Annotated in this window: 44 protein-coding genes and 1 pseudogene; 20 read left to right on the top strand and 25 right to left on the bottom strand. The window is 73.5% G+C overall.

Translation table 11 applies throughout. The features are described from left to right. Both AKI01S_RS27015 and AKI01S_RS27020 read right to left on the bottom strand, forming a co-directional pair. Window positions 1–526 (bottom strand): annotated as a pseudogene (locus AKI01S_RS27015) (hypothetical protein); the annotation flags it as partial. 51 nt (window positions 527–577) lie between these two features. Next, window positions 578–2137, bottom strand: coding sequence for an AMP-binding protein (locus AKI01S_RS27020; protein ID WP_245681797.1), 1560 nt, complete (start codon window positions 2135–2137; stop codon window positions 578–580). A 192-nt stretch (window positions 2138–2329) separates the two neighbouring features. Here AKI01S_RS27020 and AKI01S_RS27025 point away from each other — a divergent pair, with 192 nt between their 5' ends. Then, window positions 2330–4375: a VWA domain-containing protein gene (locus AKI01S_RS27025; protein ID WP_067823986.1), complete on the top strand. Its 2046-nt coding sequence runs from the start codon at window positions 2330–2332 to the stop codon at window positions 4373–4375. Beyond that, a complete protein-coding gene (locus tag AKI01S_RS27030; RefSeq protein ID WP_067823989.1) occupies window positions 4372–5727 on the top strand; it encodes an extracellular solute-binding protein in 1356 nt (451 codons plus the stop codon). Before AKI01S_RS27025 ends, AKI01S_RS27030 begins: the two co-directional genes overlap by 4 nt. A 24-nt stretch (window positions 5728–5751) precedes the next feature. Here AKI01S_RS27030 and AKI01S_RS27035 read toward each other — a convergent pair whose 3' ends face one another. After that, on the bottom strand, window positions 5752–6318 hold the full coding sequence (locus tag AKI01S_RS27035) for an SACE_7040 family transcriptional regulator (protein WP_067823992.1): 567 nt from the start codon (window positions 6316–6318) through the stop codon (window positions 5752–5754). An 82-nt stretch (window positions 6319–6400) separates the two neighbouring features. On the opposite strand from AKI01S_RS27035, the gene AKI01S_RS27040 reads away from it, so the two are divergent. The 7 genes from AKI01S_RS27040 to AKI01S_RS27070 all read left to right on the top strand — a co-directional run bounded on the left by AKI01S_RS27040 (window position 6401) and on the right by AKI01S_RS27070 (window position 16798). Continuing rightward, the gene (locus tag AKI01S_RS27040) at window positions 6401–8005 is read left to right on the top strand and encodes a carboxyl transferase domain-containing protein (RefSeq protein WP_067823995.1); all 1605 of its coding nucleotides are present in this window, start codon (window positions 6401–6403) and stop codon (window positions 8003–8005) included. Window positions 8006–8013: 8 nt separating this feature from the next. Then, a complete protein-coding gene (locus AKI01S_RS27045; RefSeq protein ID WP_067823997.1) occupies window positions 8014–9984 on the top strand; it encodes an acetyl/propionyl/methylcrotonyl-CoA carboxylase subunit alpha in 1971 nt (656 codons plus the stop codon). Beyond that, a complete protein-coding gene (locus AKI01S_RS27050) occupies window positions 9984–10901 on the top strand; it encodes a hydroxymethylglutaryl-CoA lyase (RefSeq protein WP_067824000.1) in 918 nt (305 codons plus the stop codon). Before AKI01S_RS27045 ends, AKI01S_RS27050 begins: the two co-directional genes overlap by 1 nt. Window positions 10902–10905: 4 nt before the next feature. Beyond that, entirely contained in the window at window positions 10906–12054 is a 1149-nt protein-coding gene (locus AKI01S_RS27055) for an acyl-CoA dehydrogenase family protein (protein WP_067824003.1), read from the top strand. A 199-nt stretch (window positions 12055–12253) separates the two neighbouring features. Then, window positions 12254–12496: an ATP synthase F0 subunit C gene (gene atpE / locus AKI01S_RS27060; RefSeq protein ID WP_067824006.1), complete on the top strand. Its 243-nt coding sequence runs from the start codon at window positions 12254–12256 to the stop codon at window positions 12494–12496. A 148-nt stretch (window positions 12497–12644) separates the two neighbouring features. Next, window positions 12645–13448: an SAM-dependent methyltransferase gene (locus tag AKI01S_RS27065; RefSeq protein ID WP_067824009.1), complete on the top strand. Its 804-nt coding sequence runs from the start codon at window positions 12645–12647 to the stop codon at window positions 13446–13448. 77 nt (window positions 13449–13525) lie between these two features. After that, window positions 13526–16798, top strand: coding sequence for an NACHT domain-containing protein (locus tag AKI01S_RS27070; RefSeq protein ID WP_157420171.1), 3273 nt, complete (start codon window positions 13526–13528; stop codon window positions 16796–16798). Window positions 16799–16807: 9 nt separating this feature from the next. Here AKI01S_RS27070 and AKI01S_RS27075 read toward each other — a convergent pair whose 3' ends face one another. Together AKI01S_RS27075 and AKI01S_RS27080 are read right to left on the bottom strand one after the other, a co-directional pair. Beyond that, a complete protein-coding gene (locus tag AKI01S_RS27075; RefSeq protein WP_157420172.1) occupies window positions 16808–17620 on the bottom strand; it encodes a hypothetical protein in 813 nt (270 codons plus the stop codon). Between the two features lie 195 nt (window positions 17621–17815). Beyond that, window positions 17816–18610 carry an alpha/beta fold hydrolase gene (locus tag AKI01S_RS27080; protein ID WP_067824018.1) on the bottom strand — a complete coding sequence of 265 codons (795 nt, stop codon included), beginning with the start codon at window positions 18608–18610 and terminating at the stop codon, window positions 17816–17818. 106 nt (window positions 18611–18716) lie between these two features. Between AKI01S_RS27080 and AKI01S_RS27085 the strand changes: the two genes are divergently transcribed. The 3 genes from AKI01S_RS27085 to AKI01S_RS27095 all read left to right on the top strand — a co-directional run bounded on the left by AKI01S_RS27085 (window position 18717) and on the right by AKI01S_RS27095 (window position 22362). After that, window positions 18717–19565: a DeoR/GlpR family DNA-binding transcription regulator gene (locus AKI01S_RS27085; RefSeq protein ID WP_067824022.1), complete on the top strand. Its 849-nt coding sequence runs from the start codon at window positions 18717–18719 to the stop codon at window positions 19563–19565. After that, the gene (gene galT / locus AKI01S_RS27090) at window positions 19562–20563 is read left to right on the top strand and encodes a galactose-1-phosphate uridylyltransferase (RefSeq protein WP_067824025.1); all 1002 of its coding nucleotides are present in this window, start codon (window positions 19562–19564) and stop codon (window positions 20561–20563) included. Before AKI01S_RS27085 ends, galT begins: the two co-directional genes overlap by 4 nt. A 248-nt stretch (window positions 20564–20811) precedes the next feature. Then, on the top strand, window positions 20812–22362 hold the full coding sequence (locus tag AKI01S_RS27095; protein ID WP_067824028.1) for a DHA2 family efflux MFS transporter permease subunit: 1551 nt from the start codon (window positions 20812–20814) through the stop codon (window positions 22360–22362). 67 nt (window positions 22363–22429) lie between these two features. Here AKI01S_RS27095 and AKI01S_RS27100 read toward each other — a convergent pair whose 3' ends face one another. Together AKI01S_RS27100 and AKI01S_RS27105 are read right to left on the bottom strand one after the other, a co-directional pair. Beyond that, window positions 22430–23971 carry an acyl-CoA synthetase gene (locus tag AKI01S_RS27100; protein WP_067824031.1) on the bottom strand — a complete coding sequence of 514 codons (1542 nt, stop codon included), beginning with the start codon at window positions 23969–23971 and terminating at the stop codon, window positions 22430–22432. 58 nt (window positions 23972–24029) lie between these two features. Further along, entirely contained in the window at window positions 24030–24260 is a 231-nt protein-coding gene (locus AKI01S_RS27105) for a DUF397 domain-containing protein (protein ID WP_067824034.1), read from the bottom strand. 140 nt (window positions 24261–24400) lie between these two features. Between AKI01S_RS27105 and AKI01S_RS27110 the strand changes: the two genes are divergently transcribed. Next, window positions 24401–25030, top strand: coding sequence for an ATP-binding protein (locus tag AKI01S_RS27110; protein ID WP_084000296.1), 630 nt, complete (start codon window positions 24401–24403; stop codon window positions 25028–25030). Between the two features lie 30 nt (window positions 25031–25060). Here the strand turns inward: AKI01S_RS27110 and AKI01S_RS27115 are convergent, their stop codons facing one another. Together AKI01S_RS27115 and AKI01S_RS27120 are read right to left on the bottom strand one after the other, a co-directional pair. After that, complete coding sequence (locus AKI01S_RS27115; protein ID WP_067824037.1) at window positions 25061–26479, bottom strand: alpha,alpha-trehalose-phosphate synthase (UDP-forming); 1419 nt, start codon at window positions 26477–26479, stop codon at window positions 25061–25063. 302 nt (window positions 26480–26781) lie between these two features. Next, on the bottom strand, window positions 26782–27243 hold the full coding sequence (locus AKI01S_RS27120) for a DoxX family protein (RefSeq protein WP_067824040.1): 462 nt from the start codon (window positions 27241–27243) through the stop codon (window positions 26782–26784). Window positions 27244–27330: 87 nt separating this feature from the next. Here AKI01S_RS27120 and AKI01S_RS27125 point away from each other — a divergent pair, with 87 nt between their 5' ends. The 4 genes from AKI01S_RS27125 to AKI01S_RS27140 all read left to right on the top strand — a co-directional run bounded on the left by AKI01S_RS27125 (window position 27331) and on the right by AKI01S_RS27140 (window position 30367). After that, window positions 27331–27786: a MarR family winged helix-turn-helix transcriptional regulator gene (locus tag AKI01S_RS27125; RefSeq protein ID WP_067824043.1), complete on the top strand. Its 456-nt coding sequence runs from the start codon at window positions 27331–27333 to the stop codon at window positions 27784–27786. A gap of 1 nt (window position 27787) precedes the next feature. Continuing rightward, window positions 27788–28855 (top strand): FAD-binding protein, encoded by a 1068-nt coding sequence (locus AKI01S_RS27130; RefSeq protein ID WP_067824046.1) that lies wholly within the window; start codon window positions 27788–27790, stop codon window positions 28853–28855. A gap of 77 nt (window positions 28856–28932) precedes the next feature. Next, window positions 28933–29493: an ArsR/SmtB family transcription factor gene (locus AKI01S_RS27135; protein WP_067824049.1), complete on the top strand. Its 561-nt coding sequence runs from the start codon at window positions 28933–28935 to the stop codon at window positions 29491–29493. Next, a complete protein-coding gene (locus AKI01S_RS27140; protein ID WP_067824052.1) occupies window positions 29486–30367 on the top strand; it encodes an SRPBCC family protein in 882 nt (293 codons plus the stop codon). Before AKI01S_RS27135 ends, AKI01S_RS27140 begins: the two co-directional genes overlap by 8 nt. Here the strand turns inward: AKI01S_RS27140 and AKI01S_RS27145 are convergent. The 9 genes from AKI01S_RS27145 to AKI01S_RS27180 all read right to left on the bottom strand — a co-directional run bounded on the left by AKI01S_RS27145 (window position 30358) and on the right by AKI01S_RS27180 (window position 39016). Next, a complete protein-coding gene (locus tag AKI01S_RS27145) occupies window positions 30358–30921 on the bottom strand; it encodes an HD domain-containing protein (RefSeq protein ID WP_067824056.1) in 564 nt (187 codons plus the stop codon). The two genes, AKI01S_RS27140 and AKI01S_RS27145, sit on opposite strands and share 10 nt — an antisense overlap. Continuing rightward, window positions 30918–31439, bottom strand: a complete 522-nt coding sequence (locus tag AKI01S_RS27150; protein WP_067824059.1) for a YbaK/EbsC family protein — start codon at window positions 31437–31439, stop codon at window positions 30918–30920. Before AKI01S_RS27150 ends, AKI01S_RS27145 begins: the two co-directional genes overlap by 4 nt. A 55-nt stretch (window positions 31440–31494) precedes the next feature. Then, window positions 31495–34728, bottom strand: coding sequence for a S41 family peptidase (locus AKI01S_RS27155; protein ID WP_067824061.1), 3234 nt, complete (start codon window positions 34726–34728; stop codon window positions 31495–31497). A gap of 31 nt (window positions 34729–34759) precedes the next feature. Next, a complete protein-coding gene (locus tag AKI01S_RS50880; RefSeq protein WP_157420173.1) occupies window positions 34760–34912 on the bottom strand; it encodes a hypothetical protein in 153 nt (50 codons plus the stop codon). A gap of 119 nt (window positions 34913–35031) precedes the next feature. Further along, window positions 35032–35676, bottom strand: coding sequence for a response regulator (locus AKI01S_RS27160; protein WP_067824065.1), 645 nt, complete (start codon window positions 35674–35676; stop codon window positions 35032–35034). Next, window positions 35667–36857: a sensor histidine kinase gene (locus tag AKI01S_RS27165; protein ID WP_245681799.1), complete on the bottom strand. Its 1191-nt coding sequence runs from the start codon at window positions 36855–36857 to the stop codon at window positions 35667–35669. Before AKI01S_RS27165 ends, AKI01S_RS27160 begins: the two co-directional genes overlap by 10 nt. Next, window positions 36838–37554, bottom strand: a complete 717-nt coding sequence (locus tag AKI01S_RS27170) for a DedA family protein (RefSeq protein WP_067824071.1) — start codon at window positions 37552–37554, stop codon at window positions 36838–36840. Before AKI01S_RS27170 ends, AKI01S_RS27165 begins: the two co-directional genes overlap by 20 nt. A 108-nt stretch (window positions 37555–37662) precedes the next feature. Next, entirely contained in the window at window positions 37663–38340 is a 678-nt protein-coding gene (locus tag AKI01S_RS27175) for a DedA family protein (protein WP_067824109.1), read from the bottom strand. A 109-nt stretch (window positions 38341–38449) separates the two neighbouring features. Beyond that, a complete protein-coding gene (locus AKI01S_RS27180; protein ID WP_067824074.1) occupies window positions 38450–39016 on the bottom strand; it encodes a hypothetical protein in 567 nt (188 codons plus the stop codon). A 210-nt stretch (window positions 39017–39226) separates the two neighbouring features. On the opposite strand from AKI01S_RS27180, the gene AKI01S_RS27185 reads away from it, so the two are divergent. Next, entirely contained in the window at window positions 39227–39937 is a 711-nt protein-coding gene (locus AKI01S_RS27185) for a hypothetical protein (protein WP_067824077.1), read from the top strand. Window positions 39938–40112: 175 nt separating this feature from the next. Here the strand turns inward: AKI01S_RS27185 and AKI01S_RS27190 are convergent, their stop codons facing one another. The 7 genes from AKI01S_RS27190 to AKI01S_RS27220 all read right to left on the bottom strand — a co-directional run bounded on the left by AKI01S_RS27190 (window position 40113) and on the right by AKI01S_RS27220 (window position 45290). After that, window positions 40113–40307: a hypothetical protein gene (locus AKI01S_RS27190; protein ID WP_067824080.1), complete on the bottom strand. Its 195-nt coding sequence runs from the start codon at window positions 40305–40307 to the stop codon at window positions 40113–40115. A 34-nt stretch (window positions 40308–40341) separates the two neighbouring features. Next, window positions 40342–40599 carry a hypothetical protein gene (locus AKI01S_RS27195; protein ID WP_067824083.1) on the bottom strand — a complete coding sequence of 86 codons (258 nt, stop codon included), beginning with the start codon at window positions 40597–40599 and terminating at the stop codon, window positions 40342–40344. 61 nt (window positions 40600–40660) lie between these two features. Then, window positions 40661–41581, bottom strand: coding sequence for an isocitrate lyase/PEP mutase family protein (locus AKI01S_RS27200; protein ID WP_067824086.1), 921 nt, complete (start codon window positions 41579–41581; stop codon window positions 40661–40663). 152 nt (window positions 41582–41733) lie between these two features. Continuing rightward, window positions 41734–42534: a phosphonate ABC transporter, permease protein PhnE gene (gene phnE / locus AKI01S_RS27205; protein ID WP_067824089.1), complete on the bottom strand. Its 801-nt coding sequence runs from the start codon at window positions 42532–42534 to the stop codon at window positions 41734–41736. Beyond that, window positions 42531–43247: a phosphonate ABC transporter ATP-binding protein gene (locus tag AKI01S_RS27210; protein ID WP_067824092.1), complete on the bottom strand. Its 717-nt coding sequence runs from the start codon at window positions 43245–43247 to the stop codon at window positions 42531–42533. Before AKI01S_RS27210 ends, phnE begins: the two co-directional genes overlap by 4 nt. A gap of 5 nt (window positions 43248–43252) precedes the next feature. Then, entirely contained in the window at window positions 43253–44158 is a 906-nt protein-coding gene (locus tag AKI01S_RS27215) for a phosphate/phosphite/phosphonate ABC transporter substrate-binding protein (protein ID WP_067824095.1), read from the bottom strand. Between the two features lie 31 nt (window positions 44159–44189). After that, the gene (locus tag AKI01S_RS27220; protein WP_067824098.1) at window positions 44190–45290 is read right to left on the bottom strand and encodes a TIGR03364 family FAD-dependent oxidoreductase; all 1101 of its coding nucleotides are present in this window, start codon (window positions 45288–45290) and stop codon (window positions 44190–44192) included. Between the two features lie 153 nt (window positions 45291–45443). Between AKI01S_RS27220 and AKI01S_RS27225 the strand changes: the two genes are divergently transcribed. Both AKI01S_RS27225 and AKI01S_RS27230 read left to right on the top strand, forming a co-directional pair. Further along, window positions 45444–46202, top strand: coding sequence for a GntR family transcriptional regulator (locus tag AKI01S_RS27225; RefSeq protein WP_157420175.1), 759 nt, complete (start codon window positions 45444–45446; stop codon window positions 46200–46202). After that, window positions 46199–46855 carry a phosphonatase-like hydrolase gene (locus AKI01S_RS27230; RefSeq protein WP_067824104.1) on the top strand — a complete coding sequence of 219 codons (657 nt, stop codon included), beginning with the start codon at window positions 46199–46201 and terminating at the stop codon, window positions 46853–46855. Before AKI01S_RS27225 ends, AKI01S_RS27230 begins: the two co-directional genes overlap by 4 nt. Window positions 46856–47362: the final 507 nt, after the last annotated feature.

Consider the following 47362-nt stretch of genomic DNA (forward strand, 5'->3'; position numbering starts at 1 on the left):
CCTCGGCGGCCTCCTGGGTCGCGGCGTCGGCGCGGGCGCGGGCGGCGGCGACCTCCCGCCAGGCGGCCTCGGCCTGCCGCTGGGAGGCGTCGCGTTCCTGCTGGGCGACCGCGACCTCGGCGCTGAGCTCGGCGCGCAGGTCGGCCAGGCGGCGCTCCACCCCGGCGACGCTGAGGTCGGTGGCCAGCGAGGTCGCCAGCCGGTCGGCGACCTCCTCCAGCCGCTCCACCATCTCCCAGGTCAGGGCGACCTGGCCGGTCAGGCCGGGCGCCTGGCGCCCCTGCTCGCGGCGGGCGCGCGCCGCCTGCTCGCAGATCCCCCCGTTGTCCTGGCAGTACCGCACGGTCCGCGCGCCGCGCACCGGCTGGGGGACCGGGCGCCCGCACCCCGCGCACGGCCACATCGCCACCGGGTCGCCCGCGCGGGCCGGGTCACCGGCCCGGACGTCCCCCGCCCCCGCCGGATCCGCCGTGGTCACGCCGCGGGGGACGACCCGCCCTTCCTCGTCGACTGGAGCGACCTTCACATCCGCCTGGTCCGTCATGTGCGGTGGTACGCACCGCGCCACCGGGCCCGTTCAACGCCCCGGCGGCCGATTCCGCTCGCGCAGGTACTCCTCGCGGACCCGGCCGCGGCTGAGCTTGCCCGACGGGGTGCGCGGCAGGGCGTCGCGGAACTCCACCCGCTCGGGGTGCTTCAGCTTCGCCAGCCGGGGCGCGCAGTGCTCCAGCAGGTCGGCGGCGAGCCGGGGGCCGGGGGTCGCCCCGGCGGCGGGCTCGACCAGCGCCACCGGGCGCTGCCCCCACTCGGCGTCGGGAACGCCGATCACCACGGCGTCCCCCACGGCCGGGTGCTGGAGCAGCACCGACTCGATCTCGGCCGGGTAGACGTTCACCCCGCCCGAGATGATCAGGTCGGTGCGGCGGTCGCTGAGGTAGAGCCATCCGTCCTCGTCGAGGTATCCCAGGTCGCCGGGGGTGTAGAGGGCGCCGTGCCGGGAGGCGGCGGTCTTGTCGGGGTCGCCGTGGTACTCGAACCCGGCGTGCCCGCCGACGTAGATCAGGCCGGTCTCGCCCGGCGGCAGCTCCCGCCCCTCGGGGTCCAGGATCCTGATCTCGGCGCCGTCCACGGCCCGGCCGACGGTGCCGGGCCGCTCCAGCCACTCGCGCGGCCGGGCGACCACGACCGCGCCGGACTCGGTCGAGCCGTAGTACTCGTAGAGGACCGGGCCCCACCAGTCCATCATCCGCTTCTTGGTCTCGACCGGGATCGGCGCGGCGCTGTGGAACACCTGCCGCAGCGACGACACGTCGTAGCGTCCGCGGACGGCCTCCGGCAGCGCCAGCATCCGGTGGAACATCGTCGGCACCATGAACGTGTTGGTCACCCGGTGCCGCTGGATCAGCGCGAGGGTCTCCTCCGGTTCGAAGCGGGGGCTCACCACCACCGCGTGCCCCAGGTTGAGCGCCGTCATCGCGTGGACGCAGGGCGCGGAGTGGTACAGCGGCCCGACCGCCAGGTGCACCTCGTCGCCGGGCTCCAGTTCCAGGTGCCGGACGAGGGTGGCGCGCAGGACGGCGAACACGACCTCCGGCGGGACCTCCAGGAGGGGGCGTTCGACGCCCTTGGGCCGCCCGGTGGTGCCGGAGGTGTAGAGCATGATCGAGCCCATGCGGCGGTCCGGCGGCGGCGCGTCGTCGGCGCCGTCGCACAGGTCCGCCAGCGCGGTGAACCCCTCGGCCCGGTCGACCGCGACCCGGGCGGCGGCCCCGATCCCCGCCTCGTCGGCGGCGGCCGTCACCGCCCCGGCGAACGCGGCCTCGCCCACCACCGCGCGGGCCCCGGAGTCGGCCAGGACGTAGGCGATCTCGGGGGCGGTCAGGTGGCGGTTGACCGGCACCAGGTACAGGCCGGTCTGCATCGCGGCGAACAGCACGGTCAGGAACTCGCGGCGGTTGCCGAGCACGGTCGCGACCGCGTCGCCCTCGCGCAGCCCGAGCGAGCGCAGCGCGGACGACAGCCGGTTCGCCTCGGCGTGCAGTTCCCCGAACGTCACCGTCCCGCCGGGGTCGAGCACCGCCGGACGGGCGGGATCGTTCCGTGCGATCTCGTAGAAACCGTTGCCCTCGACGCCCACACGCTGCTCCTCGCACCCGACGGTCCCCTCCCCATGGGACATTCCCCGCGGCGCACCGGCAACCCGTCGCGCGGGCCGGAAAGCGTCCGGCCCCGGACAGGGGAACGCACTGCCCGAAACACGGCTGATACGTATGATGAATCGTGATCCGGGGGGATGGGCGGGACGACCTGTAGCGGCGATAGGGCGTGCATGACCGGTCCGGACGAGGACGGATCCGAGCGACGGCGGCGGGAGCCGGCCCCCCGGCCCGGTCCCGTCCGGCAGTGGGCCGAGCGGTTCTCCCTGCTGCTGTTCATCGAGATCTCCGTCGGCGTGGTCGTCACGGTGCTGGGCCGGCTGATCGACAAGCCGTTCCTGGGGCACATCGCGCTGCCGCTGCTGGGCGTCGTGCTGGTCTCCGGCGCGCTGGTGGCGGCGTACGTGCTGCTGCGGCGCCGGCACGAGCTGCCCGACCGGGTCGCCGCGGCGCTGCGCTGGACCGGTGACGCGCTGGCGTGGGTGCTCGGCGGCGCGGCGGTGACGGGCCTGGTCCTGCTGCTGGTGCTGGGCGGGCGGATCGTGTACGCGACGTTCCGGCCCTGCGACCCGGCGCTGGGGCTGCGCGTGACGACCACGCCCGAGCTGCTGGCGGCGGTGCGGGACGCGGCCGACGCGTTCTCCGCCGACCGCCGCGACAACGGCTGCCGCCGCCACACCTTCAGCGTCACCGCCGAGCCCGGCGTGGTGCCGCTGGCCGAGGGGTTCCGGCAGGGATGGCGGCGGACCGCGCCGACCGGCACGACCGGTGGCGACGTCAGCGAACGCCTCCTCGGCCCGCAGCCCGACGTCTGGATCCCCTCCTCCACCGCCGAGCTCGCCTACGTGCGGGGGCAGCAGACCGGGAGCGTGCGGCTGGAGGACACCGGCTCGGTCGGCCGCACCCCGATGGTGCTGGGCCTGTTCGCCCGGGAGCGCCAGGCCGCCGCCACCCCCGCCGGCCCGGTGTACGAGCGGACCTCCGACCTGCTGCGGACGCTGGAGCGCAACGGGCTGCCGCTGCGCGGCGTCGTGCGTCCCGTCCCCGAGACCTCCGCCGCCGCCCTGGCCGTCACGCCCGCGCTGCACGCCGCCGACCCGACCGAGTACGACGAGACCGACGGGCTGCTGGCCGCCGTGCCGGACGGGCTGCTGGCCACCGACGCGGTGTCGCTGCTGTGCCGGTTCCGGATGATGGCCGACCCGCGCAGGACCCCGCCCGAGGGCGTCGCCGTCGCGGTGCCCGAGCAGGCCCTCGCCGACTACGGCACCGGCCGTCCGCTCAGCGAGGGCTGCTCCGGCGGGCCCCTGCCGGAGAACTGGCGGCTCTACCCGCACTACGCCGCCGACCTGCCGATGCTGGACCACCCGTTCGTGCACGTGCGGTGGCCCGGCGAGGACACCCTCGCGCGGTCCGAGGCGGTCGCCGACTTCCGCGAGTGGCTGCGCGACCATCCGCTGGCGCTGCGGGGGCTGCGCGACGGCGGCGGCACGGCGCCGCCCGCCGACGCCGCGCACCCGCTGTCGGAGCTGCGGCGCGCGCTGGGCGGCTCGGTGCCGGTCCACGCCCGGGGCACGCCGGTCAGCGAGGTGACGACGGCGCTGCAGCTGGTCGGGGCGACGCGGGTGAAGGTGTCGGTGTCGCTGCTGGTGGACGTGTCGGGGTCGATGGGCGGCGGCACCGGCGGGAGCGGCGGCGGGCCGCGGCTGGCGCGCGCCGGGGCGTTCGCGCAGGCGCTGGTGGCGCAGCTGCACCGGACCGACAGCGTGGGGCTCCAGGTGTTCTCCCGGCCCGCGCCGACCACGCCGCGCGTCCCGTCGCAGCTGGCCGAGGACCCGCACCGGAACCTGGTGACCGGGCGCGTCCAGGCGCTGGCCGTCGAGGGCGGCGACCTGCCGCTGGCCGACGCGCTCGGCCAGGCCGAGGTCGCGCCCGCGCGCACCGACATCGTCCTGGTCACCGACGGTCAGAGCACCGGCGGCAACCCCGGCGCGGGTGAGCGGGCCGAGCGGGTCGCCGCGCGGTTCCGCGACGCCCGCGGCACCGCACGCCTGACCGTGGCGCTGACCGGCCCGGTCCGCTGCGGCGACGCCCCGGTGCGGGAGGTGGTGGCGGCGTTCGGCGACGCCGGCTCGTGCGTGGAGGTGACCGGCGCGCCCGTGCAGGACCAGGCCGCCGCCGTGCTGTCGGCGCTGCGCAAGGCGAGGGGGCCGCGATGACCGGGCATGACCCGCGGCGTCCGCGACGCCGCCCGGACCGCCGGCTGTGCGCGGCGGTCGGCGCGGTGCTGATGCTCGTCGCGGCCGGCGTGGTGATCTACTACCCGCGGTACTCCTACGAGGAGCTGCCCGGCCGGTGCGACCGGAACACCCTGGTCGTGGCGGGCGGCACCGACGTCAGCCTCAACAACCAGCGCCGCGCGCTGATCCGCCGGTGGAACGCCGACCATCCGCGCACCCCGGCCGTCCTCCAGGAGATCGACCCGTCCACCGACCTCCAGCACAGCCAGCTCAAGGCGGTCGGGGACTCCGCGAGCTGCGCCTACGACGTGCTGATCCTGGACAATCCCCGCACCGCCGAGTTCGCCGAGAACGACCGGCTGCTCCCCCTGGAGCCGCCGCCCGACGCCGGGGACTTCTTCCCCGCCGCGCTGCGCACCGGCCGCCACGGCGGCGTCCAGTACGCGCTGCCGTTCAACCTGGACGTCGGGCTGCTCTACCACCGCCGCGACCGGCCCCCGCCCGCCACCTGGGCCGACCTGTACCGGACCGGGTTCACCACGCAGCTGCGCGGGGACTACGAGGGCCTGACGGTCAACGCGCTGGAGGCGGTCTGGAACGACGGCGCGGCCGACCGGCTCACCGGCGGCGACCGGCCCGACCGCCGCCGGCTGCGCGACCAGGTCTTCCCGGCGCTGCTCCGGCTCTCCGGGCGCGTCGCCGCCAGCGAGCCCCTGCGGCGGTCGCGGGGCTTCGACGAGCAGGCGAGCATCGCCGCGTTCGCCTCCGGTGACGTGCCCATGCGCAACTGGCCCTACGCCTACCCGACGCTCGCCACCGAGCCGAGGATGCGCGAGGGCGGCCGCCTCACCTACTCGGTGACGGCCCTGCCCGGCCGCACCGTGCTGGGCGGGCAGAACCTCGCGGTCTCGGCGCGGTCGCCGCACCCGGGCGAGGCGACCCGGCTGGTGCACTTCCTGACCTCCCGCGACAGCCAGCGGCTGCTGTTCTCCTGCGGCGGTTTCGCGCCGGTCCGCCACTCGGCGCTGGGGCTCCAGCCCGGCCGCGACGACCCGGCGGCGGTGGCGGTGCCGCCGTGCTCGCGGCTGCCGGGCACCACCGCCGTCCGCGGCGAGCCGGACATCCCCGACCGCGCCCAGCTCGCCGAGCTGGGCCGCGCGGTGCTGGGGTCGCTGGCGCGGGCCCAGCCGCGCCCGCACACGCCGCACTACACGACGTTCACCGAGACGTTCCGGGGCTGCGTCAACGCGATCATGCGGGGGCGGGGCGACGCGGACCGGTTCGCGACCGCCGTCGCCGAGTCCCTGGACGGCCGCGCCGCCTCCTGCTGAGCCGCCCCGCGCGGGACCGCCCGTTCAGGCCGTGAGGGCGGCGCGGGCCATCGTGTGCAGCAGGTCGGCCATGGCGTCCGGGTCCAGGGCGGCGGCGCTGTGCGGGGTGGAGTTGAGCAGGCCGAAGCAGGCGTGCACGGCGGCGCGCAGCCGGGCCTCGGGGCGGTCGGGGTGCAGGCGGCGCAGCACCCCGACCCACTCCTCGACGTAGGCGCGCTGGAGGCGGCGGATCCGGTGGCGCTGCGGCTCGGGGACGTTGTCGAGCTCGCGTTCGTGCACGGTGATCAGCGCCGGGTCGGCCAGGGCGAACGCGATGTGCCCGCGCAGCAGGGCGTCCAGGGCCCGCTCGGGGTCGGGGTCGGCGGCCCGCCGCTCCCCCGCCGCCCGCAGCCGCTCGCTGATGTCGAGCAGCATCTCCGCCAGGACCGCCTCCTTGCCGCGGAAGTGGCGGTACAGGGCGGGCCCGGTGAGGCCGACGGCCCGGCCGAGGTCGCCGATCGAGGTGCCGTGGAAGCCGCGGCGCGCGAACAGCTCGGCCGCCGCGCCGAGGATCTCGGTCCGGCGGGGGTTGACGACGGTCTCCTCGGTCATGGGGCCGAGTGTAGACGTACGTTGTTAATGATGGTTAACATCGGCTTTGTTAACGAGCATTAACTGTCGACGAGGACGGGTGATGAGCGGACCTGAGCTGGGCACGCGCGCCGACCCGGCGAGCGAGGCGTTCAAGGCCAACGCCACGCACAACGAGGCGCTGGCCGCCGAACTGCGCGACCGCGTGGACCGGGCGGGCCGGGGCGGGCCCGAACGCGCCCGGGAGCGGCACCTGGCGCGCGGCAAGCTGCTGCCCCGCGACCGCGTGGACACCCTGCTGGACCCCGGCTCGCCGTTCCTGGAGCTGTCGCCGCTGGCCGCCGAGGGCATGTACGGCGACGAGGCCCCGGGCGCGGGGATCATCACGGGCGTCGGGCGGGTCTCCGGGCGCGAGTGCGTGGTCGTCGCCAACGACGCCACCGTCAAGGGCGGCACCTACTACCCGATGACGGTCAAGAAGCACCTGCGCGCCCAGGAGGTGGCCCTGCACAACCGGCTGCCGTGCGTGTACCTGGTGGACTCCGGCGGCGCGTTCCTGCCGAGGCAGGACGAGGTGTTCCCCGACCGCGAGCACTTCGGCCGGATCTTCTACAACCAGGCGACCATGTCGGCGCGCGGCATCCCGCAGATCGCCGCCGTGCTCGGCTCCTGCACCGCGGGCGGCGCCTACGTCCCGGCGATGAGCGACGAGGCCGTGATCGTCCGCAACCAGGGAACGATCTTCCTGGGCGGCCCGCCGCTGGTGAAGGCCGCGACCGGCGAGGTCGTCACCGCCGAGGAGCTGGGCGGCGGCGAGCTGCACTCGCGGACCTCCGGTGTCACCGACCACCTGGCCGACAACGACGAGCACGCGCTGTCGATCGTCCGCGAGATCGTCGCGACGTTCGGCCCGCGCGAGGCCCGGCCCTGGGAGACCGCCGCGCCCGAGGAGCCCGCGCTGGACCCGCGCGAGCTGTACGGCGTCGTCCCGCCCGACCCGCGCACCCCCTACGACGTGCGCGAGGTCATCGCGCGGATCGTGGACGGCTCCCGGTTCCAGGAGTTCAAGAAGGAGTACGGGACCACGCTGGTCACCGGCTTCGCCCGCATCCACGGCCACCCGGTCGGGATCATCGCCAACAACGGCATCCTGTTCGCCGAGTCGGCGCAGAAGGGCGCGCACTTCATCGAGCTGTGCGACCGGCGCAGCGTCCCGCTGGTGTTCCTGCAGAACATCACCGGGTTCATGGTCGGCCGCGAGTACGAGGCCGGCGGCATCGCCAAGCACGGCGCGAAGATGGTCACCGCCGTGTCGTGCGCCCGCGTCCCGAAGTTCACGGTCGTGATCGGCGGGTCGTTCGGCGCGGGCAACTACGCCATGTGCGGCCGCGCCTACTCGCCCCGCTTCCTGTGGATGTGGCCGAACGCCCGCATCTCGGTGATGGGCGGCGAGCAGGCCGCCAGCGTGCTGGCGACCGTGCGCCGCGACCAGCTCGGCGACTCCTGGTCGGCCGAGGACGAGGAGGCGTTCAAGGACCCGATCCGCGAGCAGTACGAGGCGCAGGGCAACCCGTACTACTCCACGGCCCGGCTGTGGGACGACGGCGTGATCGACCCGGTCGACACCCGCCGCGTGCTGGGCCTCGGCCTGTCGGTGGCCGCCAACGCGCCGCTGGAGCCGGTCGGCTACGGCGTCTTCCGGATGTGAGGGGCGAGATGTTCGAGAGCGTTCTGGTCGCCAACCGCGGCGAGATCGCGGTCCGGGTGTTCCGCACGCTGCGGCGCCTCGGGATCCGGTCGGTCGCGGTGCACAGCGACGCCGACGCGGGCGCGCGGCACGTCCGCGAGGCCGACGAGGCGGTCCGGGTGCCGTCGTACCTGGACATCGCGGCGGTGGTGGAGGCCGCGCGGAGCACCGGCGCGCAGGCCGTCCACCCCGGCTACGGGTTCCTGGCGGAGAACACCGCGTTCGCGCGGGCCTGCGCCGAGGCCGGGATCGTGTTCGTCGGCCCGCCCGCCGAGGCGATCGAGGCGATGGGCGACAAGATCCGCGCCAAGCGGACCGTGGCCGCCGCCGGGGTGCCGGTGGTGCCCGGCCGCGACGAGCCGGGCCTGTCGGACGAGGAGCTGGCGGCCGCCGCGCTGGAGGTCGGCCTGCCGGTGCTGCTGAAGCCGTCGGCGGGCGGCGGCGGCAAGGGCATGCGGCTGGTCCGCGACGCCGCCGACCTGCCCGAGGCGATCGCCTCGGCACGGCGGGAGGCGCGCGGCTCGTTCGGCGACGACACGCTGCTGGCCGAGCGGTTCGTGGAGAACCCCCGGCACATCGAGATCCAGGTGTTCGCCGACGCCCACGGCAACGCCGTCCACCTCGGCGAGCGCGAGTGCAGCCTGCAACGCCGCCACCAGAAGATCGTCGAGGAGGCGCCGTCCCCGCTGCTGGACGAGGAGACCCGGGCGCGGATGGGCGCGAGCGCGGTCGCCGCGGCCAGGGCGGTCGGGTACGTCGGCGCGGGCACCGTGGAGTACATCGTGTCGGCCGACCGGCCGGGCGAGTACTTCTTCATGGAGATGAACACCCGCCTCCAGGTCGAGCACCCGGTCACCGAGATGGCGGTCACCATCGACGGCCGCCCCGACCCCGACCTGGTGGAGCTGCAGCTGCGCGCCGCCGCCGGGGAGCCGCTGCCGTTCACCCAGGAGCAGGTCGCCTTCCGCGGCCACGCCGTCGAGGCCCGCGTCTACGCCGAGGACCCGGCGCGCGGCTTCCTGCCGACCGGCGGCACGGTCCTGGCGCTGACCGAGCCGGCCGGCGAGCACGTGCGCGTCGACTCCGGCCTGGACGAGGGCACCGAGGTCGGCGGCTCCTACGACCCGATGCTCGCCAAGGTCATCGTGTGGGGGCCGGACCGGGCGCAGGCGCTGCGCCGCCTGGACCGGGCCCTGGCCGGCTACCGGCTGCTGGGCGTGGCGACGAACGTGGCGTTCCTGCGCTCGCTGACCCGCCACCCGGAGGTGGCCGCCGGGCGGCTGGACACCGGGCTGGTCGAACGCGTCCTGGACGAGCTCACCGCCGGGACCGGCACCCCGCCGGAGGTCCTGGCCGCCGCCGCGCTGGAACGCGTGCTGGCGCTGGAGACCCCCGCCCCCGACCCGTGGGAGATCCCCGACGGCTGGCGCCCCGGCGCGCCCGCCTGGACCCCGTGGATCATCACCCCGGCGGGCGGCGACCCCGTCGAGGTGCGGGTCCGGGGGCGCGCCCACGACGCGACCGTCGCGATCGGCGACACCCGGGCGCGGGCGTCGCTGCGGCGCGACGGCGACACGCTGACGCTGGTCCACGAGGGCCGCACGCTGACGTTCGCCGCCGCCCGCGACGGCCACACGCTGTGGCTGGGCCGCGACGGGCACGCCTGGTCGCTGACCGAGCACGTCCGCGCCGAGACCGGCGGCGCGACCGCCGCGACCGGCGACGGCGTGCTGCGCAGCCCGATGCCCGGCACCGTCCTGGCCGTCAAGGTCGCCGAGGGCGAGGCCGTGGCCGAGGGCCAGCCGGTCGTCGTGGTCGAGGCGATGAAGATGGAGCACACCGTCACCGCGCCGGTCGCGGGCGTGGTCAAGCGGCTTCCGGTGCGTGCGGGGGCCCAGGTCGCCCTGGACGCCGTGCTCGCCGTGATCGAGGAGGAGTGATGCGGGTCCCGCTGCCCGGTCTGCCGGACCGGGTCACGATCTACGAGGTCGGGCCGCGCGACGGCCTGCAGAACGAGAAGACGGTCGTCCCGGTCGAGGTGAAGGCCGAGTTCGTGGCCCGGCTCGCCGACGCGGGCCTGACCACGATCGAGACCACCAGCTTCGTGCACCCGAAATGGGTGCCGCAGCTCGCCGACGCCGAGGAGCTGCTCGGGGCGCTGCCCGCCACGGGCGACCCCCGGCCGGTGCTGGTCCCCAACGAACGCGGCCTGGACCGCGCCCTCGCGCTCGGCGTCCGGGAGATCGCGATCTTCGGGAGCGCCACCGAGACGTTCGCGCGCCGCAACCTCAACCGCACCGTCGACGAGTCCCTGGCGATGTTCGCGCCGGTCGTGGAGCGCGCCCGCGCCGAGGGACTGTGGGTGCGCGCCTACGTGTCGATGGTGTGCGGCGACCCGTGGGAGGGCGACGTCCCGATCCCGCAGGTCGTGTCGGTCGCCCGGCGGATGATGGACATGGGCTGCCACCAGCTCAGCCTCGGCGACACCATCGGCGTCGGCACGCCCGGCCAGGTCACCGCGCTCATCGGGGCGCTGGGCGAGGCGGGCGTCGGGGCCGACCGGCTCGCCGTCCACTTCCACGACACCTACGGGCAGGCGCTGTCGAACACCCTGGCCGCGCTGCGGGCGGGCGTCACCACCGTGGACGCCTCCACCGGCGGCATCGGCGGCTGCCCGTACGCCGAGTCCGCCACCGGCAACCTCGCCACCGAGGACCTGGTGTGGATGCTGCACGGCCTCGGCATCGACACCGGCGTGGACCTCGACAAGCTCGTCTCCACCAGCCGCTGGATGGCCGGCCGGCTCGGCCGCCCCTCCCCGTCCCGCGTCGTCCAGGCACTGTCTCCGAAGGAGTGACCCAATGATCGACTTCACGCTCACCGACGAGCAGGAGGAGCTGCGGAGCACGGTCGAGCGGTTCGCCCGCGAGACCGTCGCCCCGGTGATCGGCGACCTGTACGAGCGCGGCGAGTTCCCGTACGACATCGTCGCGGCGATGGGCAAGATGGGGCTGTTCGGCCTGCCGTTCCCCGAGGAGCACGGCGGCATGGGCGGCGACTACTTCACGCTGTGCCTGGCGCTGGAGGAGCTGGCCCGCGTGGACTCCTCGGTCGCCATCACCCTGGAGGCGGGCGTCTCCCTGGGCGCGATGCCGATCTACCGGTTCGGCTCCGACGCCCAGAAGGAGAAGTGGCTGCCGGTCCTCACCTCCGGCGAGAGGCTGGCGGCGTTCGGCCTGACCGAGCCGGGCGGCGGCTCCGACGTGCCCGGCGGGATGCGCACCACCGCCCGGCTCGACGGCGACCAGTGGGTGATCAACGGGTCGAAGGCGTTCATCACCAACTCCGGCACCGACATCACCGCGTTCGTGACGGTCACCGCGTTCACCGGCGACAACGAGATCTCCACGATCATCGTCCCGAACGGCACGCCCGGCTTCACCGTCGGGAGGAAGTACTCCAAGGTCGGCTGGTCGGCGTCCGACACCCGCGAGCTGTCGTTCGACGACGTGCGGGTGCCCGCCGAGAACCTGGTCGGCGAGCGCGGCCGGGGCTACGCCCAGTTCCTGCGGATCCTCGACGAGGGACGCATCGCCATCGCCGCCCTGTCGGTCGGCCTGGCGCAGGGCTGCGTGGACGAGTGCCTGCGGTACGTGCGCGAGCGCGAGGCGTTCGGCCGGGAGATCGGCCGCTACCAGGCCATCCAGTTCAAGGTCGCCGACATGGAGGTCCGCGCGCACACCGCCCGCCTGGCCTACTACGCGGCGGCGGCGAAGATGCTGGCGGGCGAGCCGTTCAAGAAGGAGGCCGCCATCGCCAAGCTGGTCGCCTCCAACGCCGCGATGGACAACGCCCGCGACGCCACGCAGATCTTCGGCGGCTACGGCTTCATGAACGAGTACGCCGTCGGCCGCTTCTACCGCGACGCCAAGATCCTGGAGGTCGGCGAGGGCACCTCCGAGGTGCAGCGGATGCTGATCGCCCGCGCGCTGGGACTGCCCACGCACTGAAGCCGCCCCGTCCCGCTGACGGCCCCTGTCATTCTTTCCGGGAATGGCAGGGGCCAAACCCTTTTCAGCCCGTGGCGGAAGGCGTCACGAAGTACCAGGTCAGGGCGGTGTACGAATTTAGAGGCATTGACTGCCGGCCATTTTCAGGAAAGCATGTGAATGCAGTCACAAGGATTCCTGAAAACAGGAAGGGAGACGAATGTCCGCCATTCTCGCCGCCTCCGACCTCGCCGCCGTGAAGGGCAACATCGGGTCCGTCGCCTACGGCCTGGCCGCCATCGGCCCCGGCATCGGCGTCGGCGTCATCTTCGGCCAGGGCGTGCAGGCGATCGCCCGCCAGCCCGAGCTGACCAACACCATCCGCCAGAACATGCTCCTCGGTTTCGCCCTCACCGAGGCCCTCGCGCTCATCGGCTTCGTGGTGCCGTTCGTGCACCGTTGAACTCTTCGCGACCGTCCGCCAGGCCGTCCGGCAAAGCCGGACGGCCTTTCCCGTCATTCCCGCTGTCAACTTCCGGCCAGCCCTTGTTCTCAAGATCGTTCAGCGCCATTCTGGGAACGCCGTCCGCGACCCCCCAGGGAGCCCCCTCATGAGCACGCCGTCACACGAAGTCGACTCGTCGGTGCCGCACTCGGCCCGGGTCTGGGACTACTGGCTGGGCGGCAAGGAGAACTACCCGGCCGACCGCGAGATGGGCGACCAGATCGCGCAGGTGATGCCCAGCATCATCGACATGGCCCGGCACGACCGCGGGTTCCTGCGCCGCACCGTGGGCCACATGGTGGAGAAGGAGGGCATCCGGCAGTTCCTCGACATCGGCACCGGCCTGCCCACCCAGGACAACACCCACGAGGTCGCCCAGCGCGTCGCCCCCGAGTGCAAGGTCGTCTACGTCGACAACGACCCCCTCGTCCTCGCCCACGCGCACGCGCTGCTGACCGGAAGCCCCGAGGGCGTCACCAACTACCTGCACGCCGACCTGAACGACCCCGAGGGCATCCTCGACGGCGCCCGCCGGACCCTGGACCTCACCCGGCCCGTCGCGGTGATGCTGCTGGGCATCGTCCACTTCATCCCCGACCTCGACGAGGCCCGCGCCATCACCGGCACGCTGATGGACGCGTGCCCGCCCGGCAGCTTCCTGGCCGTCTCCCACGCCACCGACGCCGCCGACGGCGAGCCGATGCGCAGGGCCGTCGAGGACTGGAACGCGGGCGGCGCCAAGCCCCCGCTGACCCTGCGCTCCCCCGAGCAGATCGCCACCCTCTTCGAGGGCCTGGAGGTCCTGGAGCCGGGCGTGGTCTCCACCTCCCGCTGGCGGCCCGACCCGGACCCGTTCGGCGAGGCCCCGCTCGTCGGCCACTGGTGCGCCCTGGCCCGCAAGGCGTCCTGAGGTCCCGCCGTCCGTTTCCGCGACGGAGACCGGGCAGACGCGGAGATAATCATGCTCTCAAGAGAAATGGGGGCATCGTGGCGGTTGAGGCGGCTGCGCTGGGGGTCGGCAGAGCGGTGGTCCAGCTGGCCGTCGGCCGCTGGCTGGCGGGGCACACGGCCAGGAGGGCCGCGGGCAGGGACCTCGTCGAGCTGGTCGAGACCGGCTTCCCCGACACGATCAAACGCCGCAGGGTGACACGCCAGTTCGAGGCGATCGCGGACGCGGTCACCGACCGGCTGCTGACGTTCGCCGGGCACGAGTTCGGCGGCCTGTCCGACGGCGACCGCGCCGCCGTCCTCGACCAGGTGGTCCGCACCCTCCAGCAGGCCGACCTGTCGGACGAGGCGCTGTGGGCGGCCGACCTGGACCCGGTGCGGCTGTCGCGCGGCCTGCGTTCACGGCTGCCCGAACGCCGCGCCGGGTTCGAGTTCGGCGAGGCCGGGGCGCGGCTGTACGCGGTGGCGCTGAACGAGTGCTGCGACTGCCTGGCCCGGATCATCATCCACCTGCCGCAGTTCGAGCCCCGTGCCGCCGTGGAGATGCTGGGGCGCCTCACGGGCCTGGGCGAGCAACTGGAGGGGATCCTGTCGCGACTCCCGGCGCGTTCCCTCGACGCGCCGGAGGGAACGGACGACGACGCCGAGTTCACCCGCCGCTACCTGGCCTCGATCAGCGAGAGCCTGGACACCCTGGAGCTGTTCGGGGTCCGCTTCGAGCGGTTCACGCGCCCGCAGACCAGGTTGAGCGTCGCCTACATCAGCCTGAGCGTCTCCGAGGAGGACGGCGCGAAGGGCCGTCGTTCTCCGACCATCCAGGCCGTCCCCATCGACGAGTTCCGCTCCACCCGCCATGACGGCGGTACACGTCGGGTGGAGGCGGCGTTGAGCGGTCATCGGCTGATGCTGCTGCGCGGCGAGGCGGGCGGTGGCAAGAGCACTCTGCTGCGCTGGCTGGCCGTCACCGCCGCGCGGGGCGCGTTCACCGGCGAGCTGGCCGACTGGAACGGCGTCGTCCCGTTCCTGATCAAGCTGCGTCACGCGGACGAACTCCCCCGCCCCGAGCAGTACCTCGACACCGTGGCGGGCAATCTCGTCGGCATCATGCCGCGCGGCTGGGTCCACCGTCAGCTGCGTTCCGGCCGCGCGCTGCTGATGGTGGACGGCGTGGACGAGGTCCCCGCCCACCGGCGCCAGGCCGTCCGCGACTGGCTCCGGGGCATCGTCAACGAGTTCCGCGACCTGCGGATCATCGTCACCTCCCGGCCGGCGGCGGCCAGGGCCGACTGGCTGCGCGCCGAGGGCTTCGCCACCGCGTTCCTGGAGCCCCTGTCGCCGCCCGGCATCCGCGCCCTCGTCCGGCACTGGCACGACGCCGTCCGGGGCCGCACCGGCCTCCCCTGCGCCCCCGAGCGGCTCCCCTCCTACGAGGCGAGGCTCCACGCCCGGCTGGAGGGCGCGCCCCACCTGCGCGCCCTCGCCTCCAGCCCGCTGCTGGCCGCGATGCTGTGCGCGCTCAACCTCGACCGCGAGACCCTGCCGCACAGCCGGATGGAGCTGTATCGGGCGGCCCTGGAGATGCTGTTGGAGACCAGGGACGCCAAACGCGGCGTGCCGAGCGCGCGGACCGTCTCCCTCGAACCCGACCAGAAGATCCGCATCCTCCAGAACCTGGCCTGGTACTTGTCCGACAGCAATCGCGTCGAGCTGCCCAAGCCGACAGTCCAACGGCTGACCGCCGACCGGCTCGCGGCGATGCCCCGGGTGGACGCGTCCGCCGAGGACGTACTGGACGCGTTGCTCCAGCGCAGCGGTGTGCTCCGCGAGCCGGTGCCCGACCGGATCGACTTCGTGCACCGCACCGTCCAGGAGTACCTGACCGCCAAGCAGGCCGCCGACCTCGGCGACATGGACCTGCTCGTCCACAACGCCCACCGCGACCAGTGGCGCGAAACGATCATCATGGCGGCCGGGCACGCCAACGAACCGCTGTGCCGCGAGCTGATCACCGGGATCCTCAGCCGGGCCGCCGCCGAGCCCCGGCACGCGCGCCGCCTGAAACTGCTCGCGGTGTCCTGCCTGGAAACGCTTCCGGCCCTTCCGGAGGACCTGCGCGCGGCCCTCGACGCCTGCCTGGACGAGCTCGTCCCGCCGCGCAGCGTCTCCGCCGCCCGCTCCCTCGCGTCCGCGGGCGAACCCGTCCTCGCGAAACTCCCCCGCACCCTGACCGGCCTCTCCGATGCCGCCGCCTGCGCGGCGATCCGCACCGCCTGGATGGTCAACGGCCCGAAGGCCCTCGACCTGCTGGCCGGATACGCGGCCGACCGGCGCACGAGCGTGTGGTCCGAACTCAACGACGCCTGGGGCTACTTCGATCCCGACGAGTTCGCCGCCCGGGTCCTGAACCCGGTCCCCGGCCACTGCCTCCTCAGCGTGGTCCGCTCCCCCGCCCGGTTGCGGGCCCTGACCCGGATCCCCCCGCTGCGGAAGCTGTACGCCCTCCTTGACGAGCCCTCCGACCTGGATTTCCTCGTCCCGCACGCGCGGACGCTCAACGAGCTCACGATCCTGTGTGATCAGGAGGGTGTCGACATCGGGCGCTTGCCACCACTGCCCGACCTCGACTATCTCGTCCTCGGCCTGCCCGGGCTCACCGACCTCCGCTTCCTGGACGACCTGCCGAAGCTCGGCATGATCTGGCTGCCGCACTGCGAGGAGATCAAGGATTTCTCTCCGCTGCTCCGCCACTCACGCCTGCGCCAGCTCGGCGTCAGGAACAGCGTCCATCTGACCGACCTGGCATCGTTGCCGCCGCTGAGCGGGCTGCTGAGCCTCAACCTCACCGGCTCCCGCCTGTCCTGCGGCCTTGAGGACGTGGTCGCGGCGGCCCCCATGGTCGAAATGCTCTATCTCTCCGAATGCGCGTGGGTCCGCGACCTCGCCCCGTTGCGGGCGCTGCCGCTGCGGCAGTTGGACATCGGAGGATGCGCCGGGTTGTCCGACCTCGCCCCGCTGGCGGACCTGTCCGGACTCGGCCACCTCGACCTGAGCGGCACGCCGGTCCGGGACCTCACGCCCCTCACCGGCCTGTCCGGGCTCTTCTCGCTGAAGCTCGACGGGTGCCCCGGCATCACCGACCTCAGCCCCCTCGCGCGGCTCCCCCGCCTGGACGCCGTCTGGATCCGGAATCTGCCGCCGGGAACCGACGTGTCCCCGCTCGCCCACAACCCCAAGTTGACCTCGGTCTACATCGCGCCAGGCCAGGAGGTCACCGGCGCGGAGAAACTGGGGCGCCGTCTGAAGGTGTGGTGACATCCGGCGTCAGCCGGGAACGCCGCCCGGGTCCACGTCGCTCGTGCTCGCCGTGCCCCCGACCACCGGCTGGAGCGTGATCTTCCAGGTGCTCCAGCGGATCTGTGTCGCCGTCCGCACCGTCTTGAAGCCCATGTCGTCGTCGAAGCGCCGGAACGCGCAGTCGCCGCCGAACGCGCGGACCCTCCGGTCCCAGTCGCCGCCGGTCGTGAAGTAGATCGAGTACCTGCCGTCCGGTACGCCCCGCACGGTGAAGTCGTCGCCCTCGCGCACGTACACCGAGGTCGCCGCGCGGCCGCTCCTGGCCAGGGTGATGACCGCGTCGTGGGAGCCGCCGTTGTCGATCGTCAGCGTGCCGCGCCCGCCGCGGTCGCCGGAGCGGATGAACGTGCCGTTGGCGGGCCGGTCGTTCGGCCTGCGGTCCGGCGGGAGGCCGAGGGCGGCCCGCCAGCCCGGCACCTTGGGTTCCAGCGCCTCCACGGCCCGGCGCAGCTCCGCCGCGCCGCCCGCCCCGCCCACCTCGGCGCGGGCCACCGATCCGGTGCACACCTTCCGGGCCTCGACCTGGTCCCGGACGCCGCCCAGGTCCCGCCGGAATCCCTGGAGCGCCGCCACGAGCCTGCCGTGCTCGGCCGACACCTCCTGCGGCGCGGCCAGCCCGCGCAGCTTCACCACGCCCTGCTCCGCGGCCCGTTCCGCGGCCCGGACCCGGTCCGCCAGCCCCGTGTAGCCCCCGGCCCCGTTCAGTCCCCTGAGCGCCGCGTCCAGCGGGCCGATCGCGCCCGCCAGGGCGGACCCGTACTCCTGGACCGACATCGTCATGACACTCGGGCGTCCGACCTTCTCAGCGTCCGGCGACGCTGCGCCGCCCGGCGAGCCCCCGTAGCACCCCGCCAGCACACCGGCGCCGAACATCATCACCGCGGCGCCCGGCGCCGCCCTCCGCCACCCCGCCATGCCCCAAGGATCAGAGCGAGTCGAGGGCGGGTCAACGCGTAATTTTCAACAGAACGCGGATCACTCCCCCTCGGCCAGGAACGCGCGGACGTCGTCGGCGAACCTCTTGTGCATGAGCGTCCCCACGTGGCCCGTCCCCGGGTACACGATGAGCCGCCCGTCCGCCACGCCCTCCGCGGTCCGCCGGAAGTACTCGACCGGGTAGGCCACGTCCCGGTCCCCGCCGACCACCAGCGTGGGCGCGGTGATCTCCGGTAGCCGGTCGCCCAGGTCGAACGCGTCTTCCGCGTGCACGAACGCCACGAAGTCGCCCGGCACCTCCGGCCGGGTGAACGGGTCCATCAGCCACATCACCGGTGTCAGCAGCATCCGCACCACGGGCGAGGGGCTGGCCAGCCGCGCGTTGACGTGCAGTCCGCGCCGCCCCCGCTCGACGGCGGACGCCCAGTCCAGCTGCGCCTGTTTGGCCACCGGCCCGAGCCGGTATCCGGAGGCCGCGACGACCAGGCGGCGCACGGACCGCGGGTGGTCGGCCGCCATCTGCAACGCCACCGACCCGCCCGACGAGATGCCGAGCACGTCCACCGGCCCGCCGAACCGGTCGGCCAGGGCCTCGGCGTGCTGGGCGGCGATGTCGGCCATCGTCGTGCCCTTCGCCATGCCGGGGCCGCGCCCCACCGCGTACACCCGGAAGTGCGCGGCGAGCGGCCGCACCACCCTCAGTTCCATCGACCGTTCGAACCCGGCCGGATTCGCGTGGGTCGTCTGCAAGCCCCGCAGCACCACCAGCGTCCGCCCGGCCCCCAGGGCGAAGTACGGCAGGCCGTGCTTCAGCGCGCCCTCCTCGACGTCCATGTACCGATCCTGACCTGCCCCGCCGCCCAGCGGAAGCCCCCACCGGTCAGTCACTATCGATCACTAACGATCGAAACTGATAAAATAGCGATCGAAAGGAGGGAGCATGTCCGACGGATCCCCCCGTTTCGCCGCCGAGCGGCACGAACGCATCCTCCGGCTGCTGCGCGAGCGCGGCGCGATGTCGCTGCGCGACCTGGCCGGGGCGCTCGACGCGTCGGAGGTGACCGTCCGCCGCGACCTGCGCGTCCTGGAGGAGCGCGGCCTGCTGGAACGCAGCCGGGGCGGGGCCGCGCCGCTCGGCGGACCGGCCCGCGAGCCCAGCCACCGGGACAAGAGCGGCGTCGCGGTCGCCGAGAAGGAGGCCATCGCGGACCTGGCGGCCACGCTGGTCGGCCCCGACGACGCGATCGTGCTCGGCCCCGGCACGACCACGCAGCGGCTCGCGCGGCGGCTGGCCGACGTTCCCGGCCTCACCGTCGTCACCAACTCGCTGCTGGTGGCCGCCGCGCTCGCCGACGGGCGGGAGGTGGAGGTCGTGCTGACCGGCGGCGCCCTGCGCGGCGCGACCCACGCGCTGACCGGCGGGATCACCGAACGCTTCCTGGCGGACGTCCGCGTGCGCCGGGCGTTCCTGTCCGGCAACGGCCTCACCGGCGCGCACGGCCTGTCCACCCCGAGCCTGGCGGCGGCCGGGACCGACCGGGCGCTGGCCGCCACCGCCGCCGAGGTGGTGGTGCTGGCCGACCACACCAAGTTCGGCGTGGACGCGCCGTTCCGGACCGTGCCGCCCGAACGCGTCGCCCACCTGGTCACCGACCCCCGCGCGCCGCGCGCCGACCTCGACGCCCTGGCCACGGCGGGCGCGACCGTCCACCTCGCCCCGTCCCCGACCACGCCATCCCCGACCGCCCCTTTCCCGACCACCCCTTTCCCGACCACGGAGCACCCATGAACCGCACCTCCGTCCGGCTGGCCGACGGCCGGGAGCTGATCTACTTCGACGACGCTCCCGGCCTGGACAGGTCCGCGCCCGACAAGCGCGACCTGCCGCCCCACGAGCCCCGTCCCGAGGTGCGGCACGACCCGCTGCTGGACGAGTGGGTCGCCGTCGCCGCGCACCGGCAGACCCGCACGTTCCTGCCCGCCGCCGACGCCTGCCCGCTGTGCCCGGGCGGCCCCGACAGCGAGATCCCCGCCCCCGGCTACCACGTCGCGGTGTTCGAGAACCGCTTCCCCTCCCTGGGCGGTCCCGCCGGGGGCCGGTGCGAGGTGGTGTGCTTCACCGACGACCACGACTCCACGTTCGCCGCGCTGCCCGAGGAGCGTCTCGCCACCGTCGCCGCCGCCTTCGCCGACCGGACCCGCGAACTGGGCGCGCTGCCCGGTGTCGAGGAGGTCTTCGTCTTCGAGAACCGGGGCACCGAGATCGGCGCGACCCTCCAGCACCCGCACGGCCAGATCTACGCGTTCCCCTACGTCACGCCCCGCACGCGGCGGGTCCTCGACGTCGCGCGCGACGGCTGCGTGCTGTGCCCGGCGGTCGCGCGGGAGGAGCGGGGGGAACGCCTCGTCGCCGCGACCGAGAACTTCGTGGCCTACGTCCCCCACGCCGCCCGCTGGCCCGTCCAGGCGATCATCGCGCCCCGCGAGCACGTTCCCGACCTGCCCGCGCTCGGCGAGGACCGCGCGGTGGAGTTGATGCGCCTGTACGCCGACGTGCTGCGCCGGTTCGACGGGCTGTTCCCCGGCCCGGTGCCGTACATGGCGTGCTGGCACCAGGCCCCCGTCGCCGCCGACCGCGGCCGCGCCCACCTGTGGGTGGAGGTCTTCACGCCGCGCCGCGCCGCCGACAAGCTCAAGTTCCTGGCCTCGGCCGAGTCCGGGGCGGGCGCGTTCATCACCGACGTGCTCCCCGAGGACGCCGCCGCCCGCCTGCGCGCCCAGGGCTGATCGGGTCCGGCGCGCGGGTGTCGGGTACGTCACACTCCCGTCGGCGCAGCTCAGGGGGACCCCGGTTCACCAGGCCCGGAGCCGATCTTCACGGAAATGTCGGACCCCGCTGGAATACTCCTGGAGTGATCGCAGTTTAATCGTTCGCGAAAGTGTCAGTCGCTGAAGTATTTTGCGGCGGTACCCCCTAGAACCTCCATCTCCGGCCTCGCGCGCCCGCGTGTGCCCTGAACGATTGGACCACTCACTTGACCGCTCCCGCGTCTCCCAAGGCGACGGACGGCCCACCACCGGCGGCGGACGGCGGCGGACTCGACCGCGGCGTCCTCGCGGTCGCCGCGGTCGTCGTCCTCGGCGCGATCATGTCCATCCTTGACGTGACCGTCGTCAACGTCGCGCTGAAGCACCTCGTCGAGGACTTCAACACGCCGCTCTCGACCATCCAGTGGGTGGCGACGGGCTACACCCTGGCGCTGGCCACGGTCATCCCGGTGACCGGATGGGCCTGCGCCCGGTTCGGCACCAAGCGCCTCTACATGATCTCCATCGGGCTGTTCGTCGCCGGGTCGGCGCTGGCGGGCATGGCCTGGAACGCCGAGTCGCTGATCGCCTTCCGGGTGCTGCAGGGCCTGGGCGGCGGCATGATCATGCCCGCGGGCATGACGATCCTGACCCAGGCGGCCGGCGCCCAGCGGGTCGGCCAGGTGATGAGCATCGTCGGCATCCCGATGCTGCTCGGCCCGATCGCGGGCCCGATCCTGGGCGGCTGGCTGGTCGACGACGTCTCCTGGGAGTGGATCTTCTACATCAACGTGCCGATCGGCGCGGTGGCGCTGGTCCTCGCCGCGCGGATCCTCAAGAAGGACGAGCCGCAGCCCGGCGAGAAGCTGGACTTCCTCGGCCTGGTGCTGCTGTCGCCCGGCCTGGCCGCGCTGATCTACGGTCTGGCCACCGGCGCGGAGAAGAGCGACTTCGGCCGCACCGACGTGCTGCTGGCCACGGTCGGCGGCGCGGTCCTGACCGTGCTGTTCGTCTGGCACGCGCTGCGCCGGGGCAACGAGAACCCGCTGATCGACCTGCGGCTGTTCAAGCGCCGGTCGGTGGCGGCGGCCTCCGGCACGATGGTGCTGTTCGCCTGCGCCTTCTTCGGCGCGATGCTGATCGTGCCGTTCTACTACCAGACGGTGCGCGGCGAGTCGGCGTTCGCCTCGGGCCTGCTGCTGGCCCCGCAGGGCCTCGGCGCGATGCTGACCATGCCGATCGGCGGCAAGCTCACCGACAAGCTCGGCCCGGGCAAGGTCGTGCTGGTCGGCCTGGCCACCGTGGTGCTGGGCGTGGCGGGCTTCGCCACGCTGATCACCCCGGACTCGTCCTACTGGCTGCACGCCGCCGCGCTGTTCGTGATGGGCATGGGCATGGGCATGACCATGATGCCGACCATGTCGGCGGCCATGCAGACGCTCGTGCACGACGAGGTGCCGCGGGCCAGCACCGCGCTGAACATCATCCAGCAGATCGCCGGGTCGATCGGCACCGCGTTCATCACCGTGCTGCTGGCCGCCCAGATGAGGGACCGGGGCCTGCCGAGCACCAACGAGCTCAGCGGTGGCGAGGCCGCGGCCAACGCGCCCAAGCCGCCCCCCGAGGTGCTCGCGGCGATGATGCAGAAGCTGTCGGACTCGTTCCAGACCACCTACTGGTGGTCGCTGGTGCTGCTGGCGTTCGCGTTCCTGCCGGCGCTGCTGCTGCCGCGCCGCAAGCCGGACACCACCGTCGACGCGCCGATGCCGATGCACTGACGCGTTCCGCTCACACCGGACGCCCCGGCCCGGACCCACGACGGTCCCGGGCCGGGGCGTCCGGCGTTCAGGCGCCCTGGAGTCCCTTCCGGTACTCGTCCCTCAGCAGCCGCTTGTAGAGCTTGCCGGTGGGATGGCGGGGCAGTTCGGCGCGGAAGTCCACCGAACGCGGGCACTTGTAGTGCGCCAGCCGGTCCCGGCAGTAGGCGATCAGCTCGGCCTCCAGCTCCGGCCCGGCCTCGTCGGCCGACAGCGGCTCCACGACCGCCTTGACGGCCTCGCCCATCTCCGCGTCCGGCACGCCGAACACGGCGACGTCGGCGACCTTGGGATGCACGGCGAGCAGGTTCTCGACCTCCTGCGGGTAGATGTTCACCCCACCACTGATGATCATGTAGGAGCGGCGGTCGGTGAGGTGGACGAAGCCGTCGGCGTCCACGTAGCCGATGTCGCCGAGGGTGCTCCAGCCGCGCCCCCACGGGTCGCGGGACTCGGCGGTCCTGGCCTCGTCGCCGTGGTACTCGAACGTCGGCCCGTTCCCGAAGTACAGCGTCCCCGGGCGGCCGGGCGGCAGTTCGACGCCCTCCTCGTCGCACACGTGCACCTCGCCGAGCAGCGGCCGCCCCACGGTGCCCTTGTGCGCCAGCCAGTCCTCGGAGTCGGTGTAGACGAAGCAGTTGCCCTCGGTGCCCGCGTAGTACTCCGACAGCACCGGCCCCCACCACTCGATCATCCGCTCCTTGACGGGGACCGGGCAGGGCGCGGCGGCGTGCACGGCGTGCCGGAGGCTGGACACGTCGTAGCGGGTACGGACCTCCTCGGGCAGCTTGAGCATCCGGATGAACATCGTCGGCACCCACTGGCTGTGCGTCACCCGGTACTTCTCGATCAGCGCGAGGGCCTGCTCGGCGTCGAACCTCTCCATCACCACCACGGTCGCGCCGAACCGCTGGAACGTCAGGCAGTACCGCAGCGGCGCGGCGTGGTACAGCGGGGCCGGGGACAGGTACACCGAGTCGCCGTCGGGCTGGAACAGGAACGCGATGAGGCTGTAGAGCGGGCCCGGCGTCCCCATCTCGGTCAGGGGCAGCGGCGGCTTGACGCCCTTGGGGCGGCCGGTGGTGCCGGAGGAGTAGAGCATGTCCGCGCCCTCGCGCTCCCCGGCGATGGGCGTGGGCGGATGGGCGGCGACGCGTTCCTCGTAGGACTCGAAGCCGGGGGCGGTGCCGTCCAGCATCAGGCGCAGCGACACCCGCGGGGTGCGTTCGGCGACGGCGGCGGCCGTGTCCCGCAGCGCGGCGCTGCTGATGAACACCCGGGCCTCGCAGTTGTCGACGATGTAGGCGAGTTCGTCGGCCTGGAGTCGTGAGCTGATGGCGGTGTAGTAGAGACCCGCCCGCTGCGCCGCCCAGGCGATGGCCAGGTACAGCGGGTGGTTCTCCAGCATGAACGCGATGTGGTCCCCGGCGCGCAGCCCCTCGGCGTGGAGGAGTTGCGCGAGCCGGTTCGATTCCTCGTTCAGTTCCCGGTAGGTGATGACGCGGCCCGTGCCCGCCATGATCACGGCGGGCTTGTCGGGCGTCTCCTCGGCGATCTGCCCCAGGTGCATGCGCCGCACGCTACCTCGCGGACCGCCCGAATGGAACGGTATTCGGTTTACTGGCGGATCAGACCAGCATGTGGTCGAAGTCGCCGTCCTTGGCCCCGCCGACGAAGGCCTCCACCTCCGCCCGCGTGTAGACGAGGATCGGCCCGTCCGGATAGCGGGAGTTGCGTACCGCGATCTCTCCGGTGGGCAGTTCGGCCAGCTCCACGCAGTTGCCGCTCGGGTTGCTGCGTCGGCTCTTCTGCCATATCAGGCCCTGCCGGACGGATCCTGGCAGCGCTTGGACGTCCATCGGAGACCCCCTTCTCCACCCCATGATGACACGTGATGCACGTGCATTTGTTCGTGCGAACGGTCTTGCATCTGCACGTTGTGGGGAGCAAGATAGCGAACGCCCGCCCCTGCCCACCCGCTCGCCTTGGGGTTCTGACAATGATCGTTGACCTGGCAGACGCCGCCGCGACCCACGCCCGGGGCCCCCGGCGGCCGGCCCCCGAGCACCCTCGCCGGCAACCCGACCCCGGTCCCGCGCCCGCCCGCCCGGACGCGCACCGGGATCCCGGCACCGACGCTCCGACCGTCCCCTCCGGCCTGCGCGGCTTCTGGCCGGTCCCGCACACCGGAACGCCCCGCACGGCACGCCGCGTGCTGCGCGCCGACCCCACCTGCGCGCGCGAGGCCCGCGGCTTCACCACCGCGACGCTCGCCGACTGGGGGCTCACCACCGGGGAGCGCGCCGACGACGTGGTCCTCGCGGTGTCGGAGCTGGTCTCCAACGCGCTGCGGCACGGCATGCGCGACCTGTCCCCCGGCTCCGCCCACCCCGTTCAGCTGGTCCTGCTCGGCCACCCCCGGCGGCTGGTCGCGGTGGTCACCGACCCGGGCGAGGACACGCCCGAGCCGACCGCCCACGGCGCCGAGTGGTTCGGCGAGGACGGCCGCGGCCTGCTGGTGGTCGCCGGCGTCAGCGACGCCTGGGGCTGGGCCCCGCTCAGCACCGGCGGCAAGGCGGTCTGGGCGTCGTTCGACCTGCCCCGGCCGCACACGGAAACGGCCGCCTGACACGCAGGCGGCCGCGGGGTCGTTCCGGGATCAGGCAGGCTGCTCCTCGGGCAGCGGGTCCTGCGGTCGTTCCAGCTCGTCCAGGAACGACCGCGCCCAGCGGTCCACGTCGTGCTCCAGCACGCGCTTGCGCATCACGCGCATCCGGCGCGCCTGCTCGGCGGGCGTGGAGCGGATCGCCGCCAGCAGCGCCTCCTTCAGCCCGTCGATGTCGTAGGGGTTGACCTGGAACGCGCCGCGCTTCAGCTCGGCGGCGGCCCCGGCGAACTCGCTCAGCACCAGCGCGCCCCGCAGGTCCTCCCGGCACGCCACGTACTCCTTGGCGACCAGGTTCATGCCGTCCCGCAGCGGCGTCACCACCATGACGTCGGCGGCCAGGTACAGCGCGGCCAGCTCCTGGCGGTCGTACGAGGTGTGCAGGTAGTGGATGACGGTGGTGCCGAGCTCGCTGTGCTCGCCGTTGATGTGGCCGACCTGCTGCTCGATCTGGTCGCGCAGCAGCTGGTACTGCTCGACCCGCTCCCGGCTGGGCGTGGCGATCTGCGCGAACACCGCCTCGCCCGGCTTGAGGTCGCCGTCGCTGAGCAGCTCCCCGAACGCCTGGAGCCGCTGGGCGATGCCCTTGGTGTAGTCGAGCCGGTCCACGCCCAGCAGCACGGTGCCGCCGCCGAGGTCGGCGCGGATCTCCTCGGCGCGCTCCCGCACCGCGGGCTGCGAGATCAGGTCGTGCAGCTCCTCCACGTCCACCGAGATCGGGAACGCGCGGGCGCGCACCACCCGGTCGTCCCAGTGGACGTCCTGCTTGGTGTTGCGGGTGCCCAGCAGCCGCGCGCACAGCCGCACGAAGTTGGCCGCCGCGCCGGGCAGCTGGAACCCGACCAGGTCCGCGCCCAGCAGCCCCTCCAGGATCTGGCGGCGCCAGGGCATCTGCCAGAACAGCTCCAGCGGCGGGAAGGGGATGTGCAGGAAGAACCCGATCCGCAGGTCCGGGCGCAGCTTGCGGAGCATCGCCGGGACCAGCTGGAGCTGGTAGTCCTGCACCCAGACGACCGAGCCCTCCGCCGCGACCGCCGCGGCGACCTCGGCGAACCGCTCGTTGACCCGGACGTAGGCGTCCCACATGGCGCGGTCGTACACCGGCGGCGCGACGACGTCGTGGTAGAGCGGCCACAGGGTGGCGTTGGAGAAGCCCTCGTAGTAGAGCTCGACGTCCTCCGACGACTGGAAGACCGGCACCAGACTCATGCCGTCCTCCTCGAACGGCTCCAGCCGCTCGTCGGGCGAGCCCGCCCATCCGATCCACGTGCCGTGCCGGCGCCGCATCAGCGGGGCGATCGCGCTGACCAGTCCACCCGGGCTGCGACGCCACGACAGGGACCCGTCCGCTCCGACGACACGATCCACCGGAAGCCGGTTGGCCACCACCACGAACTCGCTACCGTCCGTCACTGACGACCTGCCTTCCCGTAACCTGTTGTGACCGCCGAAGGACGGGGATCCGACCGTTCGACGTGTGTGGATCATTCTGCCCTGATCACCCGGCGTCCGAAGGACAGGTCGCCGACCGGTGATCGTTCGATCGTCCTACCCAGCGAATCGGACACCACGCACGTCAGGGGCGATCAGTTCGCCACAATTCACTGATTTGTCAGATGGAACGGTCAAATCTCACACCCGGTGCAGAACGCGCGAAGGCCGCCGCACCGGGCATCGGTGCGGCGGCCTTCGCCGGCGGGAGGGCCGCCGGAGGGTCAGACTCCGGCCGGCTCGCGTTCGGCCGCCCTGCGCCCGCCCCCGAACACGAGGGCGTCCAGGGAGAAGCGGCCCGCGCCGGTGCAGGCCAGCAGCAGGGCCGTCGCGCCGAGGATGAGCACGAGCTCGTAGCCGCCCTTGGCGGCGAACAGCCCCTTGTCGAGGTGCACGTACCACAGCGCGCCCAGCATGTTCACGGCCAGCAGCACGCCCGCGACCGGGACGAGCAGGCCCGCGATCAGGGCCACGCCGCCCAGCAGCTCCACCCAGGTGGCGAACAGGGCGGCGACCGAGGGCATCGGGATGCCGAGCCCCTTGAACATCGCGGTGACGCCGGAGTGGCCGATGTCGGTGAGCTTCTGCCAGCCGTGCGCGATGAAGATCACTCCGAGCGCGAGCCGGCCGACCAGCAGCCCGGCGTCGGGGAAGCGAGGGAACAGGGAGCCGCGCGTGGAAGTCATGGGCGGGAGTCCTCCGAGGCTTGTTGTTCAAATCTGAACTAACGCTACCAGGGTTTAGTTCAAAATCGAACCAACTAGAATCGGGGCATGACCCACAGCGACGCCCTCGACCCCCGGGAGCTGCGCGCCTGGATCGCGTTCCTGGCCGCGTCGCACCTGCTGGAGAACCGGATCGAACAGCAGCTCAAGCACGACGGCGGCCTGACCCACCCCGAGTTCGAGGTGCTGGTCAAGCTGGCGATGTCCGACGGGCGGCGGCTGCGCATGTCGGACCTGGCGCGGGAGGTGATGGTCTCCAAGAGCCGCCTCACCTACCAGGTCACCCAGTTGGAACGTGACGGTCTGGTGCGGCGCACCGCGTGCGACTCCGACCGCCGCGCGGTGTGGGCCGAGCTGACCGACAGGGGCCGCGAGGCGCTGGAGAAGGTCCGCCCCGGCCACCGCAGGGTCGTCCGGGAGAACCTGATCGACCTGCTGACCCCCGAGGAGCTGGAGGTGCTGGGCGAGGCGTTCACGCGGGTGGCCCAGCGCCTGAGCGGCTGAGATGCGCGACTTCGGCGGCCTGGTGGAGCGCACGCCGCGCCGGGTCGTGCGGCCCCGGTCGGCCCGCGACGTCGCCGCGGCGATGCCGGGCGCCGTGCCGCGCGGGTGCGGGCACTCCGACGACGGCCGCTCCCTCACCGCCGGGACGCTGCTCGACATGCGCGCGATGGCCGCCGTCGGCGAGGTGCGGCCCGGCCGGGTGGCCGTGGAGGCGGGCGCGACCTGGCGGGAGGTGCTGGACGCGACGCTGCCGCACGGCCTGGCCCCGCCCGTCCTCACCGACCACCTGGACCTGACGGTCGGCGGCACGCTGTCGGCGGGCGGGATCGGCGGCTCCTCCCACCGCCACGGCACGCAGGCCGACAACGTCCTGGACCTGGAGGTCGTCACCCCCGACGGCGCGGTCACGTCCTGCTCCCCCGCCACGCGCCCGGAGCTGTTCGACGCGGTCCGCGCCGGGGCCGGACGCCACGGGGTGATCACCCGCGCGACGCTGCGGCTGGTCGCCGTCCCCGCGCGCGTCGTCTCCTGCAAGATCCACTGCACGGGCGCCGCCGCCCTGCTGGACCGGCAGCGCGCCGTGGACGCCCCGCACGTCTTCGGCCAGGCCAAACCCCAGGACGGCCCCGGCTGGCGCTACGAGCTCAAGGCGGTGCTGCCCGCCGGATCGCCCCTGCCCGAGGGCGCCGTCGAGGCCGAGGAGCTCCCGTTCCCCGCCTTCGCCGACCGGATGCGCCCCGACGTCGAGCGGCTCGTCGCGCTCGGCGAGTGGCGGCGGCCCCACCCCTGGCAGGTCGTGCTGCTGCCCGCCGCCCGCGCCGCCGGCGTCATCGAACGGACCCTGGCGGAGACGGCGCCCGCCGACATCGGCCTCAGCGGGGTCGTGCTCGTCAAGCGGCTGGCGGTCCGGCGCGTCCCGAACCTGCGCGCCCCCGCCGACCCGGTGCTGTTCGGCCTGCTGCGCACCGCCTCCCCCGGCGCCACACCGCCCGGCCGGATGCTGGCCGCCAACCGCACGCTGCTCGAACGCGCCCGCGCGGTCGGCGGCGTCCCCTACCCACCGCTCTGAGCTGGCCCTTTTCGCGCTGGCCGCATCCGGTCGCCCTATTGAAAAAATCTTCTTTTACGTAAAAGAATGTTTTTGCGATGAGAGACATCCTGTACCTGGAGACCGTCGAGCAGGCCGAGGCCCTGCTCAAGCCGCAGCGCATCGAGGTGCTGCGGCAGCTGGCCGAGCCCCGGTCGTGCGGCGAGGTCGCCGACCGCCTCGCCCAGACCCAGCAGCGCGTCTACTACCACGTCAAACGCCTGGCGGACGCGGGCCTGGTCCACCAGGTCGCGCAGCGCCGGGTACGCGGGATCAACGAGGGCGTGTACCAGGCGGCGGCCCGTTCCTACTGGATGTCGCCGCGGCTGGTCGGCCGGATCGGCGGGCCGCGGCGCGCCCGCGACGAGATGAGCCTCGGGCACCTGCTCGACCTCATGGAGGAGGTCCAGGCCGACGTCGCCGCGCTCGACCGGTCCGCGCCCGAACTGCCGTCGATCGGCGTGTCCGGGGAGATCCGCGTGCGGCCGGAGCGGCGGCAGGAGTTCCTGGACGACCTCCGCGGCACGCTCCAGGACCTGTTCACCCGCTACGGCGGCGCCGAGGGCGACGCCTTCAAGCTCGCCGTGGCCTGCTACCCCAAGGAGGACGACCGTGAGTGAACCGATGAAGCTCAGCCTTCGCGTGAAGGCGCCCCTGAAGAACGTCCACCACGCCCTGACCGACCCCGCCGAGCTGCGCACCTGGCTCGCCGAGCACGCCGAGGTGGACCTGCCGGACCGGTTCGGGTTCTGGGGGCGGTACACGCCCGAGGGCGACCGGCCCCGGCAGCGCCTGCTGCACGCCGACGACCACGTCCTGCGCTTCGTGTGGCGGCTCGACGACGAGGACACCACCGTCGAGCTCGCCCTGGAGGAGGAGGCCCCGGACGCCACGGTCGTCCGCTACACCCAGACCAACGTGCCCGGCTGGCAGGCGGCCGTCATGGAGGAGAACCACCGCGCGCTGATGCACACGTTCTGGGCGCTGGCGCTGGCCAACCTCGCCGACCACCTGGAGGGCCGCCCGCTCACCGGCTTCTGCGACTTCACCTCGCCCGAGATGCGCAACCAGGTCCACATCGACGCGCCGCCGCAGGCGGTCTACGACTCCCTCATGAAGCCCGAGGAGTTCCGCCGCTGGTTCGGCGCGAACGTCGACATCGAGCCGCGCGTCGGCGGCCGGTTCGCGATGGGCGGCTTCGACCTGGACCCCCACCCCGCCACGATCGTCGACCTGGAGCCCGGCCGCCGCTGCTCGCTCCGGTGGTCCGATGACATGACCTCCTCCTGGGAGCTGGAGGGCAGCGACGGCGGGACCCGGCTGACGTTCGTGCAGAGCGGGTTCGACGAGGGCAACCCGTCCTACGGCTCCTGGATGGGCTGGCTCAGCGGCGTCGCCGAGCTGCGCCGCTACCACGAGATCCCCGACTGGCGCCCGCTGTGGCTGGAGGTGCACCTGGAGGGCGTTCCGGAGGGGATGCTCAGCTACGAGTAGACCGGGTGCGCGTTCTGGAACGCCAGCCGCTCGTCGGCACCGGCGGCGACCCGGTCGAGGAGGTCGTCCAGCTCCATGAACACCTCCCAGCGCTCCCGGCCGGACGCCGCCGCCAGCCGGTCCACGACGCGGTCCTCCAGGCCGGGGACGCGCTTGGCCTTCCACACCTTGTCGGCCAGGCTGACCAGCAGGTCGTCCAGGCCGGTCCCCGGCGCGTCCCAGTCGGCGTGGGTGCGCGCGAAGCGGGCCAGACGCTCCTCCACGCCGCGCGACCGCAGCAGCGCGTACCCCGCCTCCTCGTGCGCGGACCCCGGGCCGGACAGCTCGGCGGGGTGCAGCGCCTTGCCGATGTCGTGGGTGGCCGCGCCGAACAGCACCGCCTCGGCGTCCACCCCGGCGGCCGGGTGGTGCTCGGCCGTCCAGGCGACCAGGACGCGCGCCACGTCGTGGACGAGCCGCAGGTGGGCGCGGAGCCGGGGCGGGGCGCCGGTGTCGGCCAGCAGCCGGGCGGCCCGGTCCGGGAGCGGGGCGGGCTCGGACGTCGCCCCGGTCACCGCTGGGCGAGCGCGACGGTCGCGGCGTTCGGCAGGTCCGCCAGGGCCTTGCCGGGGACCAGCAGCTTGGAGGCGCGCAGCCCGCTGCCGATGACGACCTGCGGGGCGGCGGCGACGGCCTCGTCCACCAGGACCGGCCAGCCGGCGGGCAGCCCGACCGGGGTGATGCCGCCGTACTCCATCGCGGTCAGCCTCGTCGCGTCGTCCATCGGCGCGAACGACGCCTTCCGCGCGCCCAGGTGCCTGCGGACCACGCCGTTGACGTCGGCGCGGTCGGTCGCCAGCACCATGCAGGCCGCGTAGGCGACCTCGCCGCCGCGCCTGGCCACGACGATCACGCAGTTGGCGCTGGCCTCCAGGGGCACCGCGTAGTGCTCGCAGAACGCCGCCGTGTCCGCCAGCGCGGGGTCGATCGCGGCGGCGAGCGCGTCCGGCACCGCGCCGACCGCCGCCGCGACGGGGGCGGCGAGCAGGTCCGGGTGCCCGCCCGCGGGCCGCCAGTCCAGGTTCCCGACCAACGTGTGCTCCTTCCGGTCCGGAAAGGCCCACTCTGCCAGACCGGACGGCGGGCTTTCAGGAGCGCGGGGGCAGGCGGGGAACGCCGAGCCGCGGCCGGTCGCCGGGGTCGGGGGTGTGGGCGGGGTGCCGCCCGAGCTCGTCCAGGGCGGCCTGGACGGCGCGTTCCAGCTGGGTGTCGACGCCGCGCGCGTAGTCCTGCGGCGTGATGTCGACCTCGATGTCGGGGTCGGTGCCGTAGTTCTCGATCCGCCAGCCGACGTCGTCGAACGCGAACGAGAACTCCGGCTGCGTGGTGACGGTCCCGTCGGCCAGCTCGTGCCGGGGCGAGATGCCGATCACCCCGCCCCAGGTCCGCTTGCCGACCAGCGGGCCGAGCCCGCGCAGCTTGAACGCGTGGCAGAACACGTCCCCGTCCGACCCGGCCAGCTCGTTGGTCAGCGCCACGATCGGCCCGCGCGGCGACTCGGGCGGGTACGGCTCGGGCACGCCCCAGCGCGGGAAGTCGTAGCCGACGCGCCTGCGGGCCAGCTTCTCCAGCAGCAGCGCCGACACGTGGCCGCCGCCGTTGAACCGCACGTCCACGATCAGCGCCTCGCGGTCGTACTCGGTGAGGAACCCCCGGTGGAACTCGGCGTACCCTTCGGGCCCCATGTCGGGGACGTGCAGGTAGCCGACGCGGCCGCCGGTGCGTTCGTGGACGAGGGCGCGGTTGCGCCGCACCCAGTCGCGGTAGCGGACCGGGCGCTCGTCACCGAGCGCCCGCACCACCACGGTGAACGGCTCCCCGCCGTCGCGCACCAGGGTCAGCTGCACCTCCTGCCCGGCCTGGTTGACCAGGCGCTGGTTGGGGGTGGCCTGCGCGCCGACCGGCTGCCCGTTGACCGCCACCAGCACGTCGCCGGGCCGCACGTCCATGCCGGGCCGGTTGAGCGGCGAGGTGGCGCGGTCGTCCCAGCGGTCGCCGTCGGCGATCCGGGCGATGCGGTAGGTCCCGCCGGAGACGTCCCAGTCCACGCCCAGCTTGCCCTGCCAGTAGTGCGGGCGGTCGCGGTACTCGCCGCCGCTCTCGTAGGCGTGGGAGGTGCCGAGCTCGCCCTGCAGCTCCCACAGCAGGTCGGAGAACTCGGCGCGGGTGGAGACCCGGTCGATCAGCGGCAGGTAGCGGCGGTACACCTCGTCCCAGTCCAGGCCGGACATGTCCTTGGCCCAGAAGTGCTCGCGCTGGAGCCGCCACGCCTCGCGGAACATCTGCCGCCACTCGGCCTCGGGCAGCACCGACACCTTGACGCGGTCCAGGTCGATCCAGCCGGTCGCGCGGCCCGGATCGCGGTCCTCGGGGGGCGTCTCGCCCGCCTCGACCAGCCGCAGCCGGTCGCCGGACCGGTACAGCAGCGTCCTGCCGTCGCGGCCCAGCCGGAAGTCGTCGACCTCGGCGACCAGCTCCTCGGCCTGCTGCTTGTCGAGGTCGTAGCAGTGCAGCGTGCCCGACACCTCCTCGGCGTACCGGTCGCCGAGGCTCCCCTCGACCGGGAACGTCGTGTAGAGCACCTTGCCCTTGATCCCGGCGATCCGGTCGTAGCGCGCCTCGGGCACCGGGAACGCGATGACCCGTTCCTCCAGCCCGTCGGTGTCGATGACCAGCGGTTCGTCCTTCTCCTTGTCTCCCTTGTCCTCCTTGCCCTCTTTGTCATCCTTGTCGTCCTTGCGGTCGGCGTCGCCCTGCTCGGTCAGCGGCCGGGGCTCGGGCACGAACGGCGACCCCACGTCCCGCCGCAGCGCGATCGCGTAGGGCCGCGTGCCGAGCGGGAACCCCAGGTCGAAGTGCAGCGAGTCGTAGACGGGGTTGAAGACGCGCTCGCCGATGAAGTACAGGTACCGGCCCTCGGGGTCGAACGCCGGGCGGTAGTCGCGCACGACCGGCCGCGTCGCGGCGAACGTCTCCCCCGTCTCGGCGCGGCACAGCCTCACGGCGGTGGTGCGGGCGGTGTCGGGGCAGGCGTAGGCCAGCCACGCCCCGTCGAACGACCAGGCCAGGTCCGCGATCGTCCCGAACCGGCTCGTCTCGACCACGGTGACCCGCGGCGCGGCGCGGTCCGCGGACGGGAGGTCGACCAGCAGCAGCTCGTTGCGGTGGTTGGCGACGGCGACGCGGTCGGCGGCGGGCGAGACCTCCAGCTCGACGGCGCGGCCGACGTCGGCCTCGACGCGCAGCGGCGGCACGGTGCCGTCGGCGGTGAGCACCACCAGCGTCTCCCGGTCGCCCTCGTCGCTGGCCGCCGCGACCAGCCGCCGGTGGTCGTTCAGCCAGGTCAGCAGCCGGTAGCGGACGCCGTCGGACTCTCCGTGCTGGCGCACCGGGCCCTCCCACCCGGCGAAGGTGAACGCCTTGCCCCGCGTCGTGATCGCCAGTCCGCTGCCGTCCGGGCCGGGCCGCGCGCCGTCGAGGTACTCGGCGGCGTCGACGAACCGGCGGTCGCGCTGCGGCCGGGAGCTGCCGAGCCGGACGCCGAGGCGGTGCGACCGGTTCTCGGCCGGGTCGAGCAGGTACAGGTCGGCGTGGCAGTGGTAGACGAGGCGGCGGCCGTCGCTGGACAGGTTGCGGGCGTAGTAGTCGGCGTGGTCGGTGTGGCGGCGCAGGTCGGCGCCCTCGGGGGTGCAGGAGTAGACGTTGCCGACGCCCTCGTGGTCGGACAGGAAGAACACGCGCCCGCCCACCCAGCAGGGGGAGGCGAGGTTGCCGGGCAGCGTGATGAGGCGCCGGAAGCGCCCGGTGCCGAGCGGGTCGACCCACAGGTCCCCCGCGGTGCCGCCCCGGTAGCGTTTCCAGCGGGCGGGGTCGGCGGTGTTGCGGCCCAGCACCACGCCGCCGGACGGGCCGTGGGAGATGGTCTTGGCGGGCCCGTAGGGCAGGCGCCGCGACGGCCCTCCCTCGGGGCTGACGCGGTAGAGCCAGGTGTGGCCGTAGAACGGCTGCCCCGCGTCGCTGGCGTAGACGATGGACCCGTCGGGGGTCCAGCCGGTGACGGTGCAGTGCGCGCCGTGGAAGGTCAGCCTCCGCGCCGTGCCGCCGTCGGCGGGCATGACGTAGACCTCCTCGGGCCCCTCCTCGCGGCCGACGAACGCCAGCAGCGAGCCGTCCGGGGACAGCCGCGGACAGGTGACGGCGGCGACGCCCGCGGTGAGCCGGAACGCCCGTCCGCCCACCGCGGGCACCATCCACAGATCGTCCTCGGAGACGAAGACGATCACGTCATGAAAGATCGTTGGGAAGCGCAGGTATCCCGGCACGATCCTCCGTCCGCCTCCAAGACCCCGCGGGTCACCGCTCCTGCGGCCGCGGCTCGGACGGCTGCTGCGGCGGCGCGGCGACCGGCCGCTGGGCCGACTGTCTCTTCGCCTGCTTGGCGGCGCGGCTGGCCTTGATGGCCTCCCGCTTGGCCTTGCCCGACTTCGGAGCCTTTCCCTGGCTCATGTTCCCCCCTATGGAACCGTGCACTCCGGAAGTCGCATCGCCCTCGGCACTACCAACAATCCCCCGATCACCGGAAATGTAATCCCAGCTCGGAAGGGGTGCCGGAAATTCGGCGACCGTCACGAACCCAGGTAGCGCAGCACGGCCAGGACACGTCGGCTGTAACCGGACGCGTGGGACAGGTCGAGCTTGTCGAAGATGGCGTTGACGTGCTTCTCGACCGCGCTCTGCGACACGTGGAGCTGCGCGGCGATCGCGGCGTTGGTGCGGCCCTGCGCCATGTGCTCCAGCACGTCGCGCTCGCGGGGGGTGAGCCGGGTCAGCGGGTCGGTGTGGGTGCTGCGGGTCAGCAGCTGCCGCACCACCTCGGGGTCGAACGCCGCGCCGCCCGCGCCGACCCGCTCCAGCGCGTCCAGGAACTCGTCCACCTGCGCGACCCGGTCCTTGAGCAGGTAGCCGACGCCGGTGGTGTCGGTGGTGATCAGCTCGGTGGCGTAGCGCTTCTCGACGTACTGCGACAGCACCAGCACCGCCACGCCCGGCCACCGCCGCCGGATCTCCAGCGCGGCGCGCAGGCCCTCGTCGGTGTGGGTGGGCGGCATCCGCACGTCCACCACCACGATGTCGGGCCGCTCCCGCGCGACCTCCGCCAGCAGCGCGTCGCCGTCGCCGACCGCCGCCAGGATCCGGTGCCCCTCCTCCGCCAGCAGCCGCGCCAGGCCCTCGCGCAGCAGTGTGGAGTCCTCGGCCAGCATCACCCGCACGGCAGCTCCGCGACGATCACGGTCGGCCCGCCGGGCGGGCTGTCCACGGTGAAGGCGCCGTCCAGCGCCGCGACGCGGCGGGCCAGCCCCGCCAGGCCGCTGCCGCGCGGGTCGGCCCCGCCGGTCCCGTCGTCCTCGATACGCACACCGATCATCTTGCCGTCTCCGGCGACCCGCACCGACACCCCGGCGGCGCCCGAGTGCTTGGCGGCGTTGGTGACGGCCTCGCAGACGACGAAGTAGGCGGCGGTCTCGACGGCGTGCGGGGGGCGCTCGGACACGTCGAAGTCGATGGTCACCGGGATGGCGGACCGTTCGGCGACCGTCTCCAGCGCGGCGCGCAGCCCCTCGCGGTCCAGCGCCGCCGGGTACACGCGCCAGGCGACCTCCCGCAGGTCCTGCAACGCGCGCTGCGACTCCTCGTGCGCCTGCCGGAGCAGTTCCCGGGCGCGTTCGTCGTCCCCGGCGCGGCGCGCCCGCCCGATCAGCATGCCGAGGGCGACCAGGCGCTGCTGGACGCCGTCGTGCAGGTCGCGTTCGATGCGGCGGCGCTCGTCGTCGACGGCGTCGACCACCTCGGCGCGGGTCACCGACAGCTGGGCGATGCGCCGCTCGTACTCCTCCAGGGGGCTCGGGCCGAGGCTGCGGCGGGCCACCTTGCGTTCCAGCGCCACCACGCCGACCAGCCCCTGGACCGCCAGGAACAGCAGCACCGTCCCGGCGATCGCGATGTAGGTGACGATCATGGGGGTGCCGGGGATGCCGTCCAGCGGCTTGCCGGGCCCCCACCAGCCCCAGGCGAGCCGGACGGCGGTGAGGGCCCCGTACCCGATCAGCGCCAGGATCACGCCGCCCAGCAGCCCGACCGGCACCCGCAGCACCAGGTAGGCCAGCGCCCGCAGCGTCCCGAACTCGATGCGCTGGACGTGCCCGAAGCAGATCGCCAGCCGCCGCAGCTCCCACCGGCTGACCGCGACCGCCCCCGACGCCACCACCTTCGGCACCGAGCGCCGGCCGCGCGAGAACGCCAGCGCGTAGGCCATCAGCACCGCCGACACGGCCAGCAGCGCCGCCTCCACGACGGCGGAGGCGGCGCCGAGGCCGAGCCCCAGCGCCGCCCGCGCGGGTCGCGGCCACCGCCGCACGTCGGGAACCGGCAGTTCAGTGGTTGACGCGGTCACGTTCGAATTCTCGCCGATACACGGGCCGGTCGACGTTCGGGCGGGCGCCCGGGGACGGCCGCGGCGCGCGGCGGTTCCGCACGACGCGGACGGCCAGGAACACCACGGCCGCGAGCGCGACCACCCCGAGCACGGCCTTGGAGTAGACGCCGACGTACTGCTCGACGACGTGCCAGTTGTCGCCCAGCAGGTAGCCGGCCAGCACGAACGCGGTGTTCCACAGGGCGCTGCCGAGGGTCGTGTAGAGCAGGAACGTCGTCATCGGCATCCGCTCGACCCCGGCCGGAACGGAGATCAGGCTCCGGAAGATCGGGATCATGCGGCCGAAGAACACCGCCTTGGCGCCGTGCCGGGCGAACCACGCCTCGGTGCGGTCCAGGTCCTCCAGCTTGACCAGCGGCAGCCGCGCCACCAGCGCGCGGATCCGGTCGCGGCCGATCGCCGCGCCGATCCAGTAGAGGGCGAGCGCGCCCACCACCGACCCGAGCGTGGTCCACAGCAGGGCGCCGGCCAGGCTCATCCCGCCCTGCGCGGCGGTGAACCCGGCCAGGGGGAGGATCACTTCGCTGGGCAGCGGTGGGAACAGGTTCTCCAGGGCGATCGCCAGTCCCGCGCCGGGCGCGCCCAGCTTCTCCATCAGGTCGGTCGCCCAGCCGGCGATGCCACCGAGGGGTTCGGAGTTCGTCGCAGTGATCATGTCTACGACGTTAGGGAGCGGGCGGGGCCGTCACCATGGGATGCGCCCTCCACCCGGCCTGACAGGATCCGCAGCGCCACCCTGCGGAAAACCACACCCCCGGCGGGCTCAGGCGGCGGTCTCGCGCTCCCGGCGGTTCTGCCGGACGCGCACCGCGACGAACGCGGCCACCGCGAGGACCGCCACCACCAGCACGATCTTGGAGTACATGCCGACGTAGCCCTCGACGGACTGCCAGTTGTCGCCGAGCAGGTAGCCGGCCATGACGAAGGCGGCGTTCCACAGTCCGCTGCCCAGGGTGGTGTAGGTCACGAACTTCACCGGCCGCATGCCCGCCACCCCCGCCGGGATGGAGATCAGGCTGCGGAACACCGGGATCATGCGGCCGAAGAACACCGCCTTGGAGCCGTGCCGCTCGAACCACGCCTCGCTCCTGTCGAGGTCCTCCACCTTGACCAGGGGGATCCTGCCCACGAGGCGCCGCATCCGGTCCCGGCCGATGAGCGCGCCGAGCCCGTAGAGCACCAGCGCGCCCAGCACCGACCCGAGCGTGGTGCACACCAGCGCCGCGACCAGGCTCATGTCGCCCTGGGCGGAGGCGAACCCGGCCAGCGGCAGCACCACCTCGCTGGGGATCGGGGGGAACAGGTTCTCCAGGGCGATCGCCAGCCCCGCGCCGAGCGCCCCCAGCTTCTCCATCAGGTCGGTCGCCCAGCCCGCGAAACCGCCCTTGGGCTCGGACTGCTGGGCCGCGTACACGTGGACCGCGTGTGAGAAAGCGCTCATCATGCTGTGCCGCCGGGAACCGCCCGGCCTCAGGCCACCACCTCCGCGCCGACCCGATACCCACCGGTCCGCGTTCGGCACATGACGAACGTCACACCGACCGCCCGGTTCAGCGGGTGTTCCGGGGTGACCTGCGGCTCTGCGGGAGGCGGTCCACGAAACGGCCGAGGCGTTCGGCGGTGCCCTGGAGCGGGCTGACGGTCGCGTTCAGCTGCTCGATGGCGCCCTGCATCTGGGCGATCGTCCCGGCCAGCGGGCTGAGCTCCTCCACCGTGTGGTGGAGCGGGCCGACGGCCGAGCCGAGCTCCTCGAGGGCGGGCACCACCCGCGACAGCTCGCGCAGGTCGCCGATCGCCTCGGCGAGCTCCTCCAGCGCGGGGGCGACGGCGGCGAGGCGTTCCAGGTCACCGGCCACGTGCGGCAGGGCCTCGGCGGCGTCGGCCAGGCGGCCGAGCTCCCCGGCGACCTCCCCGAGGCGGTCCAGCGAGGGCACCGCGTCCGACAGCGACTCCAGGCTGGCGGCGGCGCGGGCGAGCCGTTCCAGGGAGTCGGCCAGCCTCGGCAGCACGGCGACGGCCTCGGCCAGCGCGGCGGTCGCGGCGAGCGCCGCCGCGGATCCGGCCGCCACGGCCCGCACGCCGTGCGCGGCCAGCCTGAGCGGCGAGGGCACGCCCATGACACCTCCCTGGATCGGTGCCCCGATTGTGCCGTCTCCCCGGTTTCCGGACCAAGAGCGAGCCGGTTTCGGTCATCGGCTCCGGACGAGCAAGAGGAAGATTCTTTTCTGATCGACTTTTCCGAAAACTGACCTTCCTATAGGTTCACAACGTTTTGTGAAGCACATTCATGATCAGACCCCGCCTTAGATCATGAAAGGATCCCCGCGATGACCACGGCGACCGGCATGGTCGCGGTCGTGCTGACGAGCCTGTCCCTGCTGGCGCTGCTGGCCGCCGCACGAGGCCGCACGACACGAACCGCTCCCACCGACGGGGCCCCGGCCCCGAACCCTTCGACACCCGACGAGACGGCCCGCTTCCGCAGACCCGCGCCCGGGACGGTCCAGCATGTCACCCCGTCTCCCGAGGCGGCGCATCCCACGCCGTCCCGGCCCGAACCCGCCTGGCCCGAGCCCGAGCCGGCCGAGCCCGAACGGCTCCAGCCCGAACGGTTCCACGCCGACCGGGCGCAGCCCACGGCGACGGGCCCCGAGGAGTACCCGGAGTCGATGACGGCCGTGCTGGAGCCCGACGCCGAGGAGTACCTGGCCTGGCTGGCGGACTACCACTGGCCCTGCGACGAGTACCTCGACCTGGAACTGCGCTGGCGGCACGAGCTGGACCCGTTCGGCACGCCGGACCCGGCCGAGACGCCGCAGTGCCCGCAGTGCCTGCTGCGCCTGGAGGACGTGTGGCCGTGCCACCAGTGCGGGCGGCTGCTGCACTCCTCCTGCGGCCACGGGATGCGCCGCCGCGAGGTGGAGCACCCCTACCGTTCGCACGCCGCCGGATTCGAGGCCGTGATCGCCGAATGGATCTGCACGGGCTGCACTTCGGTGGTGGGCCTGGACGTCGGGGACGACGACCTTCCGCGTTGATCGACAAACCTTGTCAAAGGTAAATCTTTTGCCAGCTATCCGCTTTTCGGTCACGTAAGTACGCGCGTACTAAGCTTCCGAAACTCATCACGCAGCGCGACGAGCCACCGACGAACAGCTCCCGATCCCGCCGCTCGGAGCGGGCCGGCCCGGTCGGCCGTTGACGGCCGCGGGCTCAGGAGCCGGTGAGGTCCTCGCGGGTCACGCCCCGTTCGGCCATCTTGTCCTCGAGCTCGGCGCCCAGCGACGGGCGGGTGTCCGGCTCGGACCCGGACCCCTGGTCGGCCCGGCGGTCCGGGTCGCCTCCCGGACGCGTCACGGCCTGGTCGGTGTCGCGGGTCTTCGGTCGGTTCTCCTCGGGCGTGGTCATCGTGTTCCCCCTCGTGTATGGGCCGTTCTCGGTGTCACGGGATGTCGGAGGCGTCGTTGTCGGGCACGGGCCGGCCCTCGGTGCGGCCGTACCCGGCGCCTCCCGCCGGCTGGCCGCCGCCCGTCGTGCCGGTGCCGCCGATCACTCCGGCGGAGTCGGCGTCGGCCTCCTCGGGCGAGACGCGCCGGGTCGCGCGGACGCCGGGACGCCGGTTCCGAAAGCGCGGGTCGTCCTCGGCGTGGCTCGCCAGCTCCTCGGCCAGCTCCCGGGGATCTTTCTCGTTTCGGTCCATGACCTGCGCCTACCCGATGGATCACGGAATACGCGGGACCGCGGAGCCGATGAGAGGACCGTCACCCTCCCGGGCGGACCCGCCGGGCGGGCCGCCGGTCGGACCGGGAGGCCGGGCCCTGGACGGGCACCGGATAGCGGGGCTTGGCGTGGTGCCTGCTGATGTTGCGCTCCAGCAGCTCGGTGGTCTCGCGGACCCCGGCGGTGGTCCCGTCGGCGGCGGGCAGCCGCCCCTCGTCGCGCTTGAGCCGCACCAGCGCCGCCTCGATGGCGTCGTGCGCGGCGAACAGGCACGGGGTGCTGTAGATCGCGACGTCCACGCCCAGCTCGGCCAGCTCCGGCAGCGACAGCCGGGGGGACCGGCCGCCCGCGATCTGGTTGAACAGCAGCGGCTTGTCGCCGACCACCGTCCGGATCCGCCGGATCCACTCCACGCTGCGCACGCCGTCCACCAGCACGACGTCGGCGTCGGTGGCGGCCAGCGCCTCGGCACGCCGCAGGATCTCCTCGTCGGTGTCGGCGTCGGTGCGGGCGACCACCACCAGGTCCCGCCGGGTGCGCAGCACCAGGTCGAGCTTGGCCAGGTACTCCTCCAGCGGCAGCAGCAGCTTGCCGTCCGCGTGCCCGCACCGGCGGGGACGCCGCTGGTCCTCCAGGATCACCCCGGAGGCGCCGATCCGCTCCAGATGCTCCACCACGTGGCAGGCGACCTCGGGGTCCACGTACCCGTCGTCGATGTCCACCAGCAGGTGCTGCCGGGGGAAGGCCAGCCGGAGGCGCTGCACGAACGCCACCATGTCGGGCCAGGCGATGAACCCGATGTCGGGCAGGCCGTAGTGGGAGGCCGCGAAGCCGAAGCCGGAGACGAACATGCCGTCGTAGTGCCGCGCCGCCAGGGAGGCCGAGAACATGTCGTACACCCCGACGAGCGGGGTGACCCCTTCGGCCAGGATCTCGCGACGCAGCGCTTCTCCGTAGTGCACGACTGCTCCTGGGATCGTGTCGACCGGACGGCGCCGGATCCGCCGGGGCGTCCGCGTGCGTTACGCGAACATTCACTCATGTGCACCGCGAAGAGAGCATCAACACCGTTTCAGCCCCGGCAAAAATGACCTTCGTCAAGGCCGCGGACCTCTCAGGCCAGGCGGCGCCGGATCCGGTCCGAGATCTGGTCCACGGCGACGACCAGGACCAGGACGACCAGGATGTGGGTGGCCATCTGGTCGAAGCGGAACAGCTTGATGGACTGGTTGATGAGGAAGCCGATGCCGCCCGCGCCGACCAGGCCGAGGACCAGGGACGAGCGGACGTTGACGTCCAGGCGGTAGAGCAGCAGGCCGACCAGCTGCGGGAAGACGGTGGGCAGGACGGCGTGCGCGACGGTCTGGACGCGGGAGGCGCCGAGGACGCGCAGGGCGTCGCGGGGGCCCGGGTCGCTCTCCTCCATCGCCTCGGCCCACAGCTTGCCCATGACGCCGATGTTGTGGAGGACGAGGGCCAGGACCCCGGCGAAGGGGCCGAGGCCGACGGCGGTGACGAAGATGAGCGCGAAGACCACGTCCGGGACCGAGCGGAGGAAGGACAGGACCGAGCGCGACACCTGGTAGGTGGCGGGGCCGTAGGTGGTGGTGCGGGACGCCAGGACCGCCAGGGCCAGGGCGAAGGGCACCGACAGGCTCGTGCCCAGCAGGCCGATGGCGAAGGTGACTCCGGCGGCGCGGAGGCTGGGGCCGAGGACGGTGTCCCAGTCCAGGTCGGGCGGGAGGGCGTCGCCGAGGAAGTCGGCCATGCCCCGCCAGCCGGTGGCCAGGGCGGCGGGGGACATGTCGGTGCCGCGCCAGGCCAGCACGTGGACCACGACGACCAGCGCGGTGACCGACCACGCGGCCGGGGAGGGGCCGCGGCGGCGCGGCGGGGCCGGGACGGTGGTCGTCATCGGACGGGCTCCGTGATCGTCATGGGGGCGTAGAGGGCGGTCAGGTCGGCGTCGGTGAGGGTCGCGGGGGCCGCGTCGAACGCCACCCGTCCGCCCGCGAGGCCGACCACGCGGTCGGCGTGGCGGCGGGCCAGGTCCGGCTGGTGCAGGACGGCGGCGACGGCCAGGCCGTCGGCGGCCAGGTCCTTCAGGAGCGCGACGACCTGCTCGGCGGCGCTGGGGTCCAGCGCGGAGACCGGCTCGTCGGCCAGGACCACGGTGGCCTGCTGGCAGAGCGCCCGCGCGATGGCCACCCGCTGCTGCTGGCCGCCGGACAGGCGGCCGGCCCGTTCCGCGGCGCGGTCGGCGAGGCCCACCCGGTCCAGGCAGGCCATCGCCTCCTCGCGGAGCGTCCGGGGGAACAGCAGGGGCGACAGCGACCGGCCCAGGGGCAGCCGCCCCAGGGCGCCCGCGCAGACGTTGTCCAGCGCGGTGCGGCGGCCGACCAGGTGGATCCGCTGGAAGACCATGGCCGCGCGGCCGGTGCCGCCGACGGAGATCTCGCCGGCGTCCGGGCGGTCCAGGCCGACGACGCAGCGCAGGGCGGTCGACTTGCCCGAGCCGTTGGCGCCGAGCACGGCGACGAACTCGCCCGGCGCCACCTCCAGGTCGACGCCGTCGAGCACGGTGCGCCCGTCGAACGCCTTGCGCAGCCCGCGGATGTGCAGCGACATGCGGATCAGACGTCCTTCTCGGTCAGCCCCATGGTGGAGGCCAGGTCGAACAGCGGCTTGTAGGTGTCCCTGGTGACCGCGACCATCGGACCGGGCGGGTCCACGTCCAGGAACGCCCCGACCTTGGCCACGTCGGCGGCGCCGAGTCCCAGCAGCGCCTTGGCCACGCGGTCCCGGAACGCCGGGTCGAGCTTGTCGCTGACGGTGATGGGGTCGTTGGGGATCGGCGCGGAGGTCCAGATCCGGCGGTGGCGGGCCGGATCGAACTGCCCGGCGGCCTTGGCGGTGGCGAGCTGCTGGCTGTTGATCTCGGCGGCGTCGACCTTGCCCTTGGTCAGCGCGAGCAGTGCCTCGGGGTGGCCGCCGGCGTACTGGATCCGCACGTCCCGGTCGGGCACCCCGGCCTGCCTGAGGGCGTAGCGGGGCAGCGCGTCGCCGGAGGTCGAGCCGGTGGCGCCCAGCGCGAGCGACCTGCCCCTCAGGTCGGCGACCGTCCTGACCGGCGAGTCGGCGGGAACCCAGATCCCGGCCGTGTAGGTGGTCAGCCTGCCGCCGCCGTCGGCGAACGACGCCAGCGGCACCGCCCCGGCCCGCTGGCTGGCGAACACGAACCCGAGCGGGCCGAACTGGGCGATCTCCAGTCGGCCGTTGCGCATCGCCAGCACCTCGGCCGAGTAGTCCTCGACGACCTGGAGCTCGACCGGGCATCCCAGCCGGGCCTGGAGCGCGGTGGCCATGATCTGGTAGGCGGGCTTCAGCTTGGCCGGGTCCTCGTAGGGTTCGATCCCGAACCGGACCCTGCCGCCCGGGCAGGCGGCCGAGGAGCCCCCGCCCTCCGGAGCGGAGCCGCACGCCGACAGGGCCAGGACCGACGCGGTCAGCGCGGCGGCGGCACGTTTGGTGATCTTCATCGTCTCTCTCCAGGGAGGTGGGTCGCGGACTTCAGTCGAGGAGGTCGTCGAGGACCGCGGGGGCCAGGCCGAGCGCGGTGGTCATGCCGATCCCGGACGTCACCGAGACCACCCGGACACCGTCCGCCGGGGTCTCGACCAGGAACGGCTCGGGGGCCGACGCGTACACCCCGCGCCACCGCTCGCGCACCCGCAGGCGCGGCACTCCCAGCAGCCGCGCGGTCTGGGCGAGCACCAGCTCGTCCAGCCGTTCGGACCGGTAGGGGCTCGGGGTGCGCGCGTACGCGTGGGTGTCGCCGATCGTCAGGTCGCCGTCGGGGAGCTGTGTGAACATCAGGTTGAGGCCGCAGTCGAGCAGCTCCGCGTGCTCGCGCGACAGCCGTTCCCGGACCGCGCCGGCGCTGGGGCACTCCGCGAAGCCGCCGTAGCGCAGCAGCGAGAACCCGGTCAGCACCGCCGGGTCGACCGTACGCCCGTGCGGGTCGGCGACCCGCAGCATGTGCAGCGAGCACCGCCGCACCCGCCGCCGCTCGGCCAGTTCGGGGAAGTGGCGGTCCACGTCGTGTCCCACCGCGACCACGACGCGGCGGCCCCGCACGACTCCGCGGCTGGTGGCGACCTCGCCGGGCCCGATGCCGTGCGCGGTGGTCGACCACAGGAACCGCACGCCCCGTCCGGCCAGCGCCGCCGCGATCGCGTGGACGGCCCGGCGCGGGTCGACCCGCAGGTCCAGCGGCAGGAACGCGCCGCCCACCACCCCGTCGCCCACGGGCACACGGGCGCGCACCGCCGGCTCGTCCAGCAGCCGCACCTGGTCGCCGCGCAGGGCGGCGAACTCCTCCAGCACCGCCATCTCGTCCGCGGCGCGCGCCACGACGACCGTGCCGCTCTCGCGCACCCGCACGTCCGCCTCCTTGGCGAGCGCGAGCCAGCCCTCGCGGGCGGCCAGCGCGTACTCCAGCGCCCGTCCGGACTGCGCGGTCAGGCAGCCGTGACCGAAGTTGCGCACCGAGGCGCCCCGGGCCCGCTCGTCGCGTTCGACCACGACCACCGACAGGCCGCGGCGGACGGCGGCGTACGCGTGCGCCAGCCCCACTATCCCGGCGCCGACCACGACCACATCACTTGTCATGACAAGAACATTCGGTGCCCGTGATCGAGGTCGTCAACAGTGCGGACGAGAAGTCCAGAAGCTGTTTACCCCTCGTTAACGATGCAGGTGAAAGCGTTAAACTCCTGACGCAGCCCGCTTCCGCGACGTGTCATGACATGTATAGTCACCCTCGTGGAGACGCCGCTGCACGAGCAGATCGCCGACGACCTCCGGCGCCGCATCGCCTCCGGCGAGCTGGCGGTCGGCGCGCCGCTTCCGTCCGAGTCGCAGATGTGCGCGCAGTGGAACGCCTCGCGCGGACCGGTCCGCCAGGCGCTCGCCGCGCTGCGCGCCGAAGGCATGATCGGCGGCGGCCGCGGCAAGCCGCCGGTGGTGCGGCGCCGCGCGCTCAGCCAGCCCTTCGAGACCTTCCTGTCCTTCTCCAGCTGGGTCCAGGGCATGGGGCACACGCCCGGGCAGCGCACGCAGGAGATCGCCCTGCGGCCCGCCCCGGCCGACGTCGCCGACGCTCTCGACCTGGAGGAGGGCACCCCGGTCGTCCAGCTGCTGCGCCTGCGCCTGATCGACGGCACCCCCACCATGCTGGAACGCACCACCTTCGTCGAGCCCGTCGGACGCATGCTGTTCGACTTCGACTGCGACTCCGGTTCGCTCTACGCCCACCTCGGCGCGCGGGGGGTGGACATGTCGGTGGCCCGCCACCTCATCGACGCGGTCGCCGCCGACGAGACCGACAGCCGCCTCCTCGGCGTCCCCGCGGGCTTCCCGCTCCTGCGCGAGAGCCGCACGGCGGGCGGCGTGGACGGCCGCCCCGTCGAGTACTCCGACGACCGCTACCGCCCCGACATGGTCAGCTTCACCATCGAGAACGTCCAGCAAGCGCAGCCCGCCCTGCTGCGCAGCTGGCAGGCATCCCAAGGAGACCAATGATCGAGCTCGTCGCCCTGGACATGGCCGGCACCACCGTCCAGGAGCACGGCGCCGTCTACGTCGCCCTCCGCGAGGCCGTCGAGGCGGCGGGCGGCGCCCCCTCGGCCGAGGACGTCCGGCGCTGCATGGGCGCCGACAAGCGCGAGGCCATCACCGAACTCCTCGCCCACCCCTCCCCCGCGACCGTCGACGCCGCCTTCGACGACTTCCACCGGCGGCTGGCCGCCGCCTACCGCACCACCCCGCCCGCGCCGCTGCCCGGCGTCGAGAAGGCCCTGGCCACCCTCCGCGCCGCCGGTGTCAAGGTCGCCCTCACCACGGGCTTCGACCGGACCGTCCTCGATAGCCTGCTGGCGGTGCTCGGCTGGGACGACACCGTCGTGGACGCCGTCGTCTGCGCCGACGACGTCCCCGCGGGCCGCCCCGCCCCCTACATGATCTTCCGGGCGATGGAGGCCACCGGCACCCGGTCCGTCGACCGCGTCCTCACCGCGGGCGACACCGTCCGCGACCTCCAGGCCGGGACCAACGCCGGCGCCGCCATGGTCGTCGGGGTCCTCACCGGAGGCCTGACCGCCGAGCGACTCGGCGCCGAGCGCCACACCCACCTGCTGCCCAGCGTCGCCGGCATCCCCGCCCTCCTCGGCCACTGACCCCGGCCGACCGCACGGCGGAAAACCCGCAACAGCCGTGACCGGGCCTGGAGACGAACTCACCGCAGACCCTCCACACCAGCGGGCCGAGCTGGACCCCCGGTGTTTCCGCCGGTCGACGAAGCGCGGTTCCATGCCGCCGCTCCAGTCCTGGTTCAACGGGGTGGCCCTGCCGCCGGGTGACGGCCGGCGCCGATCCACGTCAGCGGGCGGCCGGGCTTCGCCTGTCACCAGGGGCAAGCGACCGCTTCCGGCTCGGCACGACCGGCGCCCTCGGCGTCTGGACGTCGGAGTCGGTCCCCCTGAGGCGGGTGACCGCACCGGCCACCGGCTCCAAAGCCATGATCCAGATCGTCGCGATCCCCTGGCCCGCCGCCTCACCGGGGATACCCAGGACCGCGCCCGGAGGGGGTCCCGGCGGTCGGCGGTCGGCGGTCGGCGGTCGGCGGTCGGCGGTCGGCGGTCGGCGGTCGGCGGTCGGCGGTCGGCGGTCGGCGGTCGGCGGTC

Source organism: Actinomadura kijaniata NBRC 14229, assembly GCF_001552175.1.
GTDB classification, from domain to species: domain Bacteria; phylum Actinomycetota; class Actinomycetes; order Streptosporangiales; family Streptosporangiaceae; genus Spirillospora; species Spirillospora kijaniata.

Bases quoted from the DNA above. Each gene is read 5' to 3' on its own strand.
- AKI01S_RS27025 (WP_067823986.1), top strand. From the start codon at position 2,330: ATGACCGGTCCGGACGAGGACGGATCCGAGCGACGGCGGCGGGAGCCG.
- AKI01S_RS27030 (WP_067823989.1), top strand. From the start codon at position 4,372: ATGACCGGGCATGACCCGCGGCGTCCGCGACGCCGCCCGGACCGCCGG.
- AKI01S_RS27035 (WP_067823992.1), bottom strand. From the start codon at position 6,318: ATGACCGAGGAGACCGTCGTCAACCCCCGCCGGACCGAGATCCTCGGC.
- AKI01S_RS27040 (WP_067823995.1), top strand. From the start codon at position 6,401: ATGAGCGGACCTGAGCTGGGCACGCGCGCCGACCCGGCGAGCGAGGCG.
- AKI01S_RS27045 (WP_067823997.1), top strand. From the start codon at position 8,014: ATGTTCGAGAGCGTTCTGGTCGCCAACCGCGGCGAGATCGCGGTCCGG.
- AKI01S_RS27050 (WP_067824000.1), top strand. From the start codon at position 9,984: ATGCGGGTCCCGCTGCCCGGTCTGCCGGACCGGGTCACGATCTACGAG.
- AKI01S_RS27055 (WP_067824003.1), top strand. From the start codon at position 10,906: ATGATCGACTTCACGCTCACCGACGAGCAGGAGGAGCTGCGGAGCACG.
- atpE (WP_067824006.1), top strand. From the start codon at position 12,254: ATGTCCGCCATTCTCGCCGCCTCCGACCTCGCCGCCGTGAAGGGCAAC.
- AKI01S_RS27065 (WP_067824009.1), top strand. From the start codon at position 12,645: ATGAGCACGCCGTCACACGAAGTCGACTCGTCGGTGCCGCACTCGGCC.
- AKI01S_RS27075 (WP_157420172.1), bottom strand. From the start codon at position 17,620: ATGACGATGTCGGTCCAGGAGTACGGGTCCGCCCTGGCGGGCGCGATC.
- AKI01S_RS27080 (WP_067824018.1), bottom strand. From the start codon at position 18,610: ATGGACGTCGAGGAGGGCGCGCTGAAGCACGGCCTGCCGTACTTCGCC.
- AKI01S_RS27085 (WP_067824022.1), top strand. From the start codon at position 18,717: ATGTCCGACGGATCCCCCCGTTTCGCCGCCGAGCGGCACGAACGCATC.
- galT (WP_067824025.1), top strand. From the start codon at position 19,562: ATGAACCGCACCTCCGTCCGGCTGGCCGACGGCCGGGAGCTGATCTAC.
- AKI01S_RS27100 (WP_067824031.1), bottom strand. From the start codon at position 23,971: ATGCACCTGGGGCAGATCGCCGAGGAGACGCCCGACAAGCCCGCCGTG.
- AKI01S_RS27105 (WP_067824034.1), bottom strand. From the start codon at position 24,260: ATGGACGTCCAAGCGCTGCCAGGATCCGTCCGGCAGGGCCTGATATGG.
- AKI01S_RS27110 (WP_084000296.1), top strand. From the start codon at position 24,401: ATGATCGTTGACCTGGCAGACGCCGCCGCGACCCACGCCCGGGGCCCC.
- AKI01S_RS27120 (WP_067824040.1), bottom strand. From the start codon at position 27,243: ATGACTTCCACGCGCGGCTCCCTGTTCCCTCGCTTCCCCGACGCCGGG.
- AKI01S_RS27125 (WP_067824043.1), top strand. From the start codon at position 27,331: ATGACCCACAGCGACGCCCTCGACCCCCGGGAGCTGCGCGCCTGGATC.
- AKI01S_RS27130 (WP_067824046.1), top strand. From the start codon at position 27,788: ATGCGCGACTTCGGCGGCCTGGTGGAGCGCACGCCGCGCCGGGTCGTG.
- AKI01S_RS27135 (WP_067824049.1), top strand. From the start codon at position 28,933: ATGAGAGACATCCTGTACCTGGAGACCGTCGAGCAGGCCGAGGCCCTG.
- AKI01S_RS50880 (WP_157420173.1), bottom strand. From the start codon at position 34,912: ATGAGCCAGGGAAAGGCTCCGAAGTCGGGCAAGGCCAAGCGGGAGGCC.
- AKI01S_RS27170 (WP_067824071.1), bottom strand. From the start codon at position 37,554: ATGATCACTGCGACGAACTCCGAACCCCTCGGTGGCATCGCCGGCTGG.
- AKI01S_RS27175 (WP_067824109.1), bottom strand. From the start codon at position 38,340: ATGAGCGCTTTCTCACACGCGGTCCACGTGTACGCGGCCCAGCAGTCC.
- AKI01S_RS27180 (WP_067824074.1), bottom strand. From the start codon at position 39,016: ATGGGCGTGCCCTCGCCGCTCAGGCTGGCCGCGCACGGCGTGCGGGCC.
- AKI01S_RS27185 (WP_067824077.1), top strand. From the start codon at position 39,227: ATGACCACGGCGACCGGCATGGTCGCGGTCGTGCTGACGAGCCTGTCC.
- AKI01S_RS27190 (WP_067824080.1), bottom strand. From the start codon at position 40,307: ATGACCACGCCCGAGGAGAACCGACCGAAGACCCGCGACACCGACCAG.
- AKI01S_RS27195 (WP_067824083.1), bottom strand. From the start codon at position 40,599: ATGGACCGAAACGAGAAAGATCCCCGGGAGCTGGCCGAGGAGCTGGCG.
- phnE (WP_067824089.1), bottom strand. From the start codon at position 42,534: ATGACGACCACCGTCCCGGCCCCGCCGCGCCGCCGCGGCCCCTCCCCG.
- AKI01S_RS27210 (WP_067824092.1), bottom strand. From the start codon at position 43,247: ATGTCGCTGCACATCCGCGGGCTGCGCAAGGCGTTCGACGGGCGCACC.
- AKI01S_RS27215 (WP_067824095.1), bottom strand. From the start codon at position 44,158: ATGAAGATCACCAAACGTGCCGCCGCCGCGCTGACCGCGTCGGTCCTG.
- AKI01S_RS27220 (WP_067824098.1), bottom strand. From the start codon at position 45,290: ATGACAAGTGATGTGGTCGTGGTCGGCGCCGGGATAGTGGGGCTGGCG.
- AKI01S_RS27230 (WP_067824104.1), top strand. From the start codon at position 46,199: ATGATCGAGCTCGTCGCCCTGGACATGGCCGGCACCACCGTCCAGGAG.